Source organism: Streptomyces sp. CB02009, assembly GCF_001905825.1.
GTDB lineage: Bacteria > Actinomycetota > Actinomycetes > Streptomycetales > Streptomycetaceae > Streptomyces.
In genome coordinates this window covers 308,416-366,086 of record NZ_LIVV01000005.1, presented here as the reverse complement: position 1 = coordinate 366,086, position 57,671 = coordinate 308,416, and the positions used below count along the sequence as shown (strand labels likewise).

At 73.5% G+C, this 57,671-nt stretch carries 42 protein-coding genes (1 of these 42 running past the window's edge); 29 read left to right on the top strand and 13 right to left on the bottom strand.

Annotation, left to right across the window (positions count from 1 at the left end):
- Window positions 1-393 precede the first annotated feature (393 nt).
- The 4 genes from AMK27_RS21110 to AMK27_RS21095 all read left to right on the top strand — a co-directional run bounded on the left by AMK27_RS21110 (window position 394) and on the right by AMK27_RS21095 (window position 4,759).
- Window positions 394-1,005 (top strand): response regulator transcription factor, encoded by a 612-nt coding sequence (locus tag AMK27_RS21110; protein ID WP_003948568.1) that lies wholly within the window; start codon window positions 394-396, stop codon window positions 1,003-1,005.
- 249 nt (window positions 1,006-1,254) lie between these two features.
- Window positions 1,255-1,857, top strand: coding sequence for a sigma-70 family RNA polymerase sigma factor (locus tag AMK27_RS21105; protein WP_030318557.1), 603 nt, complete (start codon window positions 1,255-1,257; stop codon window positions 1,855-1,857).
- Window positions 1,858-2,025: 168 nt separating this feature from the next.
- Window positions 2,026-3,528, top strand: coding sequence for an IMP dehydrogenase (gene guaB, locus AMK27_RS21100; protein ID WP_030318555.1), 1,503 nt, complete (start codon window positions 2,026-2,028; stop codon window positions 3,526-3,528).
- Between the two features lie 106 nt (window positions 3,529-3,634).
- Window positions 3,635-4,759: a GuaB3 family IMP dehydrogenase-related protein gene (locus AMK27_RS21095; protein ID WP_030318553.1), complete on the top strand. Its 1,125-nt coding sequence runs from the start codon at window positions 3,635-3,637 to the stop codon at window positions 4,757-4,759.
- Window positions 4,760-4,852: 93 nt separating this feature from the next.
- Here the strand turns inward: AMK27_RS21095 and AMK27_RS21090 are convergent, their stop codons facing one another.
- The gene (locus AMK27_RS21090) at window positions 4,853-5,386 is read right to left on the bottom strand and encodes a hypothetical protein (RefSeq protein ID WP_073910489.1); all 534 of its coding nucleotides are present in this window, start codon (window positions 5,384-5,386) and stop codon (window positions 4,853-4,855) included.
- A gap of 106 nt (window positions 5,387-5,492) precedes the next feature.
- On the bottom strand, window positions 5,493-6,734 hold the full coding sequence (locus AMK27_RS21085) for a nucleotide sugar dehydrogenase (RefSeq protein WP_073910486.1): 1,242 nt from the start codon (window positions 6,732-6,734) through the stop codon (window positions 5,493-5,495).
- Window positions 6,735-7,006: 272 nt separating this feature from the next.
- Between AMK27_RS21085 and AMK27_RS21080 the strand changes: the two genes are divergently transcribed.
- The 6 genes from AMK27_RS21080 to AMK27_RS21050 all read left to right on the top strand — a co-directional run bounded on the left by AMK27_RS21080 (window position 7,007) and on the right by AMK27_RS21050 (window position 20,472).
- A complete protein-coding gene (locus AMK27_RS21080) occupies window positions 7,007-8,713 on the top strand; it encodes a glycerol-3-phosphate dehydrogenase/oxidase (RefSeq protein ID WP_073910482.1) in 1,707 nt (568 codons plus the stop codon).
- A 185-nt stretch (window positions 8,714-8,898) separates the two neighbouring features.
- A complete protein-coding gene (locus tag AMK27_RS21075; protein WP_073910478.1) occupies window positions 8,899-11,337 on the top strand; it encodes a serine/threonine-protein kinase in 2,439 nt (812 codons plus the stop codon).
- Between the two features lie 159 nt (window positions 11,338-11,496).
- Window positions 11,497-14,802 (top strand): protein kinase, encoded by a 3,306-nt coding sequence (locus AMK27_RS21070; protein WP_073910474.1) that lies wholly within the window; start codon window positions 11,497-11,499, stop codon window positions 14,800-14,802.
- A gap of 136 nt (window positions 14,803-14,938) precedes the next feature.
- Window positions 14,939-16,798: a serine/threonine-protein kinase gene (locus AMK27_RS44190; RefSeq protein WP_274535748.1), complete on the top strand. Its 1,860-nt coding sequence runs from the start codon at window positions 14,939-14,941 to the stop codon at window positions 16,796-16,798.
- A 144-nt stretch (window positions 16,799-16,942) separates the two neighbouring features.
- Entirely contained in the window at window positions 16,943-18,607 is a 1,665-nt protein-coding gene (locus tag AMK27_RS21055; protein WP_073910467.1) for a succinic semialdehyde dehydrogenase, read from the top strand.
- Window positions 18,608-18,660: 53 nt separating this feature from the next.
- Complete coding sequence (locus AMK27_RS21050) at window positions 18,661-20,472, top strand: GMC family oxidoreductase (RefSeq protein WP_073910464.1); 1,812 nt, start codon at window positions 18,661-18,663, stop codon at window positions 20,470-20,472.
- Between the two features lie 728 nt (window positions 20,473-21,200).
- Here AMK27_RS21050 and AMK27_RS21045 read toward each other — a convergent pair.
- Window positions 21,201-21,494: a chorismate mutase gene (locus tag AMK27_RS21045; RefSeq protein WP_073910460.1), complete on the bottom strand. Its 294-nt coding sequence runs from the start codon at window positions 21,492-21,494 to the stop codon at window positions 21,201-21,203.
- 321 nt (window positions 21,495-21,815) lie between these two features.
- Here AMK27_RS21045 and guaA point away from each other — a divergent pair, with 321 nt between their 5' ends.
- From guaA to AMK27_RS21025, 4 genes are all read left to right on the top strand, one after another.
- On the top strand, window positions 21,816-23,408 hold the full coding sequence (gene guaA, locus AMK27_RS21040; RefSeq protein ID WP_073910456.1) for a glutamine-hydrolyzing GMP synthase: 1,593 nt from the start codon (window positions 21,816-21,818) through the stop codon (window positions 23,406-23,408).
- A 137-nt stretch (window positions 23,409-23,545) separates the two neighbouring features.
- Window positions 23,546-24,334, top strand: coding sequence for a class II aldolase/adducin family protein (locus tag AMK27_RS21035; protein WP_073910452.1), 789 nt, complete (start codon window positions 23,546-23,548; stop codon window positions 24,332-24,334).
- 176 nt (window positions 24,335-24,510) lie between these two features.
- The gene (locus tag AMK27_RS21030) at window positions 24,511-25,743 is read left to right on the top strand and encodes a hypothetical protein (protein WP_445194864.1); all 1,233 of its coding nucleotides are present in this window, start codon (window positions 24,511-24,513) and stop codon (window positions 25,741-25,743) included.
- A 93-nt stretch (window positions 25,744-25,836) separates the two neighbouring features.
- Entirely contained in the window at window positions 25,837-26,436 is a 600-nt protein-coding gene (locus tag AMK27_RS21025; RefSeq protein ID WP_073910445.1) for a DoxX family protein, read from the top strand.
- On the opposite strand, the gene AMK27_RS21020 is transcribed toward AMK27_RS21025, so the two are convergent.
- On the bottom strand, window positions 26,346-26,606 hold the full coding sequence (locus tag AMK27_RS21020) for a hypothetical protein (protein ID WP_073910442.1): 261 nt from the start codon (window positions 26,604-26,606) through the stop codon (window positions 26,346-26,348). The two genes, AMK27_RS21025 and AMK27_RS21020, sit on opposite strands and share 91 nt — an antisense overlap.
- Complete coding sequence (locus AMK27_RS21015; protein WP_073910440.1) at window positions 26,593-27,936, bottom strand: PspC domain-containing protein; 1,344 nt, start codon at window positions 27,934-27,936, stop codon at window positions 26,593-26,595. The genes AMK27_RS21020 and AMK27_RS21015 overlap by 14 nt, the downstream gene beginning before the upstream one ends.
- 156 nt (window positions 27,937-28,092) lie before the next feature.
- On the opposite strand from AMK27_RS21015, the gene AMK27_RS21010 reads away from it, so the two are divergent.
- Window positions 28,093-29,355, top strand: a complete 1,263-nt coding sequence (locus AMK27_RS21010; RefSeq protein ID WP_073910437.1) for an ATP-binding protein — start codon at window positions 28,093-28,095, stop codon at window positions 29,353-29,355.
- The gene (locus AMK27_RS21005; RefSeq protein WP_073910433.1) at window positions 29,352-30,065 is read left to right on the top strand and encodes a LuxR C-terminal-related transcriptional regulator; all 714 of its coding nucleotides are present in this window, start codon (window positions 29,352-29,354) and stop codon (window positions 30,063-30,065) included. Before AMK27_RS21010 ends, AMK27_RS21005 begins: the two co-directional genes overlap by 4 nt.
- Here AMK27_RS21005 and AMK27_RS21000 read toward each other — a convergent pair whose 3' ends face one another.
- Window positions 30,066-31,184 (bottom strand): C40 family peptidase, encoded by a 1,119-nt coding sequence (locus AMK27_RS21000; RefSeq protein ID WP_073910429.1) that lies wholly within the window; start codon window positions 31,182-31,184, stop codon window positions 30,066-30,068. It lies immediately after the preceding gene.
- A gap of 343 nt (window positions 31,185-31,527) precedes the next feature.
- On the opposite strand from AMK27_RS21000, the gene AMK27_RS20995 reads away from it, so the two are divergent.
- Window positions 31,528-31,881 (top strand): hypothetical protein, encoded by a 354-nt coding sequence (locus tag AMK27_RS20995; protein WP_073910426.1) that lies wholly within the window; start codon window positions 31,528-31,530, stop codon window positions 31,879-31,881.
- 157 nt (window positions 31,882-32,038) lie between these two features.
- Window positions 32,039-34,489 (top strand): DNA helicase PcrA, encoded by a 2,451-nt coding sequence (gene pcrA / locus AMK27_RS20990; protein ID WP_073910423.1) that lies wholly within the window; start codon window positions 32,039-32,041, stop codon window positions 34,487-34,489.
- Between the two features lie 73 nt (window positions 34,490-34,562).
- Here the strand turns inward: pcrA and AMK27_RS20985 are convergent, their stop codons facing one another.
- Window positions 34,563-36,269, bottom strand: coding sequence for a M23 family metallopeptidase (locus AMK27_RS20985; protein ID WP_073910419.1), 1,707 nt, complete (start codon window positions 36,267-36,269; stop codon window positions 34,563-34,565).
- A gap of 222 nt (window positions 36,270-36,491) precedes the next feature.
- Window positions 36,492-37,280, bottom strand: coding sequence for an esterase/lipase family protein (locus AMK27_RS20980; protein WP_073910416.1), 789 nt, complete (start codon window positions 37,278-37,280; stop codon window positions 36,492-36,494).
- A gap of 303 nt (window positions 37,281-37,583) precedes the next feature.
- Between AMK27_RS20980 and AMK27_RS20975 the strand changes: the two genes are divergently transcribed.
- Window positions 37,584-37,991: a cobalamin B12-binding domain-containing protein gene (locus AMK27_RS20975; RefSeq protein WP_073910412.1), complete on the top strand. Its 408-nt coding sequence runs from the start codon at window positions 37,584-37,586 to the stop codon at window positions 37,989-37,991.
- 121 nt (window positions 37,992-38,112) lie between these two features.
- Here AMK27_RS20975 and AMK27_RS20970 read toward each other — a convergent pair whose 3' ends face one another.
- Window positions 38,113-39,756: a DUF5691 domain-containing protein gene (locus tag AMK27_RS20970; RefSeq protein WP_073911865.1), complete on the bottom strand. Its 1,644-nt coding sequence runs from the start codon at window positions 39,754-39,756 to the stop codon at window positions 38,113-38,115.
- Window positions 39,757-39,815: 59 nt separating this feature from the next.
- The gene (locus AMK27_RS20965) at window positions 39,816-41,162 is read right to left on the bottom strand and encodes an SWIM zinc finger family protein (protein WP_198955913.1); all 1,347 of its coding nucleotides are present in this window, start codon (window positions 41,160-41,162) and stop codon (window positions 39,816-39,818) included.
- Between the two features lie 149 nt (window positions 41,163-41,311).
- On the opposite strand from AMK27_RS20965, the gene AMK27_RS20960 reads away from it, so the two are divergent.
- The 6 genes from AMK27_RS20960 to sucD all read left to right on the top strand — a co-directional run bounded on the left by AMK27_RS20960 (window position 41,312) and on the right by sucD (window position 49,171).
- Window positions 41,312-41,725: a hypothetical protein gene (locus AMK27_RS20960; protein WP_073910408.1), complete on the top strand. Its 414-nt coding sequence runs from the start codon at window positions 41,312-41,314 to the stop codon at window positions 41,723-41,725.
- Between the two features lie 158 nt (window positions 41,726-41,883).
- Window positions 41,884-43,041 carry an ATP-binding protein gene (locus AMK27_RS20955; protein ID WP_073910403.1) on the top strand — a complete coding sequence of 386 codons (1,158 nt, stop codon included), beginning with the start codon at window positions 41,884-41,886 and terminating at the stop codon, window positions 43,039-43,041.
- Window positions 43,038-45,329: a DUF5682 family protein gene (locus AMK27_RS20950; RefSeq protein WP_073910400.1), complete on the top strand. Its 2,292-nt coding sequence runs from the start codon at window positions 43,038-43,040 to the stop codon at window positions 45,327-45,329. The genes AMK27_RS20955 and AMK27_RS20950 overlap by 4 nt, the downstream gene beginning before the upstream one ends.
- Window positions 45,326-46,612, top strand: coding sequence for a VWA domain-containing protein (locus tag AMK27_RS20945; protein ID WP_241847568.1), 1,287 nt, complete (start codon window positions 45,326-45,328; stop codon window positions 46,610-46,612). Before AMK27_RS20950 ends, AMK27_RS20945 begins: the two co-directional genes overlap by 4 nt.
- 476 nt (window positions 46,613-47,088) lie before the next feature.
- The gene (sucC, locus tag AMK27_RS20940; RefSeq protein WP_033210588.1) at window positions 47,089-48,267 is read left to right on the top strand and encodes an ADP-forming succinate--CoA ligase subunit beta; all 1,179 of its coding nucleotides are present in this window, start codon (window positions 47,089-47,091) and stop codon (window positions 48,265-48,267) included.
- 19 nt (window positions 48,268-48,286) lie between these two features.
- Window positions 48,287-49,171 (top strand): succinate--CoA ligase subunit alpha, encoded by an 885-nt coding sequence (gene sucD / locus AMK27_RS20935; protein WP_073910396.1) that lies wholly within the window; start codon window positions 48,287-48,289, stop codon window positions 49,169-49,171.
- A 114-nt stretch (window positions 49,172-49,285) separates the two neighbouring features.
- On the opposite strand, the gene AMK27_RS20930 is transcribed toward sucD, so the two are convergent.
- Window positions 49,286-50,689, bottom strand: a complete 1,404-nt coding sequence (locus AMK27_RS20930; RefSeq protein ID WP_445194863.1) for a sigma factor-like helix-turn-helix DNA-binding protein — start codon at window positions 50,687-50,689, stop codon at window positions 49,286-49,288.
- A 152-nt stretch (window positions 50,690-50,841) separates the two neighbouring features.
- On the opposite strand from AMK27_RS20930, the gene AMK27_RS20925 reads away from it, so the two are divergent.
- Window positions 50,842-52,431, top strand: coding sequence for a cell division protein PerM (locus AMK27_RS20925; protein WP_079188543.1), 1,590 nt, complete (start codon window positions 50,842-50,844; stop codon window positions 52,429-52,431).
- Window positions 52,432-52,447: 16 nt separating this feature from the next.
- On the opposite strand, the gene AMK27_RS20920 is transcribed toward AMK27_RS20925, so the two are convergent.
- A complete protein-coding gene (locus tag AMK27_RS20920; RefSeq protein ID WP_073910388.1) occupies window positions 52,448-53,242 on the bottom strand; it encodes a hypothetical protein in 795 nt (264 codons plus the stop codon).
- Between the two features lie 275 nt (window positions 53,243-53,517).
- On the opposite strand from AMK27_RS20920, the gene purN reads away from it, so the two are divergent.
- From purN to AMK27_RS20905, 3 genes are all read left to right on the top strand, one after another.
- Window positions 53,518-54,147: a phosphoribosylglycinamide formyltransferase gene (gene purN / locus AMK27_RS20915; protein WP_073910384.1), complete on the top strand. Its 630-nt coding sequence runs from the start codon at window positions 53,518-53,520 to the stop codon at window positions 54,145-54,147.
- Entirely contained in the window at window positions 54,122-55,687 is a 1,566-nt protein-coding gene (gene purH, locus AMK27_RS20910) for a bifunctional phosphoribosylaminoimidazolecarboxamide formyltransferase/IMP cyclohydrolase (RefSeq protein ID WP_073910380.1), read from the top strand. Before purN ends, purH begins: the two co-directional genes overlap by 26 nt.
- Before the next feature lie 176 nt (window positions 55,688-55,863).
- The gene (locus AMK27_RS20905) at window positions 55,864-57,318 is read left to right on the top strand and encodes a DUF2079 domain-containing protein (RefSeq protein WP_198955928.1); all 1,455 of its coding nucleotides are present in this window, start codon (window positions 55,864-55,866) and stop codon (window positions 57,316-57,318) included.
- 59 nt (window positions 57,319-57,377) lie between these two features.
- Here AMK27_RS20905 and AMK27_RS20900 read toward each other — a convergent pair whose 3' ends face one another.
- Window positions 57,378-57,671, bottom strand: the 3' end of a protein-coding gene (locus tag AMK27_RS20900) for a hypothetical protein (RefSeq protein ID WP_073910373.1). 309 nt of this gene lie beyond the right edge of the window; only the last 294 of its 603 coding nucleotides appear in the window; the start codon falls outside the window, past its right edge — the gene reads right to left on this strand; it ends in the stop codon at window positions 57,378-57,380.

Here is a 57,671-nt window from a genome sequence, read left to right as displayed (position 1 = left end):
GGCGGGTGGATGGCTGATCGCCGGGGCTCCTCGGGCCCCGTGGGTCCGGGTCGGTACACCTACTGTCTAAGTAGATGTAAATATGACTCATTGCGAATCTAGCCACAGACACCGCGAAAAGGGAAGAAATCCCGCTAAATGGGGCATAGCTTTCGATGTTGGGCAGAAGGGCCGCGTCGCTCTCCTCCGCGTACGACCCCTCACGTAGAGTGCCGAAGGGTGCCGTCCGACCCGTAACTCTTTCGAGTGACCGTCGTTGAGTGTGCGGAGGCGGTTGAAGGAACAAGCGATCGGGCAGGTGTCCGAGAGCGTCAATCGCACAGGTGACGATTACGTACAGCCCTGGAGGCTCAAGGTGACGCGCTACAGCTGCGAGAGCCGCGGAGGTCAGGCATGACATCCGTCCTCGTCTGCGACGACTCCCCGCTTGCCCGAGAGGCGCTCCGCCGCGCGGTCGCGACCGTGCCCGGCGTCGAGCGCGTGACCACCGCGGCCAACGGCGAGGAAGTCCTCCGCCGCTGGGGCGCGGACCGCTCGGACCTGATTCTGATGGACGTACGCATGCCCGGTCTGGGCGGCGTGGAGACCGTTCGCCGGCTGCTCTCCGCGGACCCCGGCGCCCGCATCATCATGCTCACGGTCGCCGAGGACCTCGACGGCGTCGCCCTCGCGGTCGCCGCGGGCGCCCGCGGCTATCTGCACAAGGACGCCTCGCGCGCCGAACTGCGGGCCACGGTCACCCAGGCGCTGGCCGACCCGACCTGGCGGCTCGCCCCGCGCCGACTCCGTTCGGCCGAGATGGGCGCCGCGCCCACCCTCACCGCGCGCGAGATCCAGGTCCTCGAAGGCATGAGCCACGGCCGGTCCAACGCCGAGATCGGCCGCGAGCTCTTCCTCTCCGAGGACACGGTCAAGACCCACGCCCGACGCCTCTTCAAGAAGCTCGGTGCCTCCGACCGGGCGCACGCGGTCGCCCTCGGATTCCGCTGGGGCCTGGTCCGCTGAATCGCAGGTCACCGGCCACCTCCCCGTCCTCGCCCGCGTCCGTCGCGGGGTGGGCGGGGCGGGCTTGTGTCACTTCCCCGCGCTATGCCGCATCCTTGAGATGTGGAGTTCCTCGGGGACGAGTCGATCGAGCGGGAGGGGAGGGCGCGGGAGATGGGTTCCGGTTCCGGCGCACCTGCTCATAACGCTTCGGTGCACAACTACGGACGCGGTGCTACGAACGCCGAGGCGTCGGGGCACCATGGAGCGATGCGCGACGACGAGACCGTGGGGTCCCCCATGCCTGCCGGGCAGGGGGAGATCGGCGCGCTCGTACACCGTGCGGTCGAGGGCGACGCCCAGGCGACGCACGACCTGCTCGCACGGGTGCACCCGCTCGCGCTGCGGTACTGCCGCACCCGTCTCAACCGGCTCCCGGGCGACGCCCGGCACTTCGTCGAGGACCTGGCCCAGGAGGTCTGCGTCGCCGTCCTGATGGCGCTGCCGCGCTACAAGGACACGGGCAGGCCCTTCGAGGCGTTCGTCTTCGCCATCGCCGGACACAAGGTCGCCGACCTCCAGCGGGCCGCCATGCGGCACCCGGGGTCCACGGCCGTCCCCTCCGACGAGATGCCCGAGCGCCCCGACGACTCCCTCGGCCCGGAGGAGCGCGCGCTCCTCAGCGATGACGCCGAATGGGCCAAGAAGCTGCTCGCCAACCTCCCGGAGAACCAGCGCGAACTGCTCGTGCTGCGGGTCGCGGTCGGGCTGACCGCCGAGGAGACCGGGCAGATGCTCGGCATGTCCCCGGGGGCCGTCCGGGTCGCGCAGCACCGCGCGCTCAGCCGGCTCAGGGCGCTGGCCGAGCAGTAGTCACGGGGCGGCGGTGGCCGACCAGTAAGACTCACCGGCGCCAGTCGTCCCTTTCGTACACGTGCGAAGGTCCAAAGCTTGCGGCTGATCTTGATCGTGGAATGAGACACCGCTTCAGCCCGTTAGCATGGACATCCGCACCGATCAAGGCCATTTGGGGAAGGTGTCATGACTGCAAACGTCGACGGAGTGCCCGAGAAATTCGCGACACTCGGGCTGACCTACGACGACGTGCTGCTGCTGCCGGGCGCGTCCGAGGTCCTCCCGAACGCGGTCGACACCTCGTCCCGCATCTCCCGCAACGTCCGCGTGAACATCCCGCTGCTCTCGGCGGCGATGGACAAGGTCACCGAGTCCCGCATGGCCATTGCCATGGCGCGGCAGGGCGGCGTGGGCGTGCTGCACCGCAACCTGTCCATCGAGGACCAGGTCAACCAGGTCGACCTCGTGAAGCGCTCCGAGTCCGGCATGGTGACCGACCCGATCACCGTGCACCCGGACGCGACGCTGGCCGAGGCCGACGCGCTCTGCGCCAAGTTCCGCATCAGCGGCGTCCCGGTCACCGACCCGGCCGGCAAGCTCCTCGGCATCGTCACCAACCGCGACATGGCGTTCGAGTCGGACCGCAGCCGCCAGGTGCGCGAGGTCATGACCCCGATGCCGCTGGTCACCGGCAAGGTCGGCATCTCCGGCGTGGACGCCATGGAGCTGCTCCGCCGCCACAAGATCGAGAAGCTGCCGCTGGTCGACGAGGCGGGCATCCTCAAGGGCCTCATCACGGTCAAGGACTTCGTGAAGGCGGAGAAGTACCCGCACGCCGCGAAGGACAAGGAAGGCCGCCTGCTTGTCGGCGCGGCCGTCGGCGCCAGCCCCGAGGCGCTGGAGCGCGCCCAGGGCCTCGCCGAGGCCGGTGTCGACTTCCTGATCGTCGACACCTCCCACGGCCACAACAGCAACGCCCTCAACTGGATGGCGAAGATCAAGTCCAGCGTCGGCGTCGACGTCATCGGCGGCAACGTCGCGACGCGTGACGGCGCGCAGGCCCTGATCGACGCCGGTGTCGACGGCGTCAAGGTCGGCGTCGGCCCCGGCTCCATCTGCACCACGCGCGTGGTCGCGGGCATCGGTGTCCCGCAGGTCACCGCCATCTACGAGGCGGCGCTCGCCGCCCGCGCCGCCGGCGTCCCGGTCATCGGCGACGGCGGTCTGCAGTACTCCGGTGACATCGGCAAGGCGCTCGCCGCCGGTGCCGACACGGTCATGCTGGGCAGCCTCCTCGCCGGGTGCGAGGAGTCCCCGGGCGAGCTGCAGTTCATCAACGGCAAGCAGTTCAAGTCGTACCGGGGCATGGGCTCGCTGGGCGCGATGCAGTCCCGCGGCCAGGGTCGGTCCTACTCCAAGGACCGCTACTTCCAGGCCGAGGTCGCCTCGGACGACAAGCTCGTGCCCGAGGGCATCGAGGGCCAGGTGCCCTACCGCGGCCCCCTGGCCAACGTCCTGCACCAGCTCGTCGGCGGTCTGCGCCAGACCATGGGCTACGTGGGCGCGGCCACCATCGAGGAGATGGAGTCGAAGGGCCGCTTCGTCCGGATCACGTCCGCGGGCCTCAAGGAGAGCCACCCGCACGACATCCAGATGACGGTCGAGGCGCCGAACTACAGCAGGAAGTAACACAGCGCGACGCGTGGGGGCGGTTCCGGCATGTGGCCGGAGCCGCCCCTCACGCTTGTGTCGGGGATACTGGTAGGCGCAGACGTAGAGGGAAAGGCCACACATCGTGACTGAGATCGAGATCGGGCGCGGCAAGCGCGGCCGCAGGGCGTACGCGTTCGACGACATCGCCGTCGTTCCGAGCCGGCGCACCCGGGACCCGAAGGAGGTCTCGATCGCCTGGCAGATCGATGCCTACCGCTTCGAGCTCCCCTTCCTGGCCGCCCCCATGGACTCGGTCGTGTCGCCGCAGACCGCGATCCGCATCGGTGAGCTGGGCGGCCTGGGCGTCCTGAACCTGGAGGGTCTCTGGACCCGGTACGAGGACCCGCAGCCGCTGCTCGACGAGATCGCCGAGCTGGACGAGGCGACCGCGACCCGCCGTCTGCAGGAGATCTACGCGGCCCCGATCAAGGAAGAGCTGATCGGGCAGCGCATCAAGGAGGTGCGCGACTCCGGTGTCGTCACCGCCGCCGCGCTCTCCCCGCAGCGGACCGCGCAGTTCTCCAAGGCCGTCGTCGACGCCGGCGTGGACATCTTCGTCATCCGCGGCACCACGGTCTCCGCCGAGCACGTGTCCGGCGCGTCCGAGCCGCTGAACCTGAAGCAGTTCATCTACGAGCTCGACGTCCCGGTCATCGTCGGCGGCTGCGCCACGTACACCGCGGCCCTGCACCTGATGCGCACCGGCGCGGCGGGTGTCCTCGTCGGCTTCGGCGGCGGCGCGGCGCACACCACGCGCAACGTGTTCGGCATCCAGGTCCCGATGGCGACCGCGGTCGCCGACGTGGCCGCGGCCCGCCGCGACTACATGGACGAGTCCGGCGGCCGGTACGTGCACGTCATCGCCGACGGCGGCGTCGGCTGGTCCGGCGACCTGCCGAAGGCGATCGCCTGCGGCGCCGACGCGGTCATGATGGGCTCCCCGCTGGCCCGCGCCACGGACGCGCCCGGCAAGGGCCACCACTGGGGCATGGAGGCCGTCCACGAGGACGTGCCGCGCGGCAAGCTCGTCGACCTGGGCGTCGTCGGCACCACCGAGGAGATCCTCGCGGGCCCGTCGCACATCCCGGACGGCTCGATGAACTTCTTCGGCGCCCTGCGCCGCGCGATGGCCACCACCGGCTACAGCGAGCTCAAGGAGTTCCAGCGCGTCGAGGTCACGGTCGCGGACTCCCAGCACAAGCGCTGACGTCCGTCCCGCACGTACGAGGAGGGGCCCCGCACCGGGTGGTGCGGGGCCCCTCCCGCGTCCGGACGCGTCCGGACGGAGCGGTCGCGCGGGTCAGGCGGAGACCTTCTTGGTGATGGCGAAGCCCTCGTATCCGGCGATGCCGTAGAAGAGCAGGTCCATCGCCCCGAGCTCCGCCTTCCACGCCGTGAAGAGGTCGGAGAAGTGCGTGGTGAGCATCTCGGTCGTGGTCGGGGCCCGGTACGGCGTGGCCAGCTCGGCCCACCAGCTGATCATCATGGCGAAGCCGAGGAGCTGGCCCGCGAAGACGCCGAGCAGGGCGATCAGCACGCCCGCGAATGGCAGGGCCGGGTGGGAGCCGCCCACCTTGCCGAGGGCGAGGCCGACCAGGGCGCCGACGCCGAGCGCGAGGATGCCGAGCTGGGTGTAGCTGCCGTCTTCCTCAGCCATGGCGCGCATGAGGTAGCCGAGGACGAGCGCGCCGAAGGCGGCGGCGACGACGCCCGCGAGCAGGCCCAGGCCCAGGTTGTTGCGGACCGGGGCCGGCGGCGGGGCGGCCGCGTACGGGCTGGGCGTGCCGCCGTCGGCGAACGGGTTGCCGGACGGCGGCGGAACGGGCTGGCTCATGCGGTGGATCCCCCCGGGAGCGTGGACGCACGGGTGTGCGAACGAGAGCCCGGAGATTAGCAGTCGGCTGTGACGGTGTCCTGGGGAATTCGGGTGCTGTGCCTGGTCAGAGGCGGTGGGCCGCGCCTCCGGGCGTGGCCCCGCGGGTGTCGAGGAGGAGTTGCGCCTTCACCGCCAGCCCTTGGAGGTCGTACGTGCGGTGGTGCTGGAGCAGGACCGTCAGGTCGGCGTGGGCGGCGGCCTCGTACAGGGAGTCCGCGCGGGGGACGGGGACCTCGCGGACGCGCCAGTCGGCGACGTGCGGGTCGTGGTAGCTGACCGCCGCGCCCAGGTCCATCAGGCGGCGGGCGATCTCGTCGGCGGGGGAGCCCTGGCGGTCCGGCAGGTCGGGCTTGTACGTGATCCCGAGCAGCAGGACCCGGGCGCCGCGGGCCGACTTGCCGTGCTCGTTGAGGAGGGTGGCGGCGCGCTGGACCACGTACTGCGGCATGCGCTCGTTGACCTGGCCGGCGAGTTCGACGAGCCGGAGCGGGCGGTGGGCGCCGACGGTGTCGACGGGGACGCCGTGGCCGCCGACCCCGGGGCCCGGGCGGAAGGCCTGGAAGCCGAAGGGCTTGGTCTCGGCGCAGCGGATGACGTCCCAGAGGTCGACGCCGAGCTCGTGGCAGAGCACCGCCATCTCGTTGACCAGGGCGATGTTGACGTGCCGGAAGTTGGTCTCCAGGAGCTTGACCGTCTCCGCCTCGCGGGGGCCACGCGCGCGTACCACCTTGTCGGTGAGCCGGCCGTAGAAGGCGGCCGCCGCCTCGGTGCAGGCCGGGGTGAGGCCGCCGATGACCTTGGGGGTGCCGGCGAAGCCGTGCGTACGGCTGCCGGGGTCGAGGCGGCCGGGGGAGTACGCGAGGTGGAAGTCGCGTCCGGCGCGCAGGCCCGAGCCCTCTTCGAGGAGGTCCCTGAGCAGGCCCTCGGTGGTGCCCGGGGGGACCGGGGACTCGAGGAGGACGGTGGTGTGCGGGCGCAGCCGGGCGGCGAGCGCGCGGGCCGCTTCGGTGACGGCGGTGAGGTCGAGGGCGCGGTCGGGGCCCAGGGGGGTCGGGGGGCAGAGGACGGCGGTGCGGACCCGGCCGAGTTCGGCGGGGTCGGCGGTCGGCCGGAAGCCCCCCGAGAGCATCCGGCGGATCTCCGGGACGGTGAGGGAGCCGTCGACCGGGGAGCGGCCCGCGGCGAGTTCGGCGACGGAGCGGGGATCGGTGTCGTAGCCGAGGGTGGCGATGCCGGCGGCGGCCGCGGCCTGGGCCAGGGGGAGTCCGTGGTGGCCGAGGCCGATGACGGCGAGATCAGCGGGCATGGGGGGTGGGCCGTCCTTCCCGATAGCCGGAGGGAACGCGACGCGCAAGCCCGGTGGACAGAACAGGTCGAGCGCAATGTCAGACTAGGCGTAAATATGACCGATATGCGGCATTGTGCGGCCAAAGATCGCCGAGTGTTATCCACAGGTCGCGGGCAAGGCGGTGGCTGAAGTCGCCCGAGCGGGACAGAATCGAGCTGTGAGCCGGACCACGGGGCCCGGTTCGCGTGCCGGAACGACGGTGAACGACGGGGGACGACGGGAGGCAAGCCGTGAGGACAGCGACACTGGGACCCGCCGAGCGCGCCGAGGCGCTCTCGGCCATGGCCGAGCGCGAGCTGGACGTGCTGGTGGTCGGCGCCGGAGTGGTCGGCGCCGGGACGGCCCTCGACGCCGTCACGAGAGGGCTCGCCACCGGCCTCGTCGAGGCCCGCGACTGGGCCTCCGGCACCTCCAGCCGGTCCAGCAAGCTCATCCACGGCGGCCTGCGCTACCTGGAGATGCTGGACTTCGCCCTGGTCCGGGAGGCACTCAAGGAGCGCGGACTGCTCCTGGAGCGGCTCGCGCCCCACCTGGTGAAGCCGGTCCCCTTCCTCTACCCGCTCCAGCACAAGGGCTGGGAGCGGTTCTACGCGGGCTCCGGCGTCGCGCTGTACGACGCGATGTCCCTCTCCTCCGGGCACGGCCGCGGCCTGCCCGTCCACCGGCACCTCTCCCGGAGCGGCGCCCTGCGCGTCGCCCCCTGCCTCAGGAAGGACGCCCTCGTCGGCGCCCTCCAGTACTACGACGCCCAGATGGACGACGCCCGCTTCGTCACCACCCTCGTGCGCACCGCCGCGTCCTACGGCGCCCTGGCCGCGAGCCGGGCCCGCGTCATCGGCTTCCTGCGCGAGGGCGAGCGGGTGGTCGGCGCCCGCGTCCAGGACGTCGAGGCCGGGGCGGAGTACGAGATCCGGGCCAAGCAGATCGTCAACGCCACCGGGGTGTGGACCGACGACACCCAGGCCCTCATCGGCGAGCGCGGCCAGTTCCACGTCCGCGCCTCCAAGGGCATCCACCTCGTCGTCCCCAAGGACCGCATCCACTCGTCCACCGGGCTGATCCTGCGCACCGAGAAGTCCGTGCTCTTCGTGATCCCCTGGGGCCGGCACTGGATCGTCGGCACCACCGACACCGAATGGGACCTCGACAAGGCCCATCCCGCCGCGTCCAGCGCCGACATCGACTACCTCCTGGAGCACGTGAACACCGTGCTCGCCACCCCGCTCACCCGGGACGACGTCGAAGGGGTCTACGCGGGCCTGCGCCCCCTGCTCGCCGGCGAGTCGGACGCCACGAGCAAGCTCTCCCGCGAGCACACCGTCGCCCACCCCGTGCCCGGCCTGGTCGTGGTGGCCGGCGGCAAGTACACGACGTACCGCGTCATGGCCAAGGACGCCGTCGACGAGGCCGTGCACGGCCTCGACCAGCGGGTCGCCCCCTGCGTCACCGAGGACATCCCGCTGCTCGGCGCGGAGGGCTACCGGGCCCTGTGGAACGCCCGGGCCAGGATCGCCGCCCGCACCGGCCTGCACGTCGTCCGCGTCGAGCATCTCCTCAACCGGTACGGCTCCCTGACGGAGCAGATCCTCGACCTGATCGCCGAGGACCCCACCCTCGCCGAACCGCTCCCGGCGGCCGACGACTACCTGCGCGCCGAGATCGTCTACGCCGCCTCCCACGAGGGCGCCCGGCACCTCGACGACGTCCTCACCCGGCGCACCAGAATCTCCATCGAGACCTTCGACCGGGGCACGCTCAGCGCCCGCGAGTGCGCGCGGCTGATGGCGCCCGTCCTCGGCTGGGACGAGCACCAGATCGAGAAGGAGATCGAGCACTACGAGAAGCGGGTCGAGGCCGAGCGGGAGTCGCAGCGGCAGCCCGACGACCTGACGGCGGACGCCGCCCGGCTCGGAGCGCCGGACATCGTGCCGATCTGACGGGACGTCCGGCACGCGCGAGTGGGAACCTGGGGGGTGTGCGGGGGCGTCGTCATCCCGGAGTACGGACCCGGGGACGCCACCCGTCCTGAGGTGAGGGACAATGGCCTCTCTTCCAGGGCGGGTTACCGCATCGCGCGGGAAGCGGCAGACGCGGCGAAGATCAGGGATCGCAGAGGGGACGCATGTCGGAGGCGGAGCAGTCGCGGGACACGGCGAAGGACCCCAGGCGGGACGCCGCCGCGGGGGCCGTGACCGACGGCGACCGAGGAGTGGTCCCGGCCGCGCGTGAGCCGGAGCGGGACGACGCGACGGACACACAGGACGCGAAGAACGCGCAGGTCGAGCGGGGTGCGGAGGACGCCGGGGCACCGGCGGCGGCCGCCGGCACGCCCGCGGAGCCCGCGGCGCCGACCAACCTGGCCCGGCCCGCCGGATCCACGGATCCGGCGGACGCGAAGGGCCCGGACGCCGGGGACGTGAAGGACGTTCAGGACGCCCCGGGCGGTCCGGACGTGAAGGACGCTCAGGGCGCGTCCGGCGGGCGGCTGCGGGGAACCGAGCCGTCGACCGGGCGGGCCGGGTTCGGCGCGGGCGACGGCGACGGGGAGAGCCAACGTCCCCCGGCGCGGAGTTCCGCGCGCGGAACCGGTGGCGACCGGGGGCGCAAGGCCGCGGTCAACGAGGGCCGGCTCCTCGCCGGCCGCTACCGGCTCGGCGGGGTCCTCGGGCGCGGCGGCATGGGCACGGTGTGGCGGGCGGTCGACGAGACCCTCGGCCGTACCGTCGCCGTCAAGGAACTCCGCTTCCCCACCAGCATCGACGACGACGAGAAGCGCCGCCTCATCACCCGGACCCTGCGCGAGGCCAAGGCCATCGCCCGGATCCGCAACAACGGCGCCGTCACCGTCTACGACGTCGTCGACGAGGACGACCGTCCGTGGATCGTCATGGAGCTCATCGAGGGCAAGTCCCTCGCCGACGCCGTCCGCGAGGACGGCACGCTCACGCCCCGGCGGGCCGCCGAGGTCGGCCTCGCCATCCTCGACGTCCTGCGCTCGGCGCACCGCGAGGGCATCCTGCACCGCGACGTGAAGCCGTCCAACGTGCTGATCGCCGAGGACGGCCGGGTCGTCCTCACCGACTTCGGCATCGCCCAGGTCGAGGGCGACCCCTCGATCACCTCCACCGGCATGCTCGTCGGCGCCCCCTCGTACATCTCGCCCGAGCGCGCCCGCGGCCACAAGCCCGGCCCCGCCGCCGACATGTGGTCGCTCGGCGGACTCATCTACGCGGCGGTCGAAGGCAGCCCGCCGTACGACAAGGGCTCCGCCATCGCCACCCTCACCGCGGTGATGACCGAGCCCGTCGACCCGCCGAAGAACGCGGGACCCGAGCTGGAGAAGGTCATCTACGGCCTCCTCGCCAAGGACCCGGCCCAGCGGCTCGACGACGCCCGCGCGCGCGTCCTGCTCCTCGCGGTGCTCGACGCGCCCGAGCCGGCGCCCCCGGTCTCCCCCGAGGTCACCCGGGTCGTACCGCTGCCGCCGCGCCCCGACCAGCCCCCGGTGGCCCCGGCGGCCGACCGGGGCACGGCGCCCGAGGCGCCCGCCGACCGGATGCGGGGCGCGCTGAAGTCCGTGCGGAACGCGGCGGCCGCCGTGAAGGCCGAGCCGAAGGCGCCGTCGACCCCTGCCGCCAGGACGGCGGCCGGGGGCGCCTCGGCGGCACGGCCGAACGGTGGCAGACCGGCTCAGGCCCGTGCGTCGCTGACCGACGTCGTGCCGCGGCGCACGCTGGTGATCATCGCCGCCGTCGCCGTGCTCGCCCTGCTCGGGACGATCCTCGCGGTCTCCCTCAGGGGCGGCGGTGACGGGGGTGACCAGGGCAAGGACACCGGGGGCACCACGGCCTCGGCCGGCGCGTCCGCCGGCGGCGACGGCTCCGACGGTTCCGGTGCCTCCGGCGGATCGGGCGGCGACAAGGGCCAGTCGCCCGGCGGCGCCGGCCAGCAGGGCGGCGCGCAGCCCGGCGACACCGGCTCGAACGGGTCGACGGGCGCCGGCGGCGCGACGGGCTCCACGGGCTCCACCGACGGCTCCGGCGGTTCGGACGGCAACGGCACCACGCCGACCGGCACGCCCGACGGCGGCACGGGCGCACGGCTGCCCGAGGGCTACACCCTCGTCACCAACGACCGCTTCCACTTCTCCATGGCGATGCCCGCCACGTTCAAGGTCCGCTCGATACCGGGCTACAGCGGCGGCGGGATATTCAGCGAGAGCGGCGGCTTCCCGCGCATCCAGGTGGACTTCAACTCCACCCCGAAGGACAACGCGGCGGCCGCCTGGGAGCTCGGCAAGATCGGCGTGGCCGCCACCAGCAAGAACTACAAGCACTTCGGTATCCGGACGGTCTCCTACAAGGGCTACCCGACCGTCGCGGACTGGGAGTTCGAGCGCACCCAGCAGGGGATGCGCGTCCATGTGCTCAACCGCGGCTTCAAGGTGGACGCCACGCACGGCTACTCCATCATGGTCAGCTGCAAGGCGGAGGAGTGGAACGGCGCGGAGTGCAAGACGCTGCGCGAGACGGCGTTCGCCACGTTCAGCCCCAAGGACTGACCGGCGGCACGTATCGTGAGAGTTCGAGGACCGAACGCAGCCGAACAGAGCCGATAACTGCACGCTGCCGGACCGGAATTGTCGGACTCGCGTGATCCCGCCCGATCCCGAGGGGTCCGCGGGTCCACGGGGGACAGCGTGCGCGCGTGGGGAGGCGTCGTGGACGACTACGCGGGAAGGGTGCTCGCGGACCGCTACCGCCTGCCCCTGCCGCCGGCGGACGCGGACACGGACGCGTACGACCCGGCCGGGACGCGCGCCTTCGACACGTTCAGCGGTCAGGAGGTCCTGGTCCGCCAGGTGCCGCTGCCGGAGTTCGTCGACGCCGAGGTGCTCGACGGCGAGGGCGGCCCGGCCGGTCCCTACGGCGCCGCGGGGCGGGCCACCCGCCGCCCGGCCGAGCCCGTCGTCCGCCGGGCCATCGAGGCGGCCCAGGCCGCCGCGCAGATCCCCGACCATCCCCTCCTCGACCAGGTCTTCGACGTCTTCGCGGAAGCCGGTTCGCTCTGGATAGTGAGCGAACGCATCGCGGCCCGGCCGCTGGCCGCGCTCCTCGCCGAGCGGCCGCTCAACCCGTACCGCGCGGCCGAGATCGGCGCCGACGTCCTCACCGCCCTGCGCGCGCTCCACGCCCACGGGTGGGTGCACCGGAACATCACCGCCCGGACCGTGCTCGTCTGCGACGACGGCCGGGTGGTCCTGACGGGCCTCGCGGTGGGCGCCGCGGAGGAGGCGCTCTGCGGCTACGCACCCGTACCGGAGCAGGATCCGGACGCGACGGCATGGCGGGCGCCCGAGGAGGAGTACGGGGGCGGAGGGCACGACACCGAGGAGTACGGCTCCGAGGAGTACGGCGCTGAGGAGTACGGCACGGAGGAGTACGGCTCCGAGCTCTACGAGGCGGAGGTGTACGAGGAGGCCGACGGGCACCTCCCGTACGGGACGGGCGAGTTCGAGGAGGCGGCCGAGGAGTCCGCCGACGAACGGGGCGACGAGCTGCTCGACGAGCCGGCCGCGGAGACGGCCGAGCGGTCGGGTCCGGACCTCGGCGACGGGTACGGCGACGGCGACGGGTACCGCCACGGCGACGGGTACGGTCACGGCGATTCGGCGTACCTCCCCGAGTCGGGCGCGTACGGTGCCGAGTCGGGCGCGTACGGCTCCGAGTCCGGTGCGTACCGCTCCGAGTCCGCCTCGTACGACACCGAGTCCGGCCGGTACGACACCGAGTCCGGTGCGTATCTCCCCTCGTACGGTCCGTACGAGACCGAATCCGCCTCGTACCTCCCTGAGTCCGACCCGTACGCCCCCGAACCTGAGGCGCACGACGGCGAATCGGGACCGGACGGCTCCGCGTCGTCCTCCCCCTACGGAACCGCCCCCGGCGGATACGGCTCCGATCCCTACGGCCGGGCGCTGCCCGCGGCGCCCGCCGCCGAGACGCAGCCCGCGCCCGTGCCGCCCACCGCCGACGTGCGGGCCGCCCGCGCCGGGGCCATCGCCGCCTACCGGGCCGGTGCGCGCGCGGCCGCCAAGCTCGGCGAGACCGGTGCCCTGCCCGTGCAGCGCCCCGCGCCGCCGGACCCGCCCGAGCCGCCCCCGGCGCCGACCGCGCAGGCGGCAGGCGCGCCCGAGCCGCAGTGGTGGGCGCGGGTGGCGGACGACGACGAGGACGACGAGGACGACGGCGACGAGCCGTACCGCGCGGGTCCGCAGCCGGGCCCGCCGCCGCGCGTGATGCTGGCCGGCAACTGGAGCGACGGCCCGCACGCCTCCCGGGACGGCTCCCCGCCGATCCCGGCCGGCGGTTCGGGCCCCGGCCGCGGCCCCGTGCTGCCCGGCTCGGGCCGTCCGGCCCTGCCCGCCGGGTACACGGCCGCGACCCCGGACCCGGCACGCCTCCCGGTGCCCGCCGGCGCACGGCGGGAAGCGGCCCTTGAGCCGGCCGGGATCCCGGCGCAGGCGGACCGCGGCCCCACCACCCGGCTCGCCGCCGAACGGGCCCGGCAGACCCGGATCGCGGTCGTCGGCGCCGTCACCGAGCGCTGGGCACCCGAACAGGCCGGTCCCGTCCACGAGAACTGGCGCCTCGCCCCGCCGATCGGTCCCGCCACCGACCTGTGGGCGCTCGGCGCGCTCCTCTACCGGGCCGTCCAGGGGCACGCCCCCTACCCCGAGGACAGTGCCGCCGAGCTCGTCCAGCTGGTCTGCGCCGAGCCGCCCGCCTTCGCCGAGGAGTGCGGCCCGCTGCGCCCGGTCGTGGAGTCCCTGCTGCGCCAGGACCCCAGCGAGCGACCCGACTTCGAGGAGCTGCGCGGCTGGCTGCGCTCCCTGGTGCGGTCGGCTCCCGAGCCGGAGGCCGGTGTCGGAGTCGTCCCGCTGCCGTCCTTCGACGAGAAGCGGCTGCCGATCGTGCGCCGGCGCGGCGAGCTCGTACGGCGGCGGCGCGGGGGAGCGGGAGCGGGGCGGCACCGCCACAAGCGGGGCAAGGACCCGCGTCCCCCGGCACAGGCGCACCCCCGTCACGACGACCTCCCCACGCGCGAGTACGGGCCCGCGCCCGTGCGGGACGACCTCCGGGACGACGCCCGCCAGGAGTACCGCGAGGAGTACCGGGAGGAGTACCGCGAGGACTTCCAGGAGTCGTTCCACGAGGAGATCCCCCAGCGCGCTTCCCGAGCGCCCAGAGCGCCCCGGGCGACCAAGGCGCCCCGGGGCGGCCGGACGTCGTCCTCGCGGCCCCCGGGATCCCCGCAGGCCCTCGGCCGTACGCTGCTGGTCCTCGTCCTCCTGCTGCTCGGCGGGGCCGTCGCGTACGCCGTCCTCTTCATGTCGGGCGAAGGGGAGGAGCCCACCGCGCCGGCCACTCCCTCGGCCGGCCAGGCTCCGCGTACGACCGCGCCCGCGAGCCCTCCGTCCGGGACGAAGGAGCCGACCGCGGCCCCGCCGACCAGCGGACCGGCGACCCCGCGCACCACCCCGCCCGCAGCCCCCTCGGGCCCGGCCCTCGCCGCGGGGTACACGCTGCGGCAGGACCCGGAGGGGTTCCGGATCGGCGTGCCGAACGGGTGGCGGCGCAGTCCGGTCAACGACGTCGGGCAAGTGCGGTACACGAGCGGCGACTTCACGATGATCGTGGTCCCCGGCCGGGACAGCGTCGCCGACAACGGCTCCGACCCGCTGGAGTACCAGCGGTCGCGGGAGCGCGAGCTGGACCCGCTGCGGGCGGCCGCGAGCTGGGGGGAGGTGCAGGACGAGCGCCGGGTCACCATCGGTACGACGGTGACGGCCACGGGCAGTTACCTGTGGCCGGACAGCACGGGCCGCATGGTGTTCGTCCGCAACCTGGCCCTGATCGACGGCGGCCGGTACCACGTCGTCCAGGTCATCGGCCCGAAGAACGACCGCGCCAAGGTCTCCGAGATCTTCGACGAGGCCACGAAGGGGTTCCGTCCGGGGCGCTGATCGGGACCGTGTCGGGAGGGGGTGCCCGGAATGCCCATCGGCCCCCGGTCACAGTGCTGTTCCTATGGCGGCCCCGAGGTTCCGCCACCCCCGCCCCCCTCCGTAACCTGGCATCCGAAGGAACGGGCGGGGGCAAGTGGAACATTCTCAGAGCACAGGCGCGGGGCTGCTGCTCGCTGGTCGCTACCGGCTGGGCGAGTCCATCGGACGCGGCGGCATGGGCAAGGTCTGGCGCGCCCACGACGAGGTGCTTCACCGCGTCGTGGCGGTGAAGGAGTTGACGGCGGGCCGGTTCGTGGCCGAGGCCGATCGCCTCGTGCTGCACGCCCGTACGCAGAAGGAGGCGCGGGCCGCCGCGCGGATCACGCACCCGGGTGTCGTGACCGTCCACGACGTCCTGGAGCACGACGACCGGCCGTGGATCGTGATGCAGTACGTCGACGGGCCCTCCCTCGCCGACGCCGCCAAGGAGAAGGGCACGATCGACCCGCACGAGGCGGCCAGGATCGGGCTGCACGTGCTCGGCGCGCTGCGCGCCGCGCACGCGGCCGGCGTGCTGCACCGGGACGTCAAGCCGGGCAACGTCCTGCTCGCCCGGGACGGGAGCGTCCTGATCACCGACTTCGGGATCGCGGCGATCGAGGGTGACGCGACGATCACCCGGACCGGTGAACTCGTCGGCTCCATCGACTACCTGGCCCCCGAGCGGGTGCGCGGCGGCGACCCCGGTCCCGCCTCCGACCTCTGGTCGCTCGGCGCCACCCTGTACACGGCGGTGGAGGGCACGTCGCCGTTCCGCCGCACCTCGCCGATCAGCACCATGCAGGCCGTGGTGGCCGAGGAGCCGCCGTACCCGGAGAAGGCGGGGCCGCTGGCCCCCGTCATCGTGGCCCTGCTGCGCAAGGACCCGGCGCAGCGGCCGTTGGCGGACGAGACCGGGCGGATGCTGCTCGACGCGATGGAGGGGCGTACGCCGGCGGCGGCACAGGCGTACGTACCGACCCAGCGGGTGGCGCGGGACGACCTGGACCCGACCGGGGACGGTTCCGTCTCCGGCCACGACCTCGTCACGCTGGGGGAGGAGTCCGACGGCCCGGGGCCGACGGGCACGGCGCGGACCACGACCCCGTCCGGCACGACGCCGTGGCCCCAGGCGGCCCAGTCACCCCACCAGACCCATCGCTCCCACCAGCCACACCAGTCCCAGCAGCCCCGCTCGCCCCAGCCCTCCCAGCAGTCCCACTCGCCCCAGGGAACCCACGGCGCCCAGGGAACCCACGGCACCCACGGCACCCACGGGCAGTCCTCCCCGCCCACCGTCGTGCCGCCCGCCGGCACCCCCGTCCCCGCCGCCTCCGGCTCGGGCTCCGGCCGGAGCTGGCGTACCGCCGTCCTGGCCGCGCTGCTCGCCGGCCTCGTCGCGGGCGGCGCGGTCTTCGCCGCCATGAACGAATCGGGCGGCGACCCGGGCGCCGGCGGACGGCCCACGGCCACCGGCTCCGCCCCCGCCACCACCCCGGCCGCCGCGGGCGACATCCCGGACGGCTGGCACCGCGTCGAGGACCGGGAGGGCTTCAGCATCGTCGTGCCGAAGGGCTGGAAGCGGCAGACGGAGGGCGACAACATCGACTACACCCCGGACAACGGCCGCCACCGCATCCGGATCAACATCGACCCCAGCCCCGACTTCGAGAACCCGTACATGCACGCGCTCGACCTGGAGCGCATCGTCGCGAAGCGGATGGAGTACACCCGGGTCAAGCTCGGCCAGACCACCTACCGCGACCAGGTCCGCTCCAGCCTGTGGGAGTTCACCTGGACGGAGAAGCGGGACTTCCCCGGGCCCCGGCACGCGATCGACCTCATGTACTACGCCGAGGACGGCACGGAGTACGCGATCTACATGTCGTCCCCGGAGTCGAGCTGGGAGACCACCCGAGAGCAGTTCGACGTGGTCCTCCAGCACTGGCGGGCCCCGGGCGACCGAACCCCGTGAGAATCTCCGGCACGGGCCTCTTCACAGCCGTAAGCCCCTGATCAGGGCTTATGTGCCAGTGATCGCTGGCGCGATGTGGGCGCCCGGTGAAAACGCGTTACCGACGGGTACCCAAAGGGCGGAACGGCGCCTACGCTCGGGCCCATGACGGACTCGCAGGCCCCCGCCGCCCCCTCGGTTCCCGACGCCCCCGCCGCGCAGGCCGGAGCGGCCGCGCCCGCCGGGGCGACCAATCCGGTCGCGCCCGCGCCCGCCGGCGCCCGCACGGCGGCCGACGTCGTGACGCCCGAGGTGGTCGCCCGGCTCACACGCGGTGTCGTCGGCTCCGGCCGGACCGCCAACCACACCCCGTTCACCGGGGCGAAGCTGGCCGACCTGCCCGAGTCCACCCCCGAGGACGTCGCCGAGGCCTTCACGCGCGCGCGTGGCGCCCAGGCGGCCTGGGCCGCCACCCCGGTCAGGGCCCGCGCCGCCGTCCTCCTGCGCTTCCACGACCTCGTCCTCCAGCGCCAGTCCGAGGTCCTCGACCTCATCCAGCTGGAGACGGGCAAGGCGCGCCTGCACGCCCACGAGGAGGTGCAGGCGGTCGCCGTCGCCGCCCGCCACTACGGCCGCAAGGCCTCCTCGTACCTGAAGCCCCGCCGTCACACCGGCGTCGTGCCGACCCTCACCAAGGTCACCGAGCTGCGCCAGCCGCGCGGTGTCGTCGGCCAGATCGCCCCCTGGAACTACCCGCTCGAACTCTCCGTCGGCGACGCGCTCCCCGCCTTCGTCTCGGGCAACGCCGTCGTCATGAAGCCCGACACGGAGACCGCGCTCACCGCCCTGTGGGCGCGCGACCTGCTCATCGAGGCCGGACTGCCCGCCGAGGTCTTCCAGGTCGTCCTCGGCGACGGCCCGGTCGTCGGCCCCGAGGTCGTCAAGCACGCCGACTACGTCTCCTTCACCGGCTCCACCCGTACCGGCCGCGAGGTCGCCCAGGGCGCCGCCGCCCGGCTCGTCGGCGTCTCGCTCGAACTCGGCGGCAAGAACGCGATGCTCGTCCTCGAGGACGCCGACATCGAGAAGGCCGCCGCCGGAGCCGTCCGCGCCTGCTTCTCCTCCGCCGGCCAGCTCTGCATCTCCATCGAGCGCCTCTACGTGCACGAGTCGGTCGCCGAGGCCTTCCTGGAGCGCTTCGCCGCCCGTACCAGGGCCATGCGGCTCGGCAGCTCCCTCGCGTACGGCGCCGACATGGGCTCGCTCGTCGGAGACCGCCAGCTGGAGACCGTCACGAAGCACGTCGAGGAGGCCGTCGCCAAGGGCGCCACGCTCGTCGCCGGCGGCGTCGCCCGCCCCGACATCGGCCCCCTCTTCTTCGAGCCGACCATCCTCGACGGCGTCGAGGCCCCGATGGCGGTCTGCGGCGAGGAGACGTTCGGCCCGGTCGTCTCGATCTACCGCTTCCGCGACGAGGACGAGGTCGTCGACCTCGCCAACGCCACCCCGTACGGACTGAACTCCTCCGTCTGGACGAAGGACTCGCGCCGGGGCCACGCGGTCGCGGCCCGGCTGCGCACGGGCACCGTCAACATCAACGAGGGGTACGCCCCCGCCTACGGCAGCGTGCAGTCCCCGATGGGCGGCATGAAGGACTCCGGGCTCGGCCGGCGCCACGGCTCCGAGGGCATCCTCAAGTACACCGAGGCCCAGACGGTCGCCCAGCAGCGGCTGATCCCGCTCGCGCCCTCCTTCGGGATGGACGACGAGAAGTACGCCGCGTTCATGAGCGCGTCCCTGAAGGCGATGAAGGCCCTGCGCCTGCGCTGAGCCGGCGCCGCGCCTCCCCATCCCGACCGCCCCCTTTTCGTACGAGGAGAGCCATGACCGCGGTACCCCCTTCCCAAAATCAGGAGCAGGCGGAGGACGAGGCGTACGACTACGACGTCCTCGTCGTCGGCTCCGGCTTCGGCGGCTCGGTCACCGCGCTCCGCCTCACCGAGAAGGGCTACCGGGTCGGCGTCCTGGAAGCCGGGCGCCGCTTCACCCGCGCGACCCTGCCGAAGAACTCCTGGGACGTGAAGAACTTCCTGTGGGCCCCCGCCCTCGGCCTCTACGGCATCCAGCGGATCCATCTGCTCGGCAACGTGATGGTGCTCGCGGGCGCCGGTGTCGGCGGCGGCTCCCTGAACTACGCCAACACCCTCTACGAGCCGCTCGCGCCGTTCTTCGACGACCCGCAGTGGAAGGACATCACGGACTGGCGCGAGGAGCTGAGCCCCTACTACGACCAGGCCAAGCGCATGCTCGGCGTCCGGATCAACCCGACCATGACCCCGTCGGACGTCCATCTCAAGGCGACCGCGCAGGCCATGGGCATCGGCGACACCTTCCACATGGCGCCCGTCGGGGTGTTCTTCGGGGACGGGCAGGACGGCGACGGCACGGCGAAGGCGAAGCCGGGCGGCGAGGTGCCCGACCCGTTCTTCGGCGGGGCCGGCCCCTCCCGCAAGGCCTGCACCGAGTGCGGCGAGTGCATGACCGGCTGCCGGCACGGCGCCAAGAACACCCTCAACGAGAACTACCTGCACCTCGCCGAGAAGGCGGGCGCCGCCGTCCACCCGATGACCTCGGTCGTCGCGGTCACCGAGGACTCGCGGGGCGGGTACGCCGTCAGGACCCTCCCCTCCGACAACCGGAGGAAGGGCAAGGGCCGTACCTTCACGGCCCGCAAGGTCGTCATCGCCGCCGGCACGTACGGCACCCAGACCCTGCTGCACCGGATGAAGGACACCGGCCTCCTGCCCCGCGTCTCGGACCGGCTCGGCGAGCTGACCCGCACCAACTCCGAGGGTCTCGTCGGCTCGCAGACCACCGACCGGCGCTACCGGAGGAAGCACGGCAAGGAGCGGGCCGACTTCACCCGCGGCGTCGCCATCACCTCCTCGATCCACCCCGACGAGAACACCCACATCGAGCCCGTCCGGTACGGCAAGGGCTCGAACTCGATGGGCGCGCTGACGGTCCTCCAGGTGCCGTACGGCGCGCACCGGGTCCGCAGGTGGCTGCTCGAACTCGTCAAGCACCCCGGGCTCGCCGCCCGCGCGCTGTCCAACCGGCGCTGGTCGGAGCGGACCATCATCGGCCTCGTCATGCAGTCCCTGGACAACTCGCTGACCACCTACCGCAAGCCGGGCGGCATCGGGAAGGGCCTGCTCACCGCCCGCCAGGGCCACGGGGCACCCAATCCGACGCAGATCGAGGCGGCCACCCGGGCCGCCACCCTCCTCGCCGAGGAGATCAACGGCTTCGCCGGCTCCAACGTCGGCGAGCTGATGGGCACCCCGCTGACCGCGCACTTCCTCGGCGGCTGCCCGATCGGCGCCGACGCCGCGTCCGGTGTCATCGACCCGTACCACCGGCTCTTCGGGCACCCGGGAATCTCCGTCGTCGACGGCGCGGCCGTCTCCGCGAACCTCGGCGTGAACCCGTCGCTGACGATCACCGCGCAGGCGGAGCGGGCGATGTCCTTCTGGCCGAACAAGGGCGAGGAGGACCCGCGGCCGCGGCAGGGTGAGGCGTACGTACGGGTCGCGGCGGTCGAGCCCAAGTCCCCGGTGGTCCCGGCCGAGGCCTTCGGCGCGCTGCGGCTGCCGTTCCTGGGGATGCCGGTGGTTCCGCCGAAGGCGTCGTGAACCGGTGCGGCCGGCCGCACGGCGGCCGAGACAGGTAAGGGGCGCTGCACCCCCCTCCGAGTGCAGCGCCCCCACCAGCTTTGGTGTTGCTGCATAGATGACCGGCGACCGGCGGGGAAGGTTGTAGCGGTTGCGCAGGATCTTCGTGTGACGCGCGTCACGTCTGAGATGGGAGCGCGGACAAGGGCCCCGTGGCGCGATTCCGGTCGCGGCACGGGGCCCTTGGGGTCGGCACCGGTGTCAGGGCAGCGGCGGTGCCGAGCGGGGCGGCGCCGGGGGGTTGCGCCGCGTGGGAGGGGGATCCGAGGGGTTCGCACTGTGCAGGCGGTCGCGGGGGCCGCGACCGGAAGAGCCGGTTGCGGCCGGCCCCGAGCGTCCCCGGGGCCGACCGCTCCTTCTGGGTGACCGGGCTGCTGTCCCCTGCTGTCCGGTCACAAGCGCTGGTGCGAGGTCCCACGACGTACCGGAGGTACGCCACACGCCCCAGCGAAGCCACGCGTGGTTTCTTGCGGGCCCGCCCCTGGCTGGCACGGACACCCGGACCAACGAAGCCGACGCTCGGCCGGTCACGCGCCGTACGGGTGAGAGCGGGCCCGAACTCAGATCCGGGGACGCACCCGGACACGCGAGCGCACGCTCAGCGGCGGTGTCGCACCCGGCCGCGCGAGCGCACGCCCGGCCGCGGGGAGCGCGCGGCTGCGGGAGCGCGGCCGGTGACGCGCGCACGCTCAGATGCGGCCCCGGCACAGCTCCAGCATCGTCATCGCCAGCGCCGTGCCCGGCTTGCCGAGGGCGTCCCTGTAGTGGCCGAGGACCTCCATCTCGCGGGCCAGGTTCACCCGGCGGCCGCCGGAGGAGATCCGCGCCTCCTGGATGACGGCCGAGACTGCCACCCGTTCCTGGATGAGGCCGATGATCCGGTCGTCGAGCGCGTCGATGCGGTCGCGGGCGTCGCCGATCAGCGTCGCCGCCTCGTCGGTGCGGGCGCCGGTCTTCTCGGGGGTGGCGGTGTTCGTCGTCATGGCGGGGCTCCTGGGGTGTCGGATGCCCCGGGGTGAACCGGCCCGGGAACGCAGAACGCCCCGGGCTGTCAGCCCGGGGCGCCTGGGAAGTCGCTTGTCAGTTGCTCAAGCAGCACGACCATGGCAGCCGGTGGGCCGGTTGCCATAGGTAAAGACGAAGGTCGTGAGCTCGCGCATGGCGACAGTATGGACCCCGGTGACAGGCCGGGGCCAACCCGGGTTCGGATGGTGAGACGAAAAGCGCCACCGGCGCGCCGGTAGAATCGACAAATAGCACCCCCCTTCGGGGGACCCTCCTCCTACCGCCGGAAGGCCGCCGTAGTGTCATCAGCGACCCCCGCTGCCGCGCCCGACGTCACCAACCCGGACGTAGTCCTCGTTGTCGACTTCGGCGCCCAGTACGCCCAGCTCATCGCCCGCCGCGTCCGTGAGGCCCGGGTCTACAGCGAGATCGTCCCGTCCACCATGCCGGTGGCCGAGATGCTGGCCAAGAACCCGAAGGCGATCATCCTCTCCGGCGGCCCGTCCTCGGTGTACGCCGAGAACGCCCCCCGTCTCGACCGTGCGATCTTCGAGGCGGGTGTCCCCGTCTTCGGCATGTGCTACGGCTTCCAGCTGATGGCGACGACCCTCGGTGGCACCGTCGACAACACGGGCGCCCGCGAGTACGGCCGGACGCCGCTGCACGTCTCCAAGGCCGGCTCCACCCTCTTCGAGGGCACCCCGGTCGAGCAGTCCGTGTGGATGTCGCACGGCGACGCCTGCTCCGCCGCCCCCGAGGGCTTCGCCGTCACCGCGTCCACGGACGTCGTACCGGTCGCCGCCTTCGAGAACGACGAGAAGAAGCTCTACGGCGTCCAGTACCACCCCGAGGTGCTGCACTCCACGCACGGCCAGCAGATCCTGGAGCACTTCCTCTACCGCGGCGCCGGCATCGAGCCGAGCTGGACCACGGGCAACGTGATCGAGGAGCAGGTCGCGGCCATCCGCGCCCAGGTCGGCGACAAGCGCGCCGTCTGCGGCCTCTCCGGCGGCGTCGACTCCGCCGTGGCCGCCGCGCTCGTGCAGAAGGCCATCGGCTCCCAGCTCACCTGCGTCTACGTCGACCACGGCCTCATGCGCAAGGGCGAGACCGAGCAGGTCGAGAAGGACTTCGTCGCCTCGACCGGCGTCAACCTCAAGGTCGTCGACGCGCAGGAGCGGTTCCTCACCGCCCTCGCCGGCGTCTCCGACCCGGAGACCAAGCGCAAGATCATCGGCCGTGAGTTCATCCGCGTCTTCGAGCAGGCGCAGCTGGAGATCCTCCAGGAGGAGGGCCCCGAGGTCGCGTTCCTCGTCCAGGGCACCCTCTACCCGGACATCGTCGAGTCCGGCGGCGGCACCGGCACCGCCAACATCAAGTCGCACCACAACGTGGGCGGCCTCCCCGACGACATCGAGTTCGAGCTCGTCGAGCCGCTGCGCCAGCTGTTCAAGGACGAGGTCCGCATGGTCGGCCAGGAGCTCGGCCTGCCGGAGGAGATCGTCCAGCGCCAGCCGTTCCCCGGCCCCGGCCTCGGCATCCGCATCGTCGGCGAGGTCACCAAGGACCGCCTGGACCTGCTGCGCGAGGCCGACGCCATCGCCCGCGAGGAGCTCACCGCGGCCGGTCTCGACCGGGAGATCTGGCAGTGCCCGGTCGTCCTGCTCGCCGACGTCCGCTCCGTGGGCGTCCAGGGCGACGGCCGCACCTACGGTCACCCGATCGTGCTGCGCCCCGTCTCCTCCGAGGACGCGATGACGGCCGACTGGTCGCGCCTGCCGTACGACGTGCTGGCCAGGATCTCGACCCGCATCACCAACGAGGTCGAGGACGTCAACCGGGTCGTCCTCGACATCACCAGCAAGCCCCCGGGTACCATCGAGTGGGAGTAGTCCCTCCCGCAGACGTCCGAAGCCGCCGCCCCGCCACCCGGGGGCGGCGGCTTCGCTGTGTCCGCCCCTCGGGAGGGCGTCTTTCCATGGCGTCCGGACTCTGGTGACTTGACCGGCCGGGCATTACCTTCCGGCGCATGAGCGTGATACCCGACCCCGTTCCCGTCGACCGGCTCCACTTCGCCATGCCGCCCGTCCACGCGACGGCCGAGGAGGAGCGCGTCCACCGCAAACAGCGGCTCGCCGGCGCGCTCCGGGTCTTCGGGCGGTTGGGCTACGAGGAGGGCGTCTCGGGCCACATCAGCGCCCGCGACCCCGAACTCCCCGACTGCTACTGGGTGAACCCCTTCGGGGCGCCGTTCGAGGAGATCTCCGCGAGCGACCTCGTCCTGGTCAACGGCGACGGGCAGGTCGTCCGGGGCGGGCAGCACGTCAACCAGGCCGCGTTCACCGTCCACGCCCAGGTCCACCGGGCCCGTCCCGACGCCGTGGCCGTCGCCCACACCCACTCCCTCCACGGCCGGGCCCTCGCCTCGCTCGGCGAACTCCTCGACCCGATCACCCAGGAGGCCTGCGCCTTCTACCAGGACCACGCCCTCTACGACGCCTACACCGGCGTCACCGTGGACCCGGAGGAGGGGCGCCGGATCGCCCTCGCGCTCGGCCCGTTCAAGGCGATCGTGCTCCGCAACCACGGGCTGCTCACCGTCGGCGCCTCCGTCGACGCGGCCGCCTGGTGGTTCATCGCCCTGGAGCGCTGCGCCCAGGTGCAGCTGGCCGCGCGGGCGGCCGGGAAACCGGTCCTGATCGACCACCGCGAGGCCGTCGCGACCCGCGAGCAGCTCGGCAGCGACCTCGTCGCCTGGATCAACTACCAGCCGCTCTGGCGCAGGATCAGCCGCACGGAGCCCGAACTCCTGTCGTAACACCATCGCCTCACCCTTCTGTACGTCAATGCGACGGCACGGCAATCACCCTCCGGCGGGGCGCACGCGGCAGCGCGGGAGCCGTCGGTACGACACAATTCCCAGGAAACAAAGGCTGGTTGACTCTCCGGGGCGCACCGGTACGTGTCGTGAAGTGAGCTCGGGAAGTGAGCACCGTGGCGGTTCAAGAGGCGAGACAGCACGGCGAGCACGCGACGGCCTGCGCGGGCTGCGCCCACTGCGGACGGACCGGCCACCGGCGTGCCGTCGCCGCCTTCCTCGCCCGGCGCGACGAACTCGCCGCCGGGCACGGCGTCCCCGCGGCCGTCGCCCACTCCCCGGTCGCCGCCCGCCAATGGGTGTCCGACGAGCTCGCCCAGTCCGCCCGTGCGGTGGCCGCGCACGGCCGGGAGGCCGGCGTGGCGTGGTTCGACCGGGTACGGCGCGGGGGCCTCGCCGCGGTCTGGGGCGCCGTCGTCCTCCTGCTCCTGGGCCAGGCCCTCACCGCCGTCGGCGACGGCTGGACCGTCGCCCGGACGGCCGGCCTCTGCACCGCCGTGGTCCTCGCCGTCCTGCTCAGCGCGGCCGCCCACGCCCACCGCTCCCGGGGCGGACTGCTCGCCCCGCTGATCGGCGAGGACAACCGGCTCTCCACCTCCCGCGCCGTCGCCGCCGCCTGGCTCCTCCTCCTCGGCTACGCCCTGGTCCTCCTGGCCTTCCAGTCACCGGGCGCGCCCGCCTTCGGCCTCGCCCGGGGCGCCGGGCTGCTGACCGTGCTCGCCCTGGTGTCGGCCGTCACCGTGACCGCCCGGTTCGTCGTCGCGGCGGGGATCGCGTCCCGCCGGCTCCAGAAGGTCCGCGCCGACCGGCCGCGCGCCGCCGACCTGCTCTGCGACGACAGCGGCCGGGCCGCGCTCGCCGACGTCCAGTACGTCCTGGTCGCCGGGTCCGCGCTGGTCCTGACGGCCGTCGCCCTCGCCCACGACCCGGCCGGGCTCCCGGCGGTGCCCTGGTCCCTGGTGCTCCTCGTCGGCGTCTCCGCCGTCTGGCACCTCGCCGCGAAGTGCACCGAGGGAGTCCGCCCCACGATCCACTCCGTGGTCAGGTCACGGGAGGCCGGGGACCTCGACGCCCCGATCCGCACGGGGGACGACATCGAGATCCGCGGCTGCGGTTTCGTCCCGCCCGGGGCCGGTGCACCCGACCCGCTGACCCGTCTGGTCGTCCGTATCGGCGCGGTCCACGCCCATGTGCCGCTGGTCCCGGTCCCGGGCGGCTTCGCCAACCCCACCGACGCCGCCCTGACCGTCCCCCTCCCGGTGGACGTGGAACCGGGCCGGGTGGAGGTCTCGGTCGTGACCGCGGCGGGCGTCGAGACCAACCGGGTCGCGATCGACGTCGTGGATTGATCCCTCCGGCCCTCCTTCCCGTATCCCTTCGCGGGCCGGGCGAGGAGAATCGTTCCGCGAAGAGTCGTACGGGGCGAGGAGAGGTGGCCGACGATGACGGGACACGCGGACCGGGCGGACGGCGCGGCCGGCGGGACCGGTGGCGCGGGCGGGACGAGCGGCCCCGACGGCACCCGGGACGCGGCCGACCCGCGCGGCGCGGGCCGGGGCGGCGCCGCCGGCGCGCTCGACCGGTGGAAGGCGCTCGGCTCCCGCTACGCCCTCCTTCCGCTCCGGATCTTCCTCGGCGTCACCTTCGTCTACGCCGCGTTCGACAAGCTCACCGACTCGGCCTTCTTCGCCGACTCCGGCACGGGCTCCATCGGCGAAATGATGACCGGCGTCCGCGACAGCTCGGCCGTCCCCGCCCTGGTCGACCTCGCCCTGAAGAACCCGGCCGGGTTCGGCTACGCCATCGCCCTCGGGGAGCTCGCCGTCGGCATCGGGACCCTGGTGGGCCTCTTCGCCCGCGTGGCGGCGCTCGGCGGCGCCCTCATCTCCCTGAGTCTCTGGCTGACCGTGAGCTGGCAGGTGAACCCGTACTACCTCGGCAACGACCTCGCCTATCTGATGGCCTGGCTGCCGCTGGTGCTGGCCGGGGCGTCGGTGCTGTCGCTCGACCGGCTCCTCGCCGAACGGCGCCGCACCCGGTAGACGATCCAGGTCACCAGCCCGGCCGTGCCCAGCCCGCCGAAGAGGACCGGGAACACGACGTACCACGGGGTCGTCCAGGCCCCGGTGGCGTCGCCCGCGTAGAGCCCGGCCAGGGCGAGGGCGGTGAGGCCGGCGATCATCCTGCCGGGGCGGAACTCATGAAGCAGCACGGGTGACCTCCACCTGTCCGATGCTGACCTTGAGAGAGAGGTCGAGGGTGCCCGCCGGGGCGGTCCCGGCCGGCGGGGCCAACGTCCGGGTCACGTCGCGGTCCGGCGCGACGTCGATGTCGTCCGCCGGCTCGCCCGGCAGCTGCAGGTCGCCGAGTCCCACCTGCGCGTGGACCTTCACGACCGCGTTCTTCGGGACGATCACCCTGAGCTGCCCCGCGCCGACCTCGATCGACGACGACACGGTCGTGCCCGCCGGGACCGCGAGCGCCGACAGGTCGAGCGTGCCGACCCCGGTCCCCAGCTCGTAGCGCGGCTGCACGGCGGAGACCGACGCCGGCTTCCACGTCTCGCGGATCCACTCCGTGGTGATCTGCCCGGGCACCGCCGTCGTCAGGGAGAGCAGGCCCGCCGTGACCACGGTGAGGAAGACCGTGCCGAACCCGGTCCTGCCGAGGAAGCTGCTGACGACCAGACCGAGGCCGAACACCGCGAGCGCGGCGACCAGACCGGTCTGCAGGCTCGTGCCCAGCGGCTCGCTCTCCCAGGTGAGGGAGGTGCCGATCACCGCCGCGGCCATGGCGAGCAGATAGACGAGACCGCCGATGGAGAGCGGGCTCCGCCGGATCGAGGGCTTCGGGCGCCCGGGAGCGGAGCCGGCCTTCCACCGGGCTCCCGGCTTCGGGACCTCGCCGTCCACCAGGCCGTCCTGGTCCACGATGCCCTGCGGACCCCACAGGTAGCCGACGGCCACCTTGCCCGTCGAGCCGTCCTTGACGATCGGGTCCCGCCACCACGAGGGGAACTCGGCGAGCGGCGGGGCCTTGGTCTCGGGCGGGGCCTCGGCGACCGGCCGGGAGGCCGTCGCCGCGTCCGCCCGCCCCTCCGCCTCCACCGCGCCGGCCTGCCGGTGGCGCGACCAGACCGCCGCAGACGACAGCGCGAACGCCACCAGCAGGGCCGAGCCCAGCATCGACCCGCTGTGCAGCATCGACAGGAAGACCCCGCAGCCCACCAGCGCCATGAGCACGGCGGCCAGCGTGCCGCCGGACACGCGGCCGGTCAGCAGCCTGCGCCCCTCGTTCTCGTCCTCGCCCTCGGCCGGGATCAGCAGCCACGCGAAGCCGTAGAAGATCAGACCGAGACCGCCCGGCACCGCGAGCACACCGACCACCACCCGGAAGATCACCGGGTCCAGGTCGAAGTACCGGCCGAGGCCACCGCAGACACCGCCCACGACCTTGCCGCCGCGCGAGCGCCGCAGCGGACGGGCGGAGACGGCCTCCGCCGGCGGCGGGGCCTCGTGCTGCGAAGGCATCGAACTCGTCATGCGTCCATGGTGACGGCCCGTGACGCCCAGCGGCACCGGTGCCGACCCTGGCCCGACCCTGATATTCGGTGCCGCACCGCCCCCGAGGCCGTACCGGGGGCGATCTCAGGGCCGACCCTGATGTCCAGGGCGGGCCGAACGTGTGACGATCGGTGCATGTCCGCAGCCGCTCGTGTCACCGACACCGACGAACCGCCCGTGCGCAGGCTCTACCGGAGCGCCGACGGGCGATGGCTCGGCGGTGTCGCGCGCGGCCTCGCGGGCCACCTCGGGCTGCCGGTGGTCTGGGTCCGCATGGCCTTCGTGGTCATGTGCTTCCTGGACGGCCTCGGACTCCTGATCTACGCGGCCTTCTGGATCGTCGTCCCGCTCGGCGTCGGCGGGAGGACCGCCCCGCGCCCCGTCTTCGAGACCACCCCCGACGGCCGCCGAAGACTCCGCAAGCCCGACCGGGGACAGGTCTTCGCCCTCGTCGTGCTGGCGATCGGCGCCGCGCTCCTCATCGGGAACATCAGCGTCGACGGCGAGTCCGGCCGGTACGTCTGGCCCCTGCTCCTCGTCGGCGTCGGCGTCGCCCTGGTCTGGCGCCAGGCGGACAACGCCCGCCGGGCCAGCTGGACCGATCCCGGCCGCCGCACGCGCGCCCTCCAGCTCGCCCGCGGTCTCGTCGGCGTCGCCCTCGTCGGCGCCGGCCTCGCGGTCTTCGTGGTGGTCCGCGGCTCGGTCGCCCAGCTCGGCACGGCCCTCACCGCCGCCGTCGCCGTGCTCACCGGCATAGCCCTGCTCTCCGGCCCCTGGCTGGTCCGGATGTCGCAGGACCTCACCGAGGAGCGGACCATGCGCATCCGCGCCCAGGAGCGCGCCGAGGTCGCGGCCCACGTCCACGACTCGGTGCTGCACACCCTCACCCTGATCCAGCGCAACGCCGAGGACGCGGGCGAGGTCCGCCGGCTCGCCCGCGCCCAGGAGCGCGAGCTGCGGAACTGGCTGTACAAGCCCGAGGGCACAGGACGGGACGAGGAGCCCGAGACGCTCGCCGAGGCGGTGAAGAAGGCGGCGGCCGAGATCGAGGACAAGCACGGCGTCCCGCTCGAGGTGGTCGTCGTCGGCGACTGCCCGCTCGACGAGGGCCTGGTCGCGCAGATGCAGGCCGCGCGCGAGGCGATGGTCAACGCCGCGAAGTACGGTGGCGAGGGCGGAGCCGTGCAGGTGTACGCGGAGGTCGAGGGCCGCACGGTGTTCGTCTCGGTCCGGGACCGGGGGCCGGGATTCGACCTCGACGCGGTCCCCGAGGACAGGATGGGCGTACGAGAATCGATCATCGGCCGGATGCAGCGCAACGGCGGCACGGCCCGGCTGCGGTCCGTGCCGGGCGGGGGCACCGAAGTGGAGCTTGAGATGGAGAGGGCGGACGGATGAGCGACGAGACCGGAGAAGCGACCGGAACCGAGGCGGGGGCGGGCACGGAGCGCCGGGTGCGGGTGGTGCTCGTCGACGACCACCGGATGTTCCGCACGGGAGTGCAGGCCGAGATCGGCCGCACCGACGTCACCGGTGTCGAGGTGGTCGGCGAGGCCGCCGACGTCGACCAGGCGGTCACCGTCATCACGGCGACCCGCCCCGAGGTCGTCCTCCTCGACGTGCACCTTCCGGGCGGCGGCGGCGTCGAGGTGCTGCGGCGCTGCGCGAGCCTGATGAGCGCGGCGGAGAACCCGGTGCGCTTCCTCGCCCTGTCCGTCTCGGACGCGGCCGAGGACGTCATCGGCGTGATCCGGGGCGGTGCCCGGGGCTATGTCACCAAGACCATCACCGGGACCGACCTGGTCGACTCGGTCTTCCGGGTCCAGGAGGGCGACGCCGTCTTCTCGCCCCGGCTCGCCGGATTCGTCCTGGACGCCTTCGCGTCGACGGACGCGCCGCCGGTGGACGAGGACATGGACCGGCTGACCCAGCGGGAGCGGGAGGTGCTGCGGCTGATCGCCCGGGGGTACGCGTACAAGGAGATCGCCAAGCAGCTCTACATCTCGGTGAAGACGGTCGAGTCGCACGTCTCCGCCGTGCTGCGCAAGCTCCAGCTGTCCAACCGCCACGAACTGACCCGCTGGGCCACCGCCCGCCGCCTGGTCTGATCAGCCCACCCGGGTCGCTCCCGCGAAGGGCATCTCGTCGAGGGGGGCGACCCTGACCGGGGCCCCGGGGCGGGGGGCGTGGATCATCTGGCCGCCCCCGATGTACAGCCCGACGTGGCTGATCCCGGAGTAGAAGAAGACCAGGTCGCCCGGAGCGAGCTGGGACCGGGAGACCCGCCGGCCCGCGTTGATCTGGGTGTACGTGGTGCGCGGCAGCGAGACGCCGGCCGCGCGCCAGGCCGCCTGGGTGAGGCCCGAGCAGTCGAACGCCGAGGGGCCCGTCGCCCCCCACACGTACGGCTTGCCGAGCTGGGCGCGGGCGAAGGAGACGGCCTCGGCGGCCCGGCCGTTCGGCGCGGTCACCGGGGCGCGGTCGCCGCCCGAGGAGCGGTCGGCGCGCGCGGTGGCGGGAGCGGCGGTCGCCGTGCCCGTACCGCCGGCGGCGCTGTTCCCGGCGGAGGCGCCGGAGCCGTCGCGGCCCGCCTCCGCGGCCTCGTACCGGGCGCGTTCCTCCGCGGTCAGCCGGGCGAGCACGGTCCGTGCCGCCTGGAGCTTGCCGAGGACCGCGGCCTTCTGCCGCCGCAGCTCCGTCTCGTGCCCGCGCAGTGTGTCCAGGCGCCCCGTCGACTCGGCGCGCAGCTGCCGGACGGCGGCGAGCTCGCGGCGCACGGCGCTGACGGCGGCCGCCTGCCGCTCCCCGGCCCGCTCGGCGAGCGCGGCCCGCTCCAGGTACTGGTCGGGGTTCGAGGTGAGGGCGAGCTGGACGGCGGGGTCGAGTCCCCCGGACCGGTACTGGGCGGCGGCCATGGCCCCGAGCCCGTCCCGCGCGGTGTTGAGGCGCTGGGTCCTGCGGGCGGCCTCGTCGCGCAGCCGCTCGAACGCGGTGCGGGCCTCGTCGGCCTTCTCCTTCGCCCCGTTGTACCGCTCGGTCGCGACCTCGGCCTCCTCGTACAGCCGGTCCACCTTCTCCTTGACCTGTGCGGTGGTGGGGCGGGGCTCGGCGTGCCCGGATCCCTCGAAGAGGGTCGCGGTCGCGGCGGAGGCGAGGGCGAGGGTGGCGGCGGTGCGGCCGGCCTGGCCACCGAGGGGGGACTGCCTGGGTTTTCGGTGTGCTGCCACGAGGGCGCGTCACATCCTCTGCCTGGGGGACACGGGCCCGCCGGGCCGACGGCGGGCCGCACAGGGGAGACGGACCGCCGCCGGGTTTTCTCGGCGGGGGTGACCGACAACCGCCGGATCGCCGACGGTGGTGGGGAGCCGGCCACCTGGTGAAGGACGCTAAACCTGGGGTCACGCCCGGACGGCGGGATGACCGCTATTGGCGACACTTGGCGGTCGGCGACCGATGTCTTTCGTCCGGGGTGGCGGGCCGAGGGGCATTGCGGCGGTCGTCCGACCGAAGCGGCGGACCGGGTGGACCCGGCCGGAAGGCGGTGCTAGGGCCCCGGTTAGGCTCCGGCGCATGGACGTACTCATCAATGTCTTCGTCGCCCTGCACATCATCGGTATCGCCGCCCTGCTGGGCGGGTTCCTCACCCAGATGAAGGCGATGGGGGCCGGTACGGCCCGCTTCAGCCCGGCGATGCTGCACGGCGCCCTGACCATGCTCGTCACCGGCGTCGCGCTGGTCGGCCTCAACCAGGCGGACGACCAGAGCGTCAACAACCTCAAGATCGGCATCAAGCTCGGGATCCTCGTGGTGATCCTCGCCCTCGTCTACGTCAAGCGCGACGAGGAGCGGGTCGAGAAGGGCCTCTTCGCCGCGGTCGGCGGTCTGACCATGGCGAACATCTTCATCGCGACCCTCTGGACGTGACCGTCGGGGCGTGACCCGGGGCGTGAGCCCGGGCCCTCCGGGCGGCGGTCGGGCGGCGGCCGGGCGGGTGGGTGTGACCGGTACCGCAGGCCTGTGAGGAAGGCGGATCCCGAAGGCGGGCCCGGATGTCGGTGGGGCGTCCTAGACTCGTGAGGCGATGAGCAGCCTCTTTGACGACAGCTTCCTGGCCGGCCTCCAGAACCACTCCTCGGAGGAGCCCCCGCCCCACCCCGAGGACCACGAGCACGGCTCCCCGGCCGGGGAGGACGTCCCGCACGACCTCTTCGGGGAGCACTTCGACGTGCCCCCGCCCGCCCGGGACACCCACTACCGCGACGGCGCCCCCCGCCCCGTCGTGGACACCGCGGCGCTCCTGGACGGGCTGAACGAGCAGCAGCGCGCGGCCGTCGTCCACACGGACACCCCGCTGCTCATCGTCGCCGGAGCCGGCTCCGGCAAGACCCGGGTGCTCACCCACCGCATCGCCCACCTGCTCGGCAGCCGGCACGTGCACCCCGGCCAGATACTGGCGATCACCTTCACGAACAAGGCCGCGGGCGAGATGAAGGAGCGCGTCGAGCAGCTCGTCGGACCGCGTGCCAACGCGATGTGGGTGATGACCTTCCACAGCGCCTGCGTCCGCATCCTGCGCCGCGAGTCGAAGAGGCTTGGCTTCACGTCCTCCTTCTCGATCTACGACGCCGCCGACTCCAAGCGCCTGATGTCCCTGGTCTGCCGCGACCTGGACCTCGACCCGAAGAAGTTCCCGCCGAAGTCGTTCAGCGCCAAGATCTCGAACCTCAAGAACGAGCTGATCGACGAGGAGACCTTCGCCGACCAGGCCGTCGACGGCTTCGAGAAGACGCTCGCCGAGGCCTACCGGATGTACCAGGCACGGCTGCGCGAGGCCAACGCCCTGGACTTCGACGACATCATCATGACGACGGTCCACCTGCTCCAGGCGTTCCCCGACGTCGCCGAGCACTACCGCCGCCGCTTCCGGCACGTCCTCGTCGACGAGTACCAGGACACCAACCACGCCCAGTACACCCTCGTGCGGGAGCTCGTCGGCACCGGCTACGAGGACCTCGGCCCCGCCGAGCTGTGCGTCGTGGGCGACGCCGACCAGTCGATCTACGCCTTCCGCGGCGCCACCATCCGCAACATCCTCCAGTTCGAGGAGGACTACCCGGACGCGACGACGATCCTCCTGGAGCAGAACTACCGCTCCACCCAGACGATCCTCTCCGCCGCGAACGCCGTCATCGAGCGCAACGAGTCCCGCCGCCCCAAGAACCTCTGGACGAACGCCGGCGCGGGCTCGCAGATCACGGGCTACGTGGCCGACACCGAGCACGACGAGGCCCAGTTCGTCGCCGACGAGATCGACCGGCTCACCGACGCGGGCGAGGCCAAGGCGGGAGACGTCGCCGTCTTCTACCGGACCAACGCCCAGTCCCGCGTCTTCGAAGAGATCTTCATCCGCGTCGGACTGCCCTACAAGGTCGTCGGCGGCGTGCGCTTCTACGAGCGCAAGGAGGTCCGTGACGTCCTCGCCTACCTGCGCGTCCTCGCCAACCCCGAGGACAACGTCCCGCTGCGCCGCATCCTCAACGTCCCCAAGCGGGGCATCGGCGAGCGCGCCGAGGCGATGATCGACGCCCTCTCGCTGCGCGAGAAGATCACCTTCCCGCAGGCCCTCAAGCGGGTCGACGAGGCGTACGGCATGGCGGCCCGCTCGGCGAACGCCGTCAAGCGGTTCAACGCGCTGATGGACGAGCTGCGCACCGTCGTCGAGTCCGGCGCCGGACCCGCCGTCGTCCTGGAGGCCGTCCTGGAGCGCACGGGCTATCTCGCCGAGCTCCAGGCATCGACCGATCCGCAGGACGAGACCCGGATCGAGAACCTCCAGGAACTCGCCGCCGTGGCCCTGGAGTTCGAGCAGGAGCGCGGCGAGGAGCCGGCGACCCTCGCCGAGTTCCTGGAGAAGGTCGCGCTCGTCGCCGACTCCGACCAGATCCCGGACGAGGACGAGGAGGGCCGGGGCGTCATCACCCTGATGACGCTGCACACCGCCAAGGGCCTCGAGTTCCCCGTCGTGTTCCTGACGGGCATGGAGGACGGCGTCTTCCCGCACATGCGCGCCCTCGGCCAGGCGAAGGAACTGGAGGAGGAGCGGCGTCTCGCGTACGTGGGCATCACGCGCGCGCGGGAGCGGCTCTACCTGACGCGCTCGTCGATGCGCAGCGCCTGGGGCCAGCCCTCGTACAACCCGGCCTCGCGCTTCCTGGAGGAGATCCCGCCCGCGTACCTGGACTGGAAGCGGACCGGTCCGATGGCGAAGCCCGCCGGGCCGACCTCGGGGATCACCTCCTCGCTCTCCTCCTCCCGCGCGCGCTCCGGCCCCTCGGGCTTCGCGACCCGGCGTGCGGGGGAGAAGCCGGTGATCTCCCTCCAGGTCGGCGACCGGGTGACGCACGACCAGTTCGGCCTCGGCACGGTCATGACGGTGACGGGCGCGGGCGGGGACGCCCAGGCGACGATCGACTTCGGCGACGAGAAGCCGAAGCGGCTGCTGCTGCGGTACGCGCCGGTCGAGAAGCTGTAGCCGCGGAGGCGGCGGACGCGAGCGGGCCCCGGCCGAAGAAGCCGGGGCCCGCTCGCGTGCGCGGAGTGTGCGGTCAGCTGGTCGGGTCGAGACCGTGGCTGCGCAGCCAGGCCAGCGGGTCGATCGCGTAGCCGCCGCCCGGCCGGACCTCGAAGTGGAGGTGCGGGCCGGTGGAGTTGCCGGTGTCGCCGGAGTACGCGATGACGTCGCCGGCCTTCACCTGGCCGTAGCGGATCTTGGCGCTGCTGAGGTGGCAGTACCAGGTCTCGGTGCCGTCGGGCGCGGTCACGATCACCATGTTGCCGTAGGCGCTGTTGATCTGGGTGCGGACGGTGCCGTCCGTCGCGGCCATCACGGGCGTGCCGGTCTGCACGGGGAAGTCGATGCCGGTGTGCACGGACATCCAGTTGACGCCGGACTGGCCGAAGCGCGCGCTGAGCCGGTGGAGTTCCACCGGCAGCATGTACTTGGGACGCAGCGCCTCCTTGCGGGCCGCCTCCTCCTCGCGCTTCTTCTTGTCGGCCGCCTGGCGTGCCTTGAGGTCGATGCGCTCCTGGGTGCGGCTGGCGCGGTCGCCGAAGTCGCGGGCGTCGGCGCTGAGCGCGGCGAGCTGCGTGTCGAGCGCGTTGTTGGCGGCGACCTGCTTCACGGACGCCGGGTCGGCGGCGGCGAGCGCGGTCGTGTCCTCCTTCTTCGCGCCGTCGGTGCCGGCTCCGGTGAGCCCGCCGACGGAGGCGGCGGCGATGCCGGCGACTCCCATGACGCAGGCGGAGGGAACGGCGACGGTCAGCAGCGCGGAGCGCTTCGCGGGGGTACGGCGCCGGCCTCGGCTGCCGTTGGAGGAGCGGCGCACGGGGCGGCCGGCGTGGGGGGAGTCCGTGCGGACCTCGACGGCGGGCTGGTCGTCGGGGCCGGAGGGGTCGGCGTCGTACGCGTCGTGGGCCTCGCGGTCCTCGTGACGGTCGTCGTCCTCGTCCCCGGGGGCGTCGTGTCCGGCCCGGTCGTGGGCGGGCTCGACGTCGTCCAGGTCGGCGTGGGCCTCGGCAGTGCCGGCCTCGCTCTCGGGGACGTACTCGAACGCGAACTCCGCGGTGTGCTCGGGACCCGGCGTGTACTGCTGCGGGACGACCGGCTCGGCCTCCTGGGACACCTGGTTCCACGCGGTCGCGTCGTACGCGCCGGTGTCGGTCGCGAAGGCGGGGGCGGCCCACTGGCCGGTCGCGTCGTAGGACTCGTAGCCGTACGTCCCCTGGGCGGCGTAGGCGCCGGCGTGGAGGGTCTCGTGCGGGCCGGTGTGCTGGGCCTCGGTCCAGGCGGAGGCGTCCCACTGGCCGGTCGTGTCGTACGCGGGGGTGGTGCCGTGCTGCGCGGCCGTCGTGTCGTACTGCCCGGTCGTCGTCTCGTACGGACCGGCCGTGGTCCCGTACGTGCCGGTGGTGTCGTAGGCGCCCGTGGCGTTCCACTGCCCGGTGGTGTCCCACTGACCGGTCGTGTCGTACGTGCCGGTGGCCTCGTACGACCCGGTCGCGGTGGCGTACTGCCCCGTCATGTCGTACTGACCGGTCGCGGCGAACTGCGAGGCGTCGTACTGACCGGTCGTCGTTCCGTACTGCTCCGCCGTCCCGTACGTGCCGGTGACGTCGTATCCGCCGAGGTTCCACTGTCCGCTCTGGTCCGATCCGCCGTCGCCGTAGGCGCCGAAGAGAGGATCGGTGGCGAAACTGCCGGTGGTCTGGGCGCCGTCTCCGGCGTACCCGGCGTGGGGGTGCTGGTCGTTCACCAACGTCTCTCTCGCCTCGGCAGCAGGACCAGTCCGGGGCGGGCCCGACGAGGGTGTCCCGGGGGTAAGCAGTGGCGCGACTGTACCCGGCGGTATGCGCAGCCGACAATCTTCGGCGGTGGCCGGGGCCGTAGGAAACGGGCAATCGGCCGTGTTTCGCCAGCTCACGGAGAGAGCTTTGGCCTTGTGTTCGAGAGACGTTCGAAGAACGGTTTCGGAGTGTCACGCCACGGACGTGGCGCCCGGCTCCTCCGCACGCGCTCCGGGGGCCTCCCGGCCGTCCGCGTCGAGGGCGTCCCGGACCCCGGCGGCGACCGTGGGGTGCACCGGCAGCGCGAGATGACCGATCCCGCTCACCCGCACGTTGTGCACGAGCAGGTCCGGATGGTCGAGCCGCGCCGTCTCCACCGGCACCATGATCTGGTCCAGGTCGCTCCAGAAACTCACGAACCGGGTCCGGCAGCCGGGCGACGGCCCGGCGAGCTCCCGCAGCACCTCCGAACCCGGCCGCATCTGCCGGACCAGCGGATGCGCGTCGGCGAGCGGGGCCACGCTGGTGCCGGAGTGCGGGGTACCCAGCGTGACCAGGGTGCGCACCCGGCTGTCACCGCCCAGCCGCTGCACGTAGTAGCGGGCGATGAGCCCGCCCAGACTGTGCCCGACGATGTCGACCTCGGCATGTCCCGTACGGGCGCGGATCTCGTCCACCCGGCGGCCCAGCAGCTCCGCGGCGGCCCGCAGGTCGCAGGTGAGCGGTGAGTAGTTGAGCGACTCGACACAGTCACGGCCGTTCCGGGTGAGGGAACGGCGCAGGACCACGAAGACCGAGCGGTTGTCGACGAGACCGTGCAGCAGCACGACCGGGCGCCGGCCCGGGGTGACCGACGGGGCGGGGGCGGGCGCGAGGCGCTCCGCCACGATCCCGGACGGGTAGAGGACGAGATGGCCGGTGAGGATCGCGAGCTCCAGGGCAGTGGCCTTCATCAGGGCGGTGACCTTGGTGAGCTCCATCGGCGACCTCCCGGACGGCATGCGGGGCCGGACGGTACGCCGGTACGCCGCGCCCCCGTGCCGCACGGACGGCGGCACGGAGGCGCGGCGACCTCGTCGCGGCTCCCTTCGCGACCGTGCCCCGCTTGCGGCTGGTGGGCCCAGGAGGAGGGCCCGAAAGCGGGGTACGACGCAGAGCGAACATGTCCCACGTGTGATTTCCCCCTCGGCCGCCGTCGCGAAACAGCCGGGTGCGGGATGCTGGTGTCAACGTTCGTTCACCTCCCCGGCAAAGGTGCGCGGGGGTCTCATGTGGAGGCAGTGATGGGTGTGACCGGTCCGATCCGCGTGGTGGTTGCCAAGCCCGGCCTCGACGGCCACGATCGCGGGGCCAAGGTGATCGCGCGGGCACTCCGCGACGCCGGTATGGAGGTCATCTACACCGGCCTCCACCAGACCCCCGAGCAGATCGTCGACACCGCGATCCAGGAGGACGCCGACGCGATCGGCCTCTCGATCCTCTCGGGCGCGCACAACACCCTGTTCGTGAAGGTCCTGGAACTCCTCAAGGACCGTGACGCCGAGGACATCAAGGTCTTCGGCGGCGGCATCATCCCCGACGGGGACATCGCGCCGCTGAAGGAGAAGGGCGTCGCGGAGATCTTCACGCCGGGCGCGACGACCGCGTCCATCGTCGACTGGGTGAACGCGAACGTCCGCGTGGCCGCGTAGTCCGTTCGGCGGTATGGGCGCTGCGGCATGCGTTCGGCGGCAGGGGCGCTGAGGCGTGCGCTGCCGTTTCGAAGGGCCCTTCCGCAGGGGAGGGCCCTTCGGCGTGCCGGTTCCGTGACGTCTACCGGGCCGGTTCCGTGAGTTCGGCTCTCATCGCCTCGCGCAGCCGCAGCGTGGAGACCAGGCGCTGGAACGCCTCCGCCCAGTAGCCGCCCGCGCCGGGGGAGATGTCCTCCGCCTCCTCGGGCCGTGCCGTCAGGGACTCCAGCTGCCGGGCCGCCTCCGGGGCGAGGCAGCGCTCCGCGAGTCCCATCACCCCGCTGAAGCTCCACGGGTAACTGCCCGCCTCCCGCGCGATGTCGAGTGCGTCGATCACCGCCTCGCCGAGCGGCTCCGCCCACGGCACCTCGCAGACGCCGAGCAGCTGGAACGCCTCCGACAGGCCATGGGCCGCGATGAACGCCCCCACCCAGCGGGCCCGTTCCTCCCGAGCGAGCGTCGAGAGGAGCTGGGCCCGCTCGGCCAGCGACGACGTGCCCGGGCCCGTCGCGGGCGGGGTCGCCGGGGAGCCGAGCAGCGCCCGCGACCAGGCCGCGTCCCGCTGCCGTACGGCCGCCCGGCACCAGGCCGCGTGCAGCTCGGCCTGCCAGTCGTCGGCGACCGGCAGCGCCACGATCTCCTCGGGGGCGCGCCCCCCGAACCTCGGCGGCCAGCAGGACAGCGGCGCTGCCTCGACGAGCTGGCCCAGCCACCAGGACCGCTCGCCCCGGCCGGCGGGCGGTGTCGCGGCGAGGCCGTCCCGCTGCATGGCCGCGTCGCACTCGTGCGGGGCCTCCACGGTGATCGTGGGCGACTCCGCCGTCCGGTCGAGGCCGACGCAGGTGACCGCGCGGCCCGCCATCCGGCCCGCGAGCGCCGAGGCCGGCAGGGCGGAGAGCAGTTCGGCCGCGGTCGCGCGGACGTTGCGGCTGCGGTCGCCGAGGGCCTCCTCCAGGAACTCCTCGTCCGCGCCGGACAGTCCGGTCCGCAGCGAGTCGAGGAACATCAGCCGGTCCTCGGCCCGTTCGGCCGGCCAGGTGGACGCGAGGAGGGCGAGCCCGGCCGCCGGGTCCTGCGTCCGTACGGTGCCGAGCAGGGCGACCCGCTCGGCGAACAGCCCCTCGTCCCACAGGGCCCGTACCCCCTCCCGGTCCGCGGGGTCCGGGAGGGAGCTGCCCGCGCCCGCGCCGCGCAGGGCGAACCGCCACTCGGGGTTGAGCCGGGCCAGCCACAGGCCGCGCGGCCCGGCCAGCAGCAGGGCCTGGGGTCGCAGATCGGTGCGGGCCCGGGCCGCGTCGAGGAGGGCGGGCAGGGTGGCGGACGGGGCCTTGAACCCGCGCTCGTTGGCGAGGGCGAGCCACTGCGGGAGCAGTTCGGCCAGGTCGGGCGAGGCCCCCCGCCGTCCCGCGGGCGAGGGCGCGGCCCGGCCGGCGAGCAGCTGGTCGAGCCGCCGCCGCGCGGCCCCGGGCAGCGGCCGGCGGTGGTCCTCGGGCGAGGGCTCCGGCGGGGACGCGGCGGGCCCGGGCCGCAGTCCCGCCCTCCGCCGTACGGTGTGCAGCGCGGCGGCGTCGAGCAGGGCGCCCGGCAGGTCTCCGGCCGGCAGGCCGGCGAGGCGGGCGGGCGGGCGGCGGTCCGTGCCGAGCAGGGCCGAGGTGACGAGCTCCTCCCAGCCGTCGTCGTCCGTGAGAAGAGCGCCGGGGGTGGGGGTCGTCGTGTCCTGCTCCATCAGGGGCCTCTCCTGCTCCATCGGGGTCCTCCGGCCGGACGGTGTTCCGTGGGCGGGGGTCATATGAGAGGGACCGTTTCTCCCGGGGCCTCGCGGGACCAGGCGGCGAGCGGGGTGAACCCCCGGTGCCCGCACTCCCCGAACACCGTCACCGGGGCTCCGCCGGACAGGGCGACCAGGCGCCAGAGCCCGGGGCGGGACTGGGCGGCGGGGGTCAGCGGCAGCGCCTCGCGGCCGTCCCCGTCGGCGAGCTGCCAGCCGTACTCGGCGCGCGCGGGGACGACCCCGCCGAGCGTCACGGGCCAGGAGTCCAGCCACGGGTCCTCGCGCAGCGCGCGGCCGTACGCGTCGAGGGCCGCGCCGACCGGTCCGCCCGGCGGCGGGACGACCGGGACGTCGACCGGGACGAACTGCTCGCCCGGCTCCGCACGGAGCTGACCGGCGCCCGCGTGCGGCGTCAGCTCGCCGTCGAGCACCGCGCCCACGGGGAGCGCCAGCCGGGGAGCCCGCCCCGCCGCGCCGAAGGACAGCAGGAGCGCCGTGCGTCCGCTCGCCGCGCCGTGCAGCCAGATGCGCCGGGTGGTCAGCCGGGCGTCGGCCGCGTCGTGCTGCGCGAGCACGAGCCAGTGGTCGCGCACCGGGACGCCGTCGACCGGGGAGGGGAGCCCGACCCGGGTCCGCACGGTCGTCGCGAACGGTGCGGGCAGCCGGTCGGCGGCGAGCCAGGCGCGGTCGAGGAGATGGGCCAGCGCGCACTCCTCCAGGAGCCGCACCGGCCAGCCGGGCCCCGAGCCCGGTATCGCCCCCAACTCCCTGACACGGCCCGCGAGTCCCGGCGCCTGCGCGTCGACCATCCGGGCCGCCGTCTCCTCCCACAGCCCGTACCCCCGCTGCTCGGCCGCCGCCAGGCCGCCGCGCAGCAGGTCGGCGAGCCGCTGCTCCAACTCCTCGGCGCCCGAGGTGATCCGGGCCGCCCGGCGCTCCGCCCTGCGGCGCGCCGCCTCCGGATCCGCCGGGCCCCCGGCGCCGCCGTCCCCGGCCGGCCGGGCCGTGCTCCCGGTCCGCGCGCGGCGCGCCGCGAGCCACTGCGCGGCCCAGTCGGGCGCGGCGGTCTCCTCGCTCTCCGTCCCCTCCGAGGCCTGGAGCAGCAGCAGGCCGAGCGCGTGCTTGCAGGGGAACTTGCGGCTGGGGCACTCGCACAGGTAGGCGGGCCCCGTCGTGTCGACCACCGTCCGGTAGGGCACGCGGCCGCTGCCCTTGCACAGCCCCCAGACCGCGCCGTCGCCGCTGCCCCTGCCCGACCACGGCCCGGCCGTGCCGAGCTTGCTTCCCGCTCTGCGCGAGGCGTCGTCAGGAGCCAGTGCCAGCACCTGATCAGCCGTCCAGCGCACCCCCATGGCATTCATGTCCTCGACGGTAGAGGCCGCCACTGACAACGCCAGGGGGCCCGGGAGTCCGGGCTCGGGGGAGGGCGGGAGGAAGTCGCTTTACTCTTCCTTTACCATTCTTCGAGCGGGATCAACCGACCCGCGCGAACCGCCCAGGGGGAACCTGTATGAAGCGCACCGCCCGCACCGCCGTCTCGGCCCTCGCCGTCGCCGGCCTCGCCCTCGGCCTCGGCGCCTGCTCCGAGGCCGCGGAGAAGGCCGTCGACCAGGTCGACAAGTCGGTCACCGAGACCTACGAGGTCACGTACGAGGTCACCGGCAAGGGCATCGAGTCCATCGACTACCACGCGGGCGACGGCACCGCGATGGCGCCGAAGGTCGAGTCGGAGAAGAAGCCGACCACCCCGTGGACGAAGACCGTGAAGCTGAAGGGCATCATGCCGCCGGCCGTCATGCCGGTCTCGCTCACCCCCGCCGACCTCACCTGCAAGGTCATCTACCAGGGCAAGGTCATCAAGGAGGCCAAGGCCGAGCAGGCCATGGCCGGCGGCTGCGTCGCCGTCTCCCCGGTCGTGGGCTGACCCTCCCGGACGACCTCCGGGCCGACTGCCCGACCGGCCGCCCCCGGCTGACTGCCTCTCACCTCTCCAACAGCCCCTGACCAGCGGTGACATCCGATTGTCAGTGGCATGGTGCACGGTGGATCCCACAGCAGATCGAACGATCTGGAGGGGGATCCATGCCCGTGCCCGAAACCATCGCGCAGCCCCGTTCCGGTGTCGAGACGGACACCGGACCGGGGCGGCCGCAGCCCGCGACCGAGGTCCTGCGGCCGCACGCCGAGCACGCCTTCGCCGACGAACTCGCCGCGCTCGCCGCCGCCGACGACCGGCCCCGACCCGCCCGCTGGCGCCTCTCGCCGTGGGCCGTCGCCACCTATCTCCTCGGCGGCACCCTCCCCGACGGGACGGTGATCACCCCCAAGTACGTGGGCCCGCGCCGCATCGTCGAGGTCGCCGTCACCACCCTCGCCACCGACCGGGCGCTGCTCCTGCTCGGCGTGCCCGGCACCGCCAAGACCTGGGTCTCCGAGCACCTCGCCGCCGCCGTCAGCGGCGACTCGACCCTCCTCGTCCAGGGCACCGCCGGCACCCCCGAGGAAGCCATCCGGTACGGCTGGGACTACGCCCGGCTGCTCGCCCACGGCCCCAGCAGGGACGCCCTCGTGCCGAGCCCCGTGATGCGGGCGATGGCGCAGGGCATGACCGCGCGCGTGGAGGAACTCACCCGCATCCCCGCCGACGTGCAGGACACGCTCATCACGATCCTGTCCGAGAAGACCCTCCCCCTCCCCGAGCTGGGACAGGAGGTGCAGGCCGTCCCCGGCTTCAACCTGATCGCCACGGCCAACGACCGGGACCGGGGCGTCAACGAACTCTCCAGCGCCCTGCGCCGCCGCTTCAACACGGTGGTCCTGCCGCTGCCCGCGACCCCCGAGGCCGAGGTCGACATCGTGGCCCGCCGGGTCGAGCAGCTCGGGCGCTCCCTCGCCCTGCCGCCGGTCCCGGACGGCGTCGACGAGATCCGCCGGGTCGTCACCGTCTTCCGCGAACTGCGGGACGGCGTCACCACCGACGGCCGGACGCGGGTCAAGTCCCCCTCGGGGACGCTCTCCACGGCCGAGGCGATCTCCGTCGTCACCGGCGGCCTCGCGCTCGCCGCCCACTTCGGCGACGGGGTCCTGCGCCCGGCGGACATCGCGGCGGGCATCCTCGGCGCGGTCGTCCGCGACCCGGCGGCCGACCGGGTCGTCTGGCAGGAGTACCTGGAGACGGTGGTCAGGGAGAGAGACGGCTGGAAGGACTTCTACCGCGCCTGCCGCGAGGTGAGCGGATGACGTCGCCGTCCACGGCCGGGGCCTCCTCCTCTCCTTCCGGGCCGATCGTGCTCGGCGTGCGGCACCACGGGCCCGGGTCCGCCCGGGGGGTGCGGGCCGCACTGGAGGCGGCGCAGCCCGCCGCCGTGCTCGTCGAAGGCCCGGCCGAGGCCGACGCGCTCGTGGAGCTCGCCGCGGACCCCGCCATGCGGCCGCCGGTCGCCCTGCTCGCCCACGCCGTGGACGACCCCGGGCGGGCCGCGTTCTGGCCGATGGCCGCGTTCTCGCCCGAGTGGGTCGCGATCCGCTGGGCCCTCGACCGGGGAGCCGCCGTCCGGTTCATCGACCTGCCCGCCGCGCACGGCCTGGCCGCCACAGACCCCACCTGGGACGACGGGGAGGAAGAGGTCTCCGGCGGCGGCCTGCGGACCGACCCGGTCGCCGAACTCGCCCGCGTCGCCGGGTACGAGGACGCCGAGCGCTGGTGGGAGGACGTCGTCGAACTGCGCGCCGGCGACGACCCCACCGCCCCCTTCGACGCCCTCGCCGAGGCGATGGGCGCGCTCCGCGAGGCGTACGGCCACGGAGGGCATCCCCGCGACCTCGTCCGCGAGGCCCACATGCGGATCCGGCTGCGCGCCGCCCGCAAGGAGTTCGGCGACGACGTCGCCGTCGTCTGCGGCGCCTGGCACGTCCCCGCCCTCACCCGGAAGACCACCGTCGCCGCCGACCGGGCCCTCCTCAAGGGGCTGCCGAAGGTGAAGACGGAGATGACCTGGGTCCCCTGGACCCACCGCAGGCTCGCCCGCCGCTCGGGGTACGGGGCCGGGATCGAGTCGCCCGGCTGGTACGCGCATCTCTTCGCCGCCCCCGACCGGCCCGTCGAGCGGTGGATGACCAAGGTCGCCGGGCTCCTCAGGGACGAGGACCACCTCGTCTCCTCCGCCCATGTCATCGAGGCCGTCCGGCTCGCCGAGACCCTCGCCGCGCTGCGCGGCCGACCGCTCCCCGGCCTCGACGAGACGACCGACGCCGTCCGCGCCGTGCTCTGCGAGGGCTCCGACGTGCCGCTCGACCTCGTCCGGGACCGCCTCGTCGTCGGCGACGTCCTCGGCGAGGTCCCGGCCGGCGCCCCCGCCGTCCCCCTCCAGCGCGACCTGGCCCGTCGCCAGCGCACCCTCCGCCTCAAGCCGGAGGCCACCGACCGCGACCTCGATCTCGACCTCCGCAAGGACTTGGACGGGGAGCGCAGCCGGCTGCTGCACCGGCTGAGGCTCCTCGGCGTCGGCTGGGGCGAACCGGCCGCCGGCCGCTCCGGCACCGGCACCTTCCGGGAGCTCTGGCGGCTGCGCTGGGAGCCCGAGCTGCACGTCCAGGTCGCCGAGGCCGGCGTCTGGGGCACCACCGTCGAGGCCGCCGCCACCGCCCGCGCCGGCTCCCGGGCCCTGGGGGCGAAGTCCCTCGCCGACATCACGGCCCTCGCCGAGCAGTGCCTGCTCGCCGGGCTCACCGACGCGCTCCCCGTCGTCATGCGGGCGCTCGCCGACCGGGCGGCGCTCGACGCCGACGTCGCCCATCTCGCCCAGGCCCTCCCCGCCCTCGCCCGCTCCCTGCGCTACGGCGACGTCCGGGGCACCGGGACGGCGGCCCTCGCCGAGGTCGCCGCGGGCCTCGCCGAACGGATCTGCGTCGGCCTGCCGCCCGCCTGCGCGGGACTCGACACCGAGGCGGCCGAGGCCATGCGCGAGCGGATCGACGAGGTGCACCAGGCCGTCGGACTGCTCCCCGGAGCCGACGGGCTCACCGACCTCTGGGCCGGTGCCCTGCGCCGGCTCGCCGACCGCGACCGGATCCCGGGCCTCCTCAGGGGCCGTGCGGCCCGGCTCCTCCTCGACGAGGGCCGGGTCGCCGAGGACGAGGCGGCCCTCCTGATGAGCCGCGCCCTCTCTCCCGGCACCCCGCCGCCCGACGCCGCCGCCTGGATCGACGGCTTCGTCGGCGGGGCCTCGGGCGGCGGACTCCTCCTGGTCCACGACGAGCGGCTCCTCGGACTGGTCGACGACTGGCTGACGGGCGTCCCGGCGGAGGCGTTCACCGACGTCCTACCGCTGCTGCGGCGGACCTTCTCCGGATACGAGCCGGGCGTCCGCCGCACCCTCGGCGAACTGGTCGCCCGCGGCCCGAAGGCCGGCGGGGCCGGGCACACCAGCCCCGGCGTGCCCGGCTTCGCGCCCACCCCCGACCGGGACCGGGCGGACGCCGTCCTGCCGCTCCTCCACCTCGTCCTCGGCACGGAGGCCCTCGTATGAGCACCGGCACCACTGGCACCACCGGCACCGGCACCACCGGCACCGGCACCACCGGCACCCCCGCCACCACAGCCACCACCCCCGACACAGCCCCCGGCCCGACCGCCGACCCGAGCACCGTCGTGCACGCGGGGCCCGCGGGCGACGAGCGGCTGCGCCGCTGGCGTCTCGTCCTCGGCGGCGGGGAGTCCGACGGCACCGGCCGGGCGCTCACCGGCACCGACGCCGCCATGGACGGCGCCCTCACCGCGCTCTACGGCCGCGGGAACCAGGGCGGCGACCGCACCGGCCGGGACCGCTCGGCCGGACTCGGGGCCTCCGCGCCCTCGGTCGCCCGCTGGCTCGGCGACATCCGCACCTACTTCCCCAGCTCCGTCGTCCAGGTCATGCAGCGCGACGCGATCGACCGCCTCGGCCTCGCCACCCTGCTCCTGGAGCCGGAGATGCTGGAGGCCGTCGAGGCGGACGTCCATCTGGTCGGCACCCTGCTCTCCCTCCACCAGGCCATGCCGGAGACGACCAGGGAGACCGCGCGGGCCGTCGTCCGCAAGGTCGTCGACGACCTGGAGAGGCGCCTCGCCACCCGCACCCGTGCGACCCTCACCGGCGCCCTCGACCGCTCCGCCCGGATCAGCCGCCCCCGCCACCGGGACATCGACTGGGACCGGACGATCCGCGCCAACCTCAAGAACTACCTGCCCGAGCACCGCACGGTCGTCCCCGAGCGGCTGATCGGCCACGGGCGTGCCTCCCGGGCGATACGGAAGGAGGTCGTGCTCTGCGTCGACCAGTCCGGCTCCATGGCCGCCTCCGTCGTCCACGCCTCCGTCTTCGGCGCCGTGCTCGCCTCCATGCGGTCGATCGCCACCCGGCTCGTCGTCTTCGACACCGCCGTCGTGGACCTGACCGACCGGATCGACGACCCCGTCGACGTCCTCTTCGGCACCCAGCTCGGCGGCGGCACCGACATCAACCGCGCCCTCGCCCACTGCCAGTCGAAGATCACCCGCCCCGCCGACACCGTCGTCGCCCTCATCAGCGATCTGTACGAGGGCGGCATCCGCGACGAGATGCTGAAGCGGGTCGCGGCGATGAAGGCCTCCGGCGTCCAGTTCATCGCCCTGCTCGCCCTCTCCGACGAGGGCGCCCCGGCCTACGACCGCGACCACGCGGCGGCGCTCGCCGCGCTCGGCGCCCCGGCCTTCGCCTGCACCCCCGACCTGTTCCCGGAGATCATGGCCGCCGCCCTGGAGAAGCGCCCGCTGCCGATCCCCGCGACCTGACCTGACCGGCCGCCGCACCTGACCTGACCGGCCCGACCGGCCCGCCAAGCCGCCCCGCCCCGCCGCCGTCTCTCCCGCCCGCGGGTACGGAATCCGTCGTCGCGGGACCACCCGCACGGGTGTCCCGGGCCTCACTGAGTCCCATATCACACCCCTCCCGGAACGGCCCTCACCCGCTTTCCCGGCGCGTCGTGAGGGGGCGGGAGGCCAAGCCCCGCCTGCCGCGCGGGCCGCGCGCCGCCGCCGCGCACCCCCTACCCGCGACCCCGTGCCCCCTACAGCCTGTGACCCGTATCACCGCTCTGTTGTGATCTGCGATTTAGGGACCCGCGTCCCTCGGCGATAACCTGCGAGACGGACATGCCGCGTCCACGGTCACCGTGTGCGCCTCCCTTGTGACAGTGCAGTCACGTTGCCCTTCGCGGCACGCCCACGCAGACAACGAACCGCGATCATCAGAAAAGGGACGGACGCGCGTGGACCTGTTCGAGTACCAGGCGAGGGACCTCTTCGCCAAGCACGGTGTACCGGTGCTGGCCGGTGAAGTCATCGACACGCCTGAGGCGGCGCGCGAGGCCACCGAGCGTCTTGGCGGCAAGTCGGTCGTCAAGGCGCAGGTGAAGGTCGGTGGCCGCGGCAAGGCCGGCGGCGTGAAGCTGGCGGCGAACCCGGACGAGGCCGTCGCCCGCGCGACGGACATCCTCGGGATGGACATCAAGGGCCACACGGTCCACAAGGTGATGATCGCCGAGCTGTCCCCGGAGATCGAGGCGGAGTACTACGTCTCGTACCTCCTCGACCGCACCAACCGCACCTTCCTCGCGATGGCGTCGGTGCAGGGCGGCATGGACATCGAGGAGGTCGCGGAGAAGACCCCCGAGGCCCTCGCGAAGGTCCCGGTCAACGCCGTCGACGGCGTCGACATCGAGAAGGCCCGCGAGATCGTGGCGCTGGCTAAGTTCCCGGCCGACGTGGCCGAGGGCGTCGCCGAGGCCCTGGTCACCCTGTGGAAGACCTTCGTCGCCGAGGACGCGCTCCTCGTCGAGGTCAACCCGCTGGTGAAGACCAAGGACGGCCGCATCCTGGCGCTGGACGGAAAGGTGTCTCTCGACGAGAACGCCGACTTCCGCCAGCCCGACCACGAGGCGCTCGAGGACAAGGCCGCAGCCAACCCGCTCGAGGCTGCCGCCAAGGCCAAGAACCTCAACTACGTCAAGCTCGAGGGCGAGGTCGGCATCATCGGTAACGGTGCCGGTCTGGTCATGTCGACCCTGGACGTCGTCGCGTACGCCGGTGAGAACCACGGCGGCGTGAAGCCGGCCAACTTCCTCGACATCGGTGGCGGCGCCTCCGCCGAGGTCATGGCGAACGGCCTGGAGATCATCCTGGGCGACCCGGACGTCAAGTCCGTGTTCGTCAACGTCTTCGGTGGCATCACCGCCTGTGACGAGGTCGCCAACGGCATCGTCCAGGCCCTGGAGCTCCTCGCCTCCAAGGGCGAAGAGGTCACCAAGCCGCTGGTCGTGCGCCTCGACGGCAACAACGCGGAGCTGGGTCGCAAGATCCTGTCGGACGCGAACCACCCGCTCGTGCAGCGTGTGGACACCATGGACGGCGCGGCCGACAAGGCCGCCGAGCTCGCGGCTGCGAAGTAAGGGACGAGGTCAGAACACCATGGCTATCTTCCTGACCAAGGACAGCAAGGTCATCGTCCAGGGCATGACCGGTGCCACGGGCATGAAGCACACCAAGCTCATGCTGGGTGACGGCACCAACATCGTCGGTGGCGTGAACCCGCGCAAGGCCGGCACGAGCGTCGACTTCGACGGCACCGAGGTCCCGGTCTTCGGCTCCGTCGCCGAGGCGATGAAGGAGACCGGCGCCAACGTCTCGGTCCTCTTCGTCCCGCCGGCGTTCGCGAAGGCCGCCGTGGTCGAGGCGATCGACGCCGAGATCCCGCTGGCCGTCGTCATCACCGAGGGCATCGCGGTCCACGACTCCGCTGCCTTCTGGGCGTACGCCCAGGCCAAGGGCAACAAGACCCGCATCATCGGTCCGAACTGCCCCGGTCTCATCACCCCGGGCCAGTCCAACGCCGGCATCATCCCGGGCGACATCACGAAGCCGGGCCGCATCGGCCTGGTCTCGAAGTCCGGCACGCTGACGTACCAGATGATGTACGAGCTCCGTGACATCGGCTTCTCGTCCGCCGTCGGCATCGGTGGCGACCCGGTCATCGGCACCACGCACATCGACGCCCTCGCGGCGTTCGAGGCGGACCCCGAGACCGACCTGATCGTCATGATCGGTGAGATCGGCGGCGACGCCGAGGAGCGTGCGGCCGACTTCATCAAGGCCAACGTCACCAAGCCGGTCGTCGGCTACGTCGCGGGCTTCACCGCGCCCGAGGGCAAGACCATGGGCCACGCCGGCGCCATCGTCTCCGGCTCCTCCGGCACCGCCCAGGCGAAGAAGGAGGCCCTCGAGGCCGCCGGCGTCAAGGTCGGCAAGACGCCGACCGAGACGGCCAAGCTGGCGCGCGCGATCCTCGCGGGCTGAAGCACCTGACGTAGCCGCGGTGCGCCGCGGCGGTCGTACGAGAGGGCCCCGCCCCCGCCCGGTCACCCGGGCGAGGGCGGGGCCCTCTCGTGTGCGGCGGCCGTCGGGCCGGGGTCACTCGGCGGCCGGGACCAGCCGCTCCGGGCCCGGGTTCGGTTCGGAGCGCAGCCTGTCGCGGAGCTCCACGTCCTCCGGGCGGAGCTTCTGCGGTCCGCCGCGGACCGGCACGCCGTTGACGGTCTCGCCGGGGGCGTTGACCGGGATGTAGTGGGTCGGCGCGGTCGCCGCCGTGAGGCCCGTGACCGCGATGAGGACCGTCGTCACCCCCAGCACCGCGCGCGTCCACGTCCGCGCCCGGCGCTCGCTGCCGCCCCGGACGGTGCGGGCCGCCGGGAGGGTGGTCGTCGGCGCCTCGGTGACGAGCGCGCCGAGCCGCTCGTGCAGGGCGTCCGGATCGGCCAGTTCGGGGACCCGCTTCGCGAGGACCGTGCGGGCGTGCAGCAGCCGGTTGGCCGCGGCGGGGGTGCTCGCCTCGGTCTCGGCGGCGGTCTCCGGCAGGTCGAGCCCGAGCCCGTCGTAGAGCAGGACGGTTCGGCGGTACGGGGCCGGCAGTTCGAGGAGCGCGGTGAGCAGCGCCCGCCGGCCCGCCTCGGCGGGCGGCGCGTCGGGGTGCTTGTGGGTACGGCGCAGCCGGTGCCAGGGGGAGAGGGCGTACTCGTACGCCGTCGCCCGCACCCAGCCCACCGGGTCCGCGTCGCGGGCGACCTCCGGCCAGTGCTCCCAGGCCCGGTGGAAGGCCTGCTCGACGGACTCCCGGGAGAGCCGCCGCCGGCCGGTCAGCAGATACGTCTGGTGGACGAGACCGGACGCCGCCTGCGCGTACAGCGCGTCGAAGGCCTCCTCGGGGGTGACCCCCGGTACGGCGGGGGGCCCGACGGGCCGCTCCTCCGCGACCCACGGGGCCGGGGCCTCGGCCGCGACCGGTTTCAGCCGTTCCTGCGGTCTCGGGCTGCCCTTGCGGGCCGGGCCCGCGGCGATGACCGGCGACGGGGAGGGGGCCTTCGGCGGCTTGGCGGCCCGCTTGGCGGCGGCCTTGGGCCGGACGTTCGCCGTGGGGGCGGGGGCCTGCGTCTGCGCTTTCCCCGGGGCCTGCGGCCGTACGGGTGACGGCGGCGCGTACCAGGGCGGCTCGGCGGGCTGCTCCGAAGCGGGCGAAGCAGCCGCGGGCGAAGCAGCCGGGGGTGTGGTCGCGGGGGAAGCGGCCGGCGAGGAGGCGGCCGGCGAGGAGGCGGCCGGCGCGTCCGCTGAGCCCGGGGTGCCGCCCGGTCCGTCGTCCGGCCCGCACGCGCCGAGCAGCTTCGCGTACGCCTCGCGCTTGCGGCCCCGTGGTGCCGAACGCCCGGTCTCCCATGCCTTGACCGTGGCCTTCGTGACGCCCATGGCCTCGGCGACCTGCTCCTCGCTCAGCGCGAGGGCCTCACGCAACCTGCGCCGCTCCTTCGGGGTCGGCAGGGTCACGGAGGATGCGGAATCCGCGGTGCTCCGGCTCATCGGCGTCGACCTCCCGCAGAGCTGCTGTGGGCGGAAAAGTACATAAACGTATATTGAGCGACACAACGGAGGTTTGCCTGTTACGCGGCAAAAGCGCGTGTCGTTGGGAGCATGGCCCCGTGACCCATGTGACCGAGCACCCCCTGGTCCGGGGCGGCCGTTCCGCAGCGCTCGCCACCGCCTGCGTCCGGGGCGGGGTCGCCGCCGGACTCGGACTCGGCGCCCTCGCGGTCCTGGTGGTCGCCGCCTGGATCAGTTCCCCCTACCCCGACAGCGGCCCCGGCGGCGCCCTGCACCTCGCCGCCGGGCTCTGGCTGCTCGCGCACGGCGTGGACCTCGTCCGTACGGACACCCTCTCCGGACTCCCCGCGCCCCTCGGCGTCGTGCCGATGCTCCTGGCCGTCCTGCCCGTCTGGCTCGTCCACCGCGCCGCCCGCGACACCCTCGACGCGGCCGACGGCGGAGACCGGCGACCCCCTTCCGCGCTCGGCGCGGTCGGCGCCGTGGCCGGCGGGTACCTGCTGGTCGCCGCCGCCGTCGTGGTCTACGCCGAGAGCGGCCCGCTGCCCGTCGAACCGCTCAGCGCCGGGCTCTGGCTGCCCGCCGTCGTGGCCGGGGCGGCCGGGGCGGGCGCGTGGACGGCGTTCGGACGCCCCCTCCCCGAGCAGCGCCAGGCGGCCGCCGCCCTGCGGGCGGCCGGGCTCGGGCTCGTCACGCTGCTCGGCGGCGGCGCGGTCGTCGCGGCGGTCTCGCTGGCCTGGCACGCCGGCGAGGCGCAGGCCGCGTACGCGGCGCTCACGGGGGAGTGGTCGGGGCGGGTGGCGGTGCTGCTGCTGGTCCTCGCGCTGCTCCCGAACATGGCCGTCTGGGGAGCCGCGTACGGGCTGGGGCCGGGCTTCACCCTCGGCACGGGCGCGTTCGCGACCCCGCTGGGCCTGGTCGGCGACCCGGCCGCACCGCCCTTCCCGCTGCTCGCCGCGCTGCCCGAGGACGGGCGCGGCGGCTGGATGCACGGGGCGGCCGCGGCGGTCCCGCTCGTGGCCGTGATGCTCCAGGGCGGCCGGGTGGGCCGCTCGGCGCGGACCTGGACGGCCCGGGACACGGCACTGACGGCGCTGGGCGCGGCCTGGGGCTGCGGTGCCGTGGTCGCGGTGCTGTCGGCCGCGGCGGGCGGAGCGCTCGGCACGGCCCGGCTGTCGGCGTTCGGCCCGGTGTGGTGGCAGACGGGCGCGGCGACCGTCCTGTGGGGCGCCTGCGTCGGGGTGCCGGTGGCCCTGGGGGTCCGGGCCTGGGGCCGGCGCGTCCCGCGCTCGAAGCGCCCGCCGGAGCCGGCCGGGGCCCCCGCCCCGTCGGCCGTGGCTCCGGGATTCTCCGTGGCTTCGGGGGTCCCGGGCCCTTCGGGCTCCGCGGCACGTCCCGTGGCCGCGGCCGGCTCCGGCACCCCGCCGGCCTCCTCAAGCCCGTCCGCCCCGGAGGGGCCGGTGACGGAGAAGGCGCCGGAGTCGCTCCCGGCGGACCCCGCCGGGAGAACGGCCGGGGCGAAGCCGGCCGCCGCCGGCCCCGGGCCCGACGACGACCCGCCGTACGGCGGCTACGACGACTACGACCCGTACGGCGACTCCGCCTTCGAGCCCTACGACTACCTCCCGGCGGCCTGGGAACCCGGCGCGCCCCCGGCCTCGCCGCCCCCGCCGAGGTCAGTCGACTAGGGGCGCGTCCGCCGTGCTACTCCCGGACCCCGAAGCCCGCGCGCAGCGGCTTCGGCAGGAGGTCGTTGCAGGCCAGCTGGCCGGCGTGGGTGAGGGCGTCGTCACGGCACTCGTAGAAGTCGCGGTAGACGAGCTGCATCGTGAAGCCCACCGCGACGATCATCAGGGCCACGCTCGCCGCGACCAGACCGCTGATCGCGGCCGTCCGCATCGAGCGGAGCGGGGCCGCCGTCGCGCCCTGCCCCGAAGGCCGGCCCACGGGCTGTCCCGAGGGCCGGCCCGCGGCCTGTCCCGAGGGCTGAGACGCCGGCCCGGCCGCCGACTGTGATGTCGGCGACAGCTCGTCGGCCGGCTTCGGCTTGGTGCGCAGCGAGCTGATCGCCCAGTAGACGCCCAGGGCGCCGAGCAGCAGCGCCAGTTCCGGGATCTCGAAGATGGCGAAGAAGAAGGCCCACATGCCGGCGAGGATCGCGTACCGCGCGCGGCGCTGCGCCGGGTCCGTCGGGTCCCAGCGGAGCCCCCGTCCTCCGGTGCCGCCCTGGCCGGGCCCACCCTGTCCGGGTCCGCCCTCGGGTCCTCCCTGGCCGCCGCCCTGCCGCTCGGGCCCACGGCCGAAGCCGTCGTCCGAGCGGCCCGGCTGGCGCGGGCTCCAGCGGCCGTCCGACGGCCCCGACGACCCGGAGCCCCCGGACGATTCGTCGGCCGGGCTGTCGGAGCCGTCGGGTCGCCGCGGCTGCCACGGCTGATCCGGCCTGCCCTCGGGCGGCGGCGCGAACGGGTTGTTGTCGTCGGTGGACTGGCGTTCGGGCATCTGCTGAACGTCTTCCCTCTGTCGTCTCGACCACGGCCGCACCCGTGGTCTCCGCTGCTGTCTCGTCCGCTGCCGTCGCTCTGCCCGACCGGTGCTGGTCGGGTGCGCGTCCGGCGTCGGACCTTGACGCTACCGCCCTGCTCGGCCCCCGTCCCGTGGGGGCCGTCCGGTGTGCCGGTATCGTTGCTGACGGTCGAGCCATTCGTAGGGTTCCCCGTATCGAGCGGCACGATTCGTTCGTGCGACCGTACAAACACCACGGAAAGAGTGACCCAGTGGCTGCCGCCCGCCTCGTCGTCCTGGTCTCCGGTTCCGGTACCAATCTGCAGGCCCTCCTCGACGGCATCGCCGCGGACCCCGAGGGCTACGGCGCGGAGATCGTCGCCGTCGGCGCCGACCGCGGTGACATCGCGGGTCTGGAGCGCGCCGAGCGCGCCGGACTGCCGACCTTCGTCTGCCGGGTCAAGGACCACGCGACCCGCGAGGAGTGGGACCGCGCCCTCGCCGAGGCCACCGCCGCGTACGAGCCCGACCTGGTCGTCTCGGCCGGCTTCATGAAGATCGTCGGCAAGGAGTTCCTCGCCCGATTCGGCGGCCGGGTCGTCAACACCCACCCGGCCCTGCTGCCCAGTTTTCCCGGTGCCCACGGGGTGCGTGACGCCCTCGCCTACGGCGCGAAGGTCACCGGGTGCACCGTCCACTTCGTCGACGACGGTGTCGACACCGGCCCGATCATCGCCCAGGGCGTGGTCGAGGTGCGGGACGAGGACGATGAAGCCGCTCTGCACGAGCGCATCAAGGAAGTCGAGCGCTCACTGCTCGTCGACGTCGTGGGGCGCCTCGCCCGGCACGGCTATCGCATTGAGGGACGAAAGGTTCATGTCGGTGAACACGGACACCGTTAAGCCCATCCGCCGCGCGCTGGTCAGCGTCTACGACAAGACGGGGCTCGAGGAGCTGGCCCGCGGTCTGCACGAGGCCGGTGTCGAGCTCGTCTCCACCGGCTCCACCGCCGGGAAGATCGCCGCCGCCGGGGTGCCGGTCACCAAGGTCGAGGAGCTGACCGGCTTCCCCGAGTGCCTGGACGGACGCGTCAAGACCCTTCACCCGCGCGTGCACGCCGGCATCCTCGCCGACCTGCGCCTGGAGTCGCACCGCGAGCAGCTCGCCGAGCTCGGCGTGGAGCCCTTCGACCTGGTCGTCGTGAACCTCTACCCGTTCAAGGAGACCGTCGCCTCCGGCGCCACTCCCGACGAGTGCGTCGAGCAGATCGACATCGGCGGCCCGTCGATGGTGCGCGCGGCGGCCAAGAACCACCCGTCCGTGGCGATCGTCACCAGCCCCGAGCGGTACGCCGACGTCCTCGCGGCCGTCCAGGCCGGCGGCTTCGACCTGACCGCCCGCAAGCGGCTCGCGGCCGAGGCGTTCCAGCACACCGCCGCGTACGACGTGGCCGTCGCCTCCTGGTTCGCCGCCGACTACGCGGCCGCCGACGAGTCGGGATTCCCCGACTTCCTGGGCGCCACGTACGAGCGGAACAACGTCCTGCGCTACGGCGAGAACCCCCACCAGGGCGCCGCGCTGTACGTCGACGGCACGGGCGGCCTCGCCGAGGCCGAGCAGCTGCACGGCAAGGAGATGTCGTACAACAACTACACGGACACGGACGCCGCGCGCCGGGCCGCGTACGACCACACCGAGCCCTGCGTCGCGATCATCAAGCACGCCAACCCGTGCGGCATCGCGGTCGGCGCCGACGTCGCCGAGGCCCACCGCAAGGCGCACGCCTGCGACCCGCTGTCCGCGTTCGGCGGCGTCATCGCCGTCAACCGCCCCGTCTCGGTCGCGATGGCCGAGCAGGTCGCGGAGATCTTCACCGAGGTCATCGTCGCCCCGGCGTACGAGGACGGGGCCGTCGAGGTCCTCGCCAAGAAGAAGAACATCCGTGTGCTCAAGGCGGAGGGCGCCCCGAGCAACCCCGTCGAGGTCAAGCCGATCGACGGCGGCGCGCTCCTCCAGGTCACCGACCGCCTCCAGGCCGACGGCGACGACCCGGCGAACTGGACCCTGGCGACGGGCGAGGCCCTGTCCGCGGAGGAGCTCGCCGAGCTCTCCTTCGCCTGGAAGGCCTGCCGCGCGGTCAAGTCCAACGCGATCCTGCTCTCCAAGGACGGCGCCTCGGTCGGCGTCGGCATGGGCCAGGTCAACCGCGTCGACTCCGCGAAGCTCGCGGTCGAGCGGGCCGGCGAGGAGCGGGCGCGCGGCTCCTACGCCGCCTCGGACGCCTTCTTCCCCTTCCCGGACGGCCTGGAGATCCTCACCGCGGCCGGCGTGAAGGCGGTCGTGCAGCCGGGCGGTTCGATGCGCGACGAGCTGGTGGTCGAGGCCGCGAAGAAGGCGGGCGTGACGATGTACCTCACGGGCACGCGTCACTTCTTCCACTGACCGGTGCGCACGGGACCGGGTGAACCGGCCCGCACGAGAGGCGGGCGGCCCGCCGGGACCTGTCCCGGCGGGCCGCCCCTCTCCGCGCCCGGGACCGCTCCGTGATCGATCCGCCGATCGAGTGGACTCTGGTCTAATGGGTTGCTCTTTTGTCGACCACTGGTAGTGGGGGCGTGGTGTTGGACGTACAGAACAGGTCCGCCGAGGAGGCCGACACCGGCACTCCGGGCGCCACCGGCACCGCGTCGCCTGACGGCCTCGCCCCGGCCCCGCTCCGCCCGTACCTGATCCTCGCGGGCGTCCTGTGCGGCCTGTACTTCCTGTACTCCTGGGTGCAGTACGCGCACTTCCGCACCCCCTCCTGGGACCTCGGGATCTTCGGGCAGTCCGTCCGGGCGTACGCCGAGTTCCGGGCCCCGGTCGTCGACATCAAGGGCCCCGGCTTCCACATACTCGGCGACCACTTCAGCCCCGTCACGGCGCTCCTCGCACCGCTCTACTGGGTCTGGTCCTCACCGGTGTCGCTGCTCTTCGCCCAGGCCGCGCTCTTCGCCCTCGGCGCCGTCGTCGTCGGCCGCACCACCCAGCAGATCCTCGGCAGCCGGGCCGCCGGCCTCGGCCTCGCACTCGCGTACGGGCTCTCCTGGGGGCTCCAGGAAGCCGTCAAGTCCGACTTCCACGAGATCGCCTTCGCGGTCCCCATGCTCGCCCTGACCTGCCGGGCCCTGCTCCTCGGGCGCTGGACCGCGGCCGCCGCCTGGGCCGCGCCGCTCGTCCTCGTCAAGGAGGACATGGGCCTCACGGTCTCGATGGTCGGCGTGGTCCTCTTCCTGAAGGGGCAGAAGCGGCTCGGCGCGGCGCTGGCCGGCTTCGGCGCCGCGGCGTTCGCGCTGACCGTCCTCGTCCTCATCCCGGCGGCGAGCCGGGTCGGCGAGTACGACTACTGGTCGAAGATCGAGAAGACCGGGCAGGGCACCGAGACCTCCTTCGGCCAGGTCATCGGCGACGCGCTCACCTCGGGCGAGCGCTGGGAGATGGTGGTCTTCCTGCTCGCGATCACCGGCTTCCTCGCCCTGCGCTCCCCGCTGGTCCTGCTCGTGCTGCCCACGCTCGGCTGGCGCTTCCTCTCCCAGGACCCCAACCACTGGGGCATGCACTGGCACTACAGCGCCATCCTCATGCCGGTGGTCTTCCTCGCCCTGGTGGACGGCGTCCGCTCCGTGCGCACCTCCCCGCGCGCGTGGCTCGCCGCGTACGGGAAGGTCGCCGTGCCGGTGGCGACGGCGGTCGCGCTGGTGCTGGCCGCGAACCTGCCGCTGCGGGAGCTGACGAAGCCGGAGACGTACCGGACGGACGCCCGGGTCGAGCAGGCGCGGGCGGCGGTCGACGCGGTGCCGGCGGGCGCGAGCGTGGAGGCGGACGTCCCGCTCCTCGCCCACCTCACGGCGGACCACCGGGTCTACTGGGTCGGTACGTCGAAGGGCGCCACCCCGGACTATCTCGCCTTCGACCTCCGCGGCTGGTCGCAGCAGGTCACGGACCCCGAGCAGCTGGCTTCGCAACTGCATCCGGAGGCGCGGTACGAGATCACCCACCGCTCGGAGGGCTTCGCGGTCCTCAAGCGGGTCTGACGCGCCGGACGCGACGGGGGCCCGGTTCCGTACGGAACCGGGCCCCCGTCATGTGTGGATCAGTACTGCTGCTTGTTGCGGTTGAACCAGGCCGAGCCGTCCGACTTCGCCACGAAGACGATGATCAGGACGCCGAGGGCGAGGCTCACGATGCCCAGCGGCAGCGAGAAGAGGCTGAACACGACGGCGAACGCGGCCCAGACGATGGTGCCGATCCGGACGCCGTTGCCGCCGGACTTGAACTTGGCGGCGAGGACCATGCCGAGCACGGCGAAGATGAGCGAGACGATGCCCGCGCCGATCAGGATGCCCTGGCCCAGGTCGGCGAACGCCTCGGCGTCGGCCGACGAGGC

Excerpts from the sequence above, each read along its gene's own strand:
- AMK27_RS21035 (WP_073910452.1), top strand. The coding sequence starts at position 23,546 with ATGAGCGTGATACCCGACCCCGTTCCCGTCGACCGGCTCCACTTCGCC.
- AMK27_RS20975 (WP_073910412.1), top strand. The coding sequence starts at position 37,584 with ATGGGTGTGACCGGTCCGATCCGCGTGGTGGTTGCCAAGCCCGGCCTC.
- purH (WP_073910380.1), top strand. The coding sequence starts at position 54,122 with ATGTCGGTGAACACGGACACCGTTAAGCCCATCCGCCGCGCGCTGGTC.
- AMK27_RS20970 (WP_073911865.1), bottom strand. The coding sequence starts at position 39,756 with ATGGAGCAGGACACGACGACCCCCACCCCCGGCGCTCTTCTCACGGAC.
- AMK27_RS21015 (WP_073910440.1), bottom strand. The coding sequence starts at position 27,936 with ATGACGAGTTCGATGCCTTCGCAGCACGAGGCCCCGCCGCCGGCGGAG.
- guaB (WP_030318555.1), top strand. The coding sequence starts at position 2,026 with ATGACTGCAAACGTCGACGGAGTGCCCGAGAAATTCGCGACACTCGGG.
- AMK27_RS21045 (WP_073910460.1), bottom strand. The coding sequence starts at position 21,494 with ATGACGACGAACACCGCCACCCCCGAGAAGACCGGCGCCCGCACCGAC.
- AMK27_RS21025 (WP_073910445.1), top strand. The coding sequence starts at position 25,837 with ATGACGGGACACGCGGACCGGGCGGACGGCGCGGCCGGCGGGACCGGT.
- AMK27_RS20950 (WP_073910400.1), top strand. The coding sequence starts at position 43,038 with ATGACGTCGCCGTCCACGGCCGGGGCCTCCTCCTCTCCTTCCGGGCCG.
- AMK27_RS21085 (WP_073910486.1), bottom strand. The coding sequence starts at position 6,734 with ATGCCCGCTGATCTCGCCGTCATCGGCCTCGGCCACCACGGACTCCCC.
- AMK27_RS20920 (WP_073910388.1), bottom strand. The coding sequence starts at position 53,242 with ATGCCCGAACGCCAGTCCACCGACGACAACAACCCGTTCGCGCCGCCG.
- AMK27_RS20955 (WP_073910403.1), top strand. The coding sequence starts at position 41,884 with ATGCCCGTGCCCGAAACCATCGCGCAGCCCCGTTCCGGTGTCGAGACG.
- AMK27_RS21105 (WP_030318557.1), top strand. The coding sequence starts at position 1,255 with ATGCGCGACGACGAGACCGTGGGGTCCCCCATGCCTGCCGGGCAGGGG.
- AMK27_RS21110 (WP_003948568.1), top strand. The coding sequence starts at position 394 with ATGACATCCGTCCTCGTCTGCGACGACTCCCCGCTTGCCCGAGAGGCG.
- AMK27_RS21050 (WP_073910464.1), top strand. The coding sequence starts at position 18,661 with ATGACCGCGGTACCCCCTTCCCAAAATCAGGAGCAGGCGGAGGACGAG.
- AMK27_RS20980 (WP_073910416.1), bottom strand. The coding sequence starts at position 37,280 with ATGGAGCTCACCAAGGTCACCGCCCTGATGAAGGCCACTGCCCTGGAG.
- AMK27_RS20965 (WP_198955913.1), bottom strand. The coding sequence starts at position 41,162 with ATGAATGCCATGGGGGTGCGCTGGACGGCTGATCAGGTGCTGGCACTG.
- AMK27_RS20960 (WP_073910408.1), top strand. The coding sequence starts at position 41,312 with ATGAAGCGCACCGCCCGCACCGCCGTCTCGGCCCTCGCCGTCGCCGGC.
- sucD (WP_073910396.1), top strand. The coding sequence starts at position 48,287 with ATGGCTATCTTCCTGACCAAGGACAGCAAGGTCATCGTCCAGGGCATG.
- AMK27_RS20995 (WP_073910426.1), top strand. The coding sequence starts at position 31,528 with ATGGACGTACTCATCAATGTCTTCGTCGCCCTGCACATCATCGGTATC.
- AMK27_RS21075 (WP_073910478.1), top strand. The coding sequence starts at position 8,899 with ATGTCGGAGGCGGAGCAGTCGCGGGACACGGCGAAGGACCCCAGGCGG.
- AMK27_RS21090 (WP_073910489.1), bottom strand. The coding sequence starts at position 5,386 with ATGAGCCAGCCCGTTCCGCCGCCGTCCGGCAACCCGTTCGCCGACGGC.
- AMK27_RS21005 (WP_073910433.1), top strand. The coding sequence starts at position 29,352 with ATGAGCGACGAGACCGGAGAAGCGACCGGAACCGAGGCGGGGGCGGGC.
- AMK27_RS21055 (WP_073910467.1), top strand. The coding sequence starts at position 16,943 with ATGACGGACTCGCAGGCCCCCGCCGCCCCCTCGGTTCCCGACGCCCCC.
- AMK27_RS21010 (WP_073910437.1), top strand. The coding sequence starts at position 28,093 with ATGTCCGCAGCCGCTCGTGTCACCGACACCGACGAACCGCCCGTGCGC.
- AMK27_RS20945 (WP_241847568.1), top strand. The coding sequence starts at position 45,326 with ATGAGCACCGGCACCACTGGCACCACCGGCACCGGCACCACCGGCACC.
- pcrA (WP_073910423.1), top strand. The coding sequence starts at position 32,039 with ATGAGCAGCCTCTTTGACGACAGCTTCCTGGCCGGCCTCCAGAACCAC.